Source organism: Jannaschia maritima, from assembly GCF_030973515.1.
Taxonomy (GTDB): Bacteria; Pseudomonadota; Alphaproteobacteria; order Rhodobacterales; family Rhodobacteraceae; genus Jannaschia; species Jannaschia maritima.
On the sequence record NZ_JARGZA010000004.1, the window covers coordinates 164558 to 218975 of the forward strand.

Here is a 54418-nt window from a genome sequence, read left to right on the forward strand (position 1 = left end):
GCTAAGGGACGGGCCGAACCGGAACGGGGGTGCCCATGTCCATCGACCGCGAAACCGCGCGTAAGGTCGCCTCGCTGGCCCGCATCCGGGTGCCGGACGACCGGCTGGACGCCCTGGCGGGCGAGTTCAACGCGATCCTGTCCTTCGTGGAACAGCTGCGCGAGGTCGACGTGGACGGCGTGGCGCCGATGACGTCGGTGACGCCCATGCGCCTGCCCCGCCGCGACGACGTCGTGACGGAGGGCGGTCAGGCCGACGCGGTGCTGGCGAACGCCCCCGAAGCGCGGGAGGGCTTCTTCGCCGTCCCCAAGGTGGTGGAGTAGGCTGCGATGTCCGACCTGACCGACCTGTCCCTTGCGGGGGCGCGCGACGCCCTGCGCCGCGGCGACGTCACTGCCGCCGGCCTGGCGCAGGCCTATCTGGACGCGGCCGAGGCGGGGGCCGTGCTGAACGCCGTGGTCACGCCCACGCCGGACCTGGCGCTGCAGCAGGCGGCGGCGGCGGACGAGCGGCTGGCGGGGGGCGACGCGCCCGACCTGTGCGGGATCCCCATCGGGGTGAAGGACCTGTTCTGCACGAAGGGCGTGCGGTCGCAGGCGGGATCGAAGATCCTGGACGGGTTCCGCCCGGAATACGAGTCCACCGTCACGGACCGGCTGTTCGCCGACGGCGCGGTGATGACCGGCAAGCTGAACATGGACGAGTTCGCCATGGGCAGCAGCAACGAGACGTCGACCTATGGCCCCGTCGTGAACCCCTGGCGGGCGAAGGGGTCGAACGCGGACCTGACGCCCGGCGGGTCGTCGGGCGGATCGGCAGCCGCGGTGGCCGCGGGCCTGTGCCTGGCCGCCCTGGGGACCGACACGGGCGGGTCGATCCGGCAGCCGGCGGCGTTCACGGGGATCGTGGGCATCAAGCCGACCTATGGCCGGGTCAGCCGGTGGGGGATCGTGGCCTTCGCGTCCAGCCTGGACCAGGCCGGCCCGATGACGCGCGACGTGCGCGACGCGGCGATCCTGCTGCGCGCGATGTGCGGCCACGACCCGAAGGACAGCACCTCCGCCCCGCGCGGCGTTCCCGACTTCGAGGCGATGCTGGAGGACGGCGTCGCGGGCCGGGTCATCGGCGTGCCGCGGGAATACCGCATGGACGGGATGCCCGACGAGATCGAGGCGCTGTGGCGGCGGGGCATGGACATGCTGCGCGACGCGGGCGCCACGATGCGCGACATCAGCCTGCCGCACACGAAGTACGCACTGCCCGCGTATTACGTCATCGCGCCGGCGGAGGCGTCGTCCAACCTGGCGCGTTACGACGGGGTGCGGTTCGGGCACCGGGCGGCGTTGAGCCAGGGCGACGGCATCACGGATCTGTACGAGAAGACGCGCGCCGAAGGGTTCGGCCCGGAGGTGCAGCGCCGCGTGATGGTCGGCACCTACGTGCTGTCGGCGGGGTTCTACGACGCGTACTACAACCGCGCGCGCAAGGTCCGGGCCCTGATCAAGCGGGACTTCGAGCAGGTGTTCGAGGACGGGGTGGATGCGATCCTGACGCCCACCACGCCGTCGGCGGCCTTTCCCCTGGGCGCGATGGCGGATGCCGATCCGATCCGGATGTACCTGAACGACGTGTTCACGGTCACGGTGAACCTGGCCGGGCTGCCGGGCATCAGCGTGCCCGCCGGGCTGGACGCCGCGGGCCTGCCGCTGGGCCTGCAGCTGATCGGCAAGCCCTGGGAGGAAGGGGCGCTGCTGTCCGCCGCCCATGCGCTGGAAGCCCGGGCCGGGTTCGCCGCCAGGCCGGACCGGTGGTGGTGACCTGATCCGGGAGGTTCCCACGCCCAACCACGGCGAACGCCGCGGCGGCGTGGTCCCATCGCTGATCGTCCTGCACTATACCGCGATGGCGGGCCTCGACCCGGTGGTGCGGTGGTTCGGGGACCCCGCGACCGAATTGTCCGCCCATTACGTCGTGGGCGGGGACGGCACGGTGGTCGTCATGGTGCCGGAGGACCGGCGCGCCTGGCACGCGGGCGCGGGGTCCTGGATGGGATGCGCGGACGTCAACTCCGCGTCCGTCGGGATCGAGCTGTGCAACAGGGGCGACCACCCCTTCGCGGCGGCGCAGATGGCCGCCCTTCGCGGGCTCCTGCGGGGGATCATGGACCGGCACGGCATCGGGCCCGCGGGCGTGATCGGGCATTCCGACCTGGCGCCCGGACGCAAGATCGACCCGGGCGCGCGGTTCGACTGGCGCGGGCTGGCGCGAAGTGGGCTGGCGGTGTGGCCCCGCGCCGCGCCGCGCGAGGCGCCGGACCCCGCCCGGTTCCGCGACCGCGCCCGGCGCTTCGGCTATACGGCAGGGGTCCCCGACGCGGCGCTGCTGGCGGCCGTGCGCCTGCGGTTCCGCCCCGGCGCCGGGGGACCGCTGGACGGGGACGACATGGCGGTGGCGGCCGGGCTGATTGACGCGGCGCCCCTGCTGGGCTAGCGCGCTGGCCGTGCGGGGGGCCGGGCGGCCGCGGGTTTCGATCCGAGGAAAGTCCGGACTCCACGAAGCGACGGTGCCGGGTAACGCCCGGGCGGCGATCGTCGGGGGAACCCGACGGGAAGCCGACGGATAGCGCCACAGAGAACAGACCGCCGTCCCGCGGGGCGGCAAGGGTGAAACGGTGGGGTAAGGGCCCACCGGGGGCGCGGCGACGGGCCCCGCATGGCAAGCCCCACCGGGAGCAATGCCGAATAGGGACCGCACGCCGCGTGCGGCAGGGGTGCTTCGCCCCCGCGGTCCGGGTTGGCAGCTTCAGGCCCGCAGCGATGCGCGGTCGAGATGAATGGTCGCCGCCCCCCCCGGGGGACACAGAATCCGGCTTACAGGCCCCCCGCATGATGCCTTTCGACCGCAGGTTGAGCATCCATTAACCCTCGTCGTTGCCAAATGGGTTGCGCGACGCATGTTTACGCAAAGGCAGGGGCGGGGGCCCCGCCGCCGGAGGACGGATGACCGATGCACAGATGGCCTTCGCCGCAGCCCCGCGGCCACGCCCCCGTCGCGAGGGCGGCGCGCTGGATGCGGTCCGGCGGTCGCGCGCGTGCCTGGGCCTGTTGCGACAGGACGGAACGATCGCCGTCGTCAACGCGGCCGCCCTGGACGCCCTGGGCTTCGCCCCGGAGGACGACCTGACCGGCCTGTCGCTATCGTCCTTCTGGCCCGCCCATTCCCGCGCGGGCATCCGCGCCGCCCTGCAGCAGGCCCGGTCCGGCCACGCGGTGCGGATCGCGCTGGACCTGGAGACGCTGCGCCCTGGTGGCGGATGCGTGACCCTGTCCCTGTCCCCGTGCGCGATGGGATTGGTGCTGCTGGCGCTGGACCCCGGCTGACCGGGCCATCCGCTTGACAGGGGGTCGCGGGCTGGTAAGGGGACGCTTCCAGATTTCGGCGCGGGGCCGCGTGACCCGACCGCGCCCCCTTGCAGGAGACGCGCCATGGCCAAGCCGACCACCATCAAGATCCGCCTGAACTCCTCCGCCGGGACGGGGCATTTCTACGTCACGAAGAAGAACGCCCGCACCATGACCGAGAAGATGTCGGTGCGGAAGTACGACCCCGTCGCGCGCAAGCATGTCGAGTACAAGGAAGGCAAGATCAAGTAAGATCCTGCCCATCCGGTATCCGAAGGGGTCGCCCGGCACGTGCCGCGCGGCCCCTTCCTCGTTTCGGGGACCCCGCCCGTGGAACCACGCATCGCCACGCCCGCCGACCTGCCCGCCATCGACGCGCTGCTGGCCCGCAGCTATCCGGCGCTGCTGAAGGCGGACTATCCGCCCTCGGTCCTGGTCACGGCCCTGCCATTGATATCCCGCGCGCAGCCGGCGTTGCTGGCATCGGGCACCCATTGGGTGACGACCGACGGGAGCCGCGCCGTGGCCTGCGGCGGCTGGACCGCCGCCCCGCCCCGCGGCCGGACCGCGCCGCGCGGATGGGGCAGCGTGCGCCATCTGGCGGTGGACCCGGCCCGCACGCGGCGGGGGCTGGCGCGCGCGCTGATGGAGGCGGCCCTGGGTCAGGCGCGCGGCGCGGGCGTCCGCGCGATGCAGTGCCTGTCGACCCGGACCGCCGTGCCGTTCTATGCCTCGCTGGGCTTCGAGGTCGTGGGGCCCGTGGACGTGGCCCTGCGGAACGGGATCGTCTTCCCGTCGATCGAGATGCGGGCCCGCCTGTAACGCACGAATCCTGTGCACGGGCGCGGGTTGGATGGGGGCGCGGCCATCCCGACCTATCTGCCGACACGAGAACAGGAGGGGGCGCCCCATGTCCGATCACAGCATCACCGGCCTGCACCACGTCACCGCGATCAGCGGTCCGCCACAGGCCAACGTCGACTTCTTCACGAAGGTCATGGATCAGCGGTTGGTCAAGAAGACCGTGAACTTCGACGATCCCGGCACCTATCACCTGTATTACGGCAACCGGACGGCGGAGCCGGGGACCATCCTGACCTTCTTCCCCTTCGCGCACGCCGCCCCCGGCCGGCCCGGTTCGGGCGAGGCGTCGGCCTACGGCTATTCGATCGGGGACCGCGTCGCGGACGATTGGCTGCGCGAGGTCGCGGCCAGGGGGGCCGAGGTGTCGGACCCCGTCGAACGGTTCGGCCAGCCGGTCTTCACCGTCGCTGACCCCGACGGGAAGCGGGTCGAGCTGGTGACGGAACCCGGCGACCACGATCCCGCGGCGGGCGGCTTCCACGGCGTGACGCTTTGGCTGGACGACCTGGGGCCCACCCGCGACCTGCTGGTCGATCGCATGGGATACGCGGAGGCCGGGCACGAGGCGGCGGACGGCGCCGAACGGTTGCGGCTGATCGCCCCGGGCGAGGCGCGCGGCCGGGTCGTGGACCTGTTCCGGCAGGACGGCGCCCCCCGTGCGCGGCCCGGTGCCGGATCCATCCACCATGTCGCGTTCCGGGCGAAGGACGACGCGGAGCAACTGGCGTGGCGCGACCGGATGCTGACGGCGGGCATGCAGGTCACGCCCGTGATCGACCGGCAGTACTTCAACGCGATCTACTTCCGCGAACCCGGCGGCGTCCTGTTCGAGATCGCCACCGACCCGCCGGGCTTCACGGCGGACGAATCGCTGGATCATCTGGGCGAGGCGTTGAAGCTGCCCGCCCAGCACGAACCCCTGCGCGACCGGATCGAGGCGGTCCTGCCGGAGATCCGGACATGATGCGCGGCGGTCCGGACGGCGCCGCGACCGGGCTGGTCCTGCTTCACGGGCGGGGCGGGTCGGCCGTGGACATGGCGGGGCTGGTGGCGCCCCTGGACGCCACCGGCTTCGCCTTGGTCGCGCCGGAGGCGGAGGGACGGTCCTGGTGGCCGACCTCGTTCCTGGCGCCCAGCGCGCAGATGGAACCGCATGTCGCACGCGGACTGGACGCGGTGGACGCCGCGGTGGCGGCGCTGGCCCTGCCCCGCGACCGGATCGCCGTCCTGGGCTTCAGCCAGGGCGCCTGCCTGGGGCTGGAATGGGCGGCCCGGCGGGGGGCGGGCGTCGGGGCCGTCATCGCGTTCTCCGGCGGGCTGGTGGGCACGTCGGACGTGGGCGGCCCGGACGATGCCCTCCATGGTCATGCGGGCAAGGCGTTCGACTACCCCACCGACCTGGCCGGCACGGCGGCGGTCGTGACCTGTCACGAACGCGACCCGCACATCCCCCTGGCCCGCGCCCGCGCCTCCGCCGAGGTGCTGGACGGGCTGGGCGCGGACGCGCGGATGCTGACCCATCCCGGCCCGGGGCATCAGCCCATGCCGGACGGCATCGCCGCCGCGCGCGACCTGCTGGCCCGCCTGGCCTGACGCGGCCTTGACGCCACCCCGGGCGGATCCGCATATCGCCGCGGATCCGCCCGGGGGACGACATCATGCATCGCGAACGCCTGCGCCGGTGGCTGGACACGCCACGGGTGCGCAACGCCATCATCGCCGTCATCCTGTTCAACGCCGTCCTGCTGGGGATGGAGACGTCGCCCGCGTTGATGGACCGGGCCGGGCCGTTGATCGTCACGTTGGACCGCGTCTGCCTGGGCATCTTCGTGGTGGAGCTGCTGCTGAAGCTCTATGCCTTCGGGGGGCGGTTCTTCCGGTCGGGGTGGAACCTGTTCGACGCCGTCATCGTGGGCATCAGCTTGGTCCCCGGCGCGCAGACGCTGTCGGTGCTGCGGGCCCTGCGGATCCTGCGCCTGCTGCGGGTGATATCGGTGATGCCGCGCCTGCGCCGCGTGGTGGAGGGCTTCGTCAGCGCCCTGCCCGGCATGGCCAGCGTGTTCGTCCTGATGGGGCTGGTCTTCTACATCGGGGCGGTCATGGCGACGAAGCTGTTCGGCGCGTCGTTCGGCGAATGGTTCGGGTCCCTGCCCCGGTCGGCCTATTCGCTGTTCCAGATCATGACGCTGGAATCGTGGTCCATGGGCATCGTCCGCCCGGTGATGGAGGTCTATCCGCTGGCCTGGGCGTTCTTCGTGCCCTTCATCCTGCTGACGACCTTTGCGGTGGTGAACCTGCTGGTCGGCCTGATCGTCAACTCGATGCAGGACGCCCATGCGGAGGAAAGCAACGCCGCGACCGACGCCTATCGCGACGAGGTGCTGGACCGGCTGCGCCAGATCGAGGCGCGGCTGGAGCAGACGGACACCGCGCGCGACCGGACCTGACGCCGACGATCCGCCAACGAAAAAGGGCCGCCCCGAAGGACGGCCCCGACCTCGTCATGTCGCTGCGATCACTCGCGGTTGCCGAACAGCGACAGCAGCATCATGAACATGTTGATGAAGTTCAGGTACAGGCTCAGCGCGCCCATGATGGCGGCCTTGCCCAGCCATTCCCCGTCGCCGTGGGCCGCGTGGGCCACGTACTCGGTCTTGATGCGCTGCGTATCGTAGGCGGTCAGGCCCGCGAAGATCAGCACGCCGATCGCGGACACCGCGAAGGCCAGCGCGGAGGACGCCAGGAAGATGTTGACCACCGACGCCACGATCAGGCCGATCACGCCCATGATCAGGAACGTGCCCCAGCCGCTGATATCCTTCTTCGTGGTATAGCCCCAGAGCGACAGGGCCGCGAAGGCGATGGCGGTGACCAGGAACACCTGCGCGATGCTCTCGCCCGTGAAGACCAGGAAGATCGAGCTGATCGACACGCCCATCACGGCGGCGAACACGTAGAACAGCAACTGCGCCGCCGCGGCGGACAGCTTGTTGATGCCCATGGACAGGCCGAACACGAAGATCAGCGGCGCGAACATCACCACCCACCGCAGGGGCGAGGTGTAGAGCGCGGCGCCCAGCGCCGTCAGTTGCCCGTCCACGACCGCCATGCCGGAGATGGCCCAGGCGGCGGCGAAGGTGATCAGCATGCCCACGGCCATCGTGCCGTAGACCTTGTTCATATGGGCGCGGAGGCCCTGATCGATCTCCGCGGCGCGGGCACCGGATACGCCGGGACCGGTGCGGAGGGTGTCGAATTGAGCCATGGAACTCCTCCAGGGGGTGAATGGATGCGGGACGCGGGTCCCTCGGGTACGGATATCGGACGGATCCGGGCCGGTTTCAAGATGCAGCGCGGGCGGGAACGGGCCGTTTCGATTGATTGTCTCTATCGCCACTGTGGCGTTCTCCGCGTGTGGGTCATCACGTCTTCGAATGACGGTCATTCGATCATTCCGTTTCACCATGCGCGCCCCACCCGCTAGGGTCCGGGGGACCGTGCCTCCACCGATGAGTCAAGCCATGCCCCGCAACCTCGACCTGACCGCCCTGCGCGCCTTCGCCACCGTGGCGCAGGCGGGCGGCGTGACGCGTGCCGCGGCGCTGCTGCACCTGACGCAGTCCGCCGTGTCCATGCAGTTGAAGCGCCTGGAGGAGGCGTTGGACCAGCGCCTGCTGGAGCGCGACCCCCGCGGCGTCCGCCTGACCCAGCAGGGGGAAGCCGCGCTGGTCCTGGCCCGGCGGATGCTGGCGCTGAACGACGAGATGATCGAGCGGATGCGCCAGCAGGAGCCGGAGGGCGAGATCCGGCTGGGCGTGCCCCACGACATCGTGCCGCATGCCGTGCCCGCCATCCTGCGCGCCTTCGCCGCCGAGTACCCCCGCATCCGTCTGACCCTGACCTCGTCGGTGACGATGAAGCTGCACGACATGTTCGTCCGCGGCGAATGCGACGTCATCCTGGGCACCGAGACGCGAGCCGGCCCCGGCGGCGAGGAGGTCGTCCGCCTGCCCCTGGTCTGGGTCGGCGCGGTGGACGGCGTCGCGTTCGCCCAGCGGCCCCTGCGCCTGGCCTTCGAGGAGGCCTGCCTGTTCCGCAGCGCGGCGCAGGCCGCCCTGGAGGATGCCGGTATACCCTGGGAGGTTGCAATCACGGCCTGCAACTCGCGCGCCATCGACGCCAGCGTCAGCGCGGACCTGGCCTGCCACATCCTGCTAGCCGGGTTCGACACCGGGGAGCTGCGTCCCGTGCCCGCGGGCGCGCTGCCCGACGTGGGCGACGTGGCGATCACGCTCTATTGGACGTCCACGGGGGCGGACGCGCCTCGGGACAGGTTGCTGGAGATCATCCGCGACGTCTATCGCGCGTCCGCGCGGCGGGGCGAGGCGCCGCTGTCGTCGGTCGCCTGATCCGTCGTCCCCCGATCTCGCCCGTCGTGCGCCGGTGCGGCGCGGATCCGGGTCTTCGGCGGCGCGATCCGGCGGCAGGACGTCGCCGATGCGGGGGCGTCGAGATGCGCCTTCGCACCGTCGACAAGCCCTTCGCGCCACAGGAAAATAGCTTGGAAGGCGTTCGCGGACCTCCCCCGATGGGCGGTAAAGGTGGACGCGCCTTTGCATTCGTGGGCGCAGGTTTGCGTTGCCCTGCGGCCACTGCAGCGACTACGTTCCCTCCAGGCGGGCCGCACACGCATGGCGTGAACATTCCGGTCCAGCGCTGCGTGTTCCCGTAACCGCGCAGCCGCTCGAAAGGAGCGAACCATGAAGCATCCCGTGGACATCCACGTGGGCAAACGCGTGAGGCATCGTCGCTGGATGGTGGGCATGACCCAGCAGCAGCTGGCCGAGAAGGTCGGCATCAAGTTCCAGCAGATCCAGAAGTACGAGACCGGGATGAACCGTGTCTCCGCCTCCCGCCTGTACGAGATCGCGAACACGCTGGGCGTGCCCGTCGGCCACTTCTTCGAAGGGCTGGAGGACGGCGTCGCGCAGCACGCGGAACAGGATTTCCTGTCCGACAAGGAAGCGATGGAGCTGATCCGGTCCTATTACGCCATACCGGAGAACCAGCGTCGCCGCCTGTTCGACCTGGCCCGCGTCCTGAGCGAGAGCGCCGCCTGAGGGTGGCGCCCGCGCCTTGACCTTTCGGTCGGCACCGTTCAGCGGCGTGCCGAACCGGAGGGGACGGATTGTCCGATCACGTCGATATGTCTACGATCCGAAGGGCGGCACGGGATGCGGCCGATGCGGCCGCGCGGATCACGCTCTCGCAGTTCAGGACCGGGCTTTCGGTCGACACGAAGGGCGATGCCTTCGATCCCGTGACGCAGGCGGACCGTCAGGCGGAACACGCCATGCGTCAAGTCCTGTCCGATGCGTTCCCGAACGATGCGATCCTGGGCGAGGAACACGCCGCCCGCGCCGGGACCAGCGGACGGACCTGGGTCCTGGACCCGATCGACGGGACACGGGGGTTTATCAGCGGGACGCCCACATGGGGGACGCTGATCGGACTGCGCGACGGTGACCGCATCGCCTATGGCCTGATCGACCAGCCCTTCACCGGCGAACGGTTCGAGGGGTGGGCCGGCGGCGCGACCTGGACCCGCGGCGCGGACGTCCGGCCCCTGCGCACGCGGGGCACGACCGGCCTTGGCGAAGCGACGATCCTGTCCACGTTCCCGGAGGTCGGCACGCCGAGCGAGCGGGCCGCGTTCGAACGCTTGGCGGGGGCCTGCCGCCTGACGCGGTACGGTCTGGACTGCTATGGCTATGCCCTCGTGGCGTTGGGCTGCGTGGATCTGGTGGTCGAAGCGGGGCTGCACCCTTATGACGTCGCGGGACCGATCGGGGTGGTCGAGGGGGCGGGCGGCATCGTGACCGCCTGGGACGGCGGGCCGGCCCTGGACGGCGGACGCGTGGTGGCCGCCGCGAATGCGGAGATCCACGCCGCGGCGCTGGCGTATCTCGCGGGCTAGCCGGCCCCCTCAGTCGCCGCCGCGCGGTTCGCGATCGCCGATCGCTTCGCGGAAGTGGCGGCGGCACAGGCTGACGTACCGGTCGTCGCCGCCCACCTCCACCTGCGGGCCTTCGGTCACGGCGCGACCGTCGGCATCGCGGCGCACGACCATCGTGGCGTTGCGCCCGCAATGGCAGACGGTTCGAACCTCCCGCAACACGTCGGCCAGGGCCAGGAGCGCGGCAGAGCCGGGGAACAACTCGCCCCGGAAGTCCACGCGCAGACCATAGGCCATGACCGGCACTGCCAGGTCGTCCACGATGCGGGCGAGTTGCCAGACCTGATCGCGCGACAGCCATTGGGCTTCGTCCACGAGGAGGCAGTCGCAGGGGTGGCCGTCCCTGTGCCGCTGCATCGCAGCGAACAAATCTGTGTCCGGGCCATAGGTTTCGGCGGGCGCTTCGATCCCGATGCGGCTGGCGATGGTGCCGATGCGGCCCGCGCGGTCGTCGAACGCGGCGGTCATCAGGTGGGCGTGCATCCCCCTTTCGCGGTAGTTGTAGGCGGCCTGCAGGAGCAGCGTGCTCTTGCCCGCGTTCATCGTGGAGTAGTGGAAGAACAGCTTCGCCATGGTCCGTCACCCCGAGCGCGGGTGGAAATCAAGCACTATCGCTTCGTCAGGAGGACGGAGCCCACGGAATAGCCCGCCCCGAACGAGCAGATCAGGCCCCTGTCCCCCGCCGCCAGGTCGTCCGAATGCTTGGCGAAGGCGATGATGGATCCGGCCGACGATGTGTTGGCGTAGTCCTGCAGGATGTTGGGCTGCTCGTGCGGTTCGGGGATGCGCCCCAGGACCTTGCGGCCGATGTAGTCGTTCATCGCCTTGTTGGCCTGGTGCAGCCAGAGCCGCTTGAGGTCCGCGGCCCGCACGCCCGCATCGGCCAGGTGGTCGGCGATGTGGGTCGACACCAGGGGCAGCACCTCCTTGAAGACCTTGCGGCCTTCCTGGACGAACTGCATGTCGCGGCGGTCGTCCATGGCGTCGCGCGTGCGGCGCAGGAAGCCGTCGTTGTTGCGGATGTTGTTGGAGAACTGCGTGGCCAGGCGGGTGGATTCCACCGTGAATCCGGGGGCTTGCGCGAGGTCGGCGCGTTCCAGCACCACCGCCGTCGCGACGTCGCCGAAGATGAAGTGGCAGTCCCGGTCGCGCCATTCGAGATGGCCCGAACAGATCTCCGGGTTGACCACGATCGCCCGATCGATCGAGCCCGCGCGGATCATGTCGGCGGCGGTCTGGATGCCGAAGGTAGCGGAGCTGCACGCGACGTTCATGTCGAACGCAAACCCTTGGGATCCCAGCAGATCCTGTATCTCGACCGCGATGGCGGGATAGGCGCGTTCGTGGTTGGACGCGGCGCACAGGACCGCGTCGACCTGCCCCGCCCCGATGCCCGCCCGGGACAGGGCCCGGTCGCAGGCGTCCACGCCCATCTGGGCCATCAGCGAGGGGGCGTCGTCGGGCCGCTCGGGCAGGCGCGGGAACATGCGGTCGGGATCCAGGATCCCATCCTTGTCCATCACGTAGCGGTTCCCTATCCCACTGGCGGACATGATGAATTCGGCGGAGGAATGGGGCACCGGCGGGTCCGCGCCTTCCGCGTTGCGGCGGTCGGCATAGGCGTTGAACGCGGCCACCAGCTCGTCGTTCGTGATCGTGTGGGGCGGGGTGAAGACGCCCGATCCCGTGATGGCGACGTCGTGCATGGCGGCCCCCGTGATGCGGTCCGGACGGGATGGCGCGCGGGGGGGCGCGGGTCAAGGGCGGCGGGTCGGACCGGTGTCTGCACCGCGTCTGCGCGGCGTCTGCCCTGCGTCTGCCCCGCGACCGTGCGGTCGGACCGATGCGCCCACGATCCGTTAACCGCTCCACCGGAGGGTGCCGCCCGAAAAGGATGGAGCCCGCGATGGATCAGATACGCAGGAAGCCCGGCACGCGGCAGCGCGAGCACCGGGAGGAGTACGCCGCCCTCGTGGCCGCCTTCGACGCGGACATGGTGGTCCATGCGGCGGAGCAGGGCGAGGTCCCAGACGAATGGGAGGGGATCTGGCGCGACCGAACCAAGCGCACCGTCAAGATGACGATCCGCGTGGACGAGGACGTCGCCAAGTTCTTTCAGTCGATGGGCCCCGGCTATGGCCCCCGGATGAACCGGGTCCTGCGGGCATTCGTGCTGTCACGGCTGGGCGGGTTCCTGCATGGCGGCGCGATGCCCGAGAAGTTCAGGAAGGACTGGATGACGTGGCATCACGGGGGCGACGGCGACATCGTGATGTCGCGTGAGTTGGTGAGCGAGATGAACAAGGTGATCGAACTTCAGGGGCGGTTGGTGACGGAGATGGCGCGGAAGGAGGAGCGGTTACGGGAGAGGTTGGAGGCGAGCGGGATTCAGCCTTCCGCGGAGGGACATGAGCGCGTGAACAACCTCGACCATCATCAGTCTGAGAACGCCGGTTGAAACTCAGATTTGCTTGAAACGCGCTTTCGGCCCCAACGTCGCCGGCAACATCAGCAAGCCACCCGCGCGGGTCTGACGCTCGATCAGGATCGCCTCCCAGTGCCACAGCATGGCGGCTGCCTGCTTGATGGGAGGTAGCCGCTCAATGGAAGGGGGCATGAAGAGGCCTAGAACCCCGCTAGCCAACAGGGCTTAACGCTCCGCCTTCCTACGGGTCTGCCTTCGATCAATCGTTACGAGAACATGGCGGCCCGCTGGGATCATACGGGCGAACAGATCGATATCCGAGATGTCGCTCGGATATCGGTCGCACAGGGCTACGGCCTCGTTGCCGACGTTGGCAAGGTGCGGATGAAGACTACGCGGCACCAGTGGCGACACGTTGTGGTCGAAGACGACCGTTATCGTCACGCCGCGAGCGCCTCCTCGTAGGCTATGGCAGCACGGACATCTGCGACGGGGACCTCGTAGTATCGTGCCGTCCTCTCCACTCCATGCAGATCGACGGCGCGTACAAGGGTTTCCGTAGGAACGCCCGTCGCATCGATCACGGATCGTCCGAAGGCGCGGTTTGGGTCAAGAACGACCCGTTCATGATGCTCAGGCCGCCAACGGCGCGCCCTTCCTTCTTCGTACTCCAGATCGACCAGGGTTGGTGCAACGATCTCCGCAAAGACCCGCTGAGCCGGATTCTTATGCGAAAGGCTATAGATCGCCTTTTCACCCACGAGAATGAATATGTCCCGGCCATCCGTCTTGAACCGGCTCGATGCAAACGGGCGTTCCTGACCGAACCGATCCCGGGCCAATCCCATTGCGTGTCGGATGGCTTGAAGCGGTATACCGGCTTTGCGCAATGCATTGACGACGCGGGCTTCCACGAGATCCGCGAAGCTCAGCTCGCTTGTGTCATACACACGATAGCGAGCTCCGAAGAGGGGTTCCACCTTCCTCGTGCCCCTCGTCCAGCGGCGCAGCTTGGCTTGCGACGTGCCGATCAACGTGGCCGCACGAGCGATGGGATAGACCCCCTGGCCGATTATCGAAGGCGCAACGCCGTCAGTCATACGCCGAAACTAGTCCAACCCCATGCGATTTGCGACCCCTCCCTCCGAATGTCGAGGGTGCGAAGTCGCCCCCCCTACTGCAACGTCCGCACCTCGATCTCGCCCTCCCGTCGCGCCCGCATCGCCAGGGCGGCGGCGTGGGAGCCGGCTAGGGTGGTGTAGTAGGGGATGCGGTCCATCAGGGCGACGTTGCGCATGGAGCGGCTGTCCTCGACGGCCTGGGCGCCTTCGGTGGTGTTCATCACCAGGGCCACGCCGCCGTCCTTCATGACGTCGACGACCGTGCGGCCGCCTTCGTAGGCCTTGGCGACGGTCGTGGATTCGACCCCGTGCGCGGCGAGGTAGCGGGCGGTGCCGGACGTGGCGAGCAGGTCCAGGCCCAGGTCGCGCAGGAGGGTCGCGGTCTCGACCAGCTGGGGGCTCTTGTCGTCGTCCTTGATGCTGACGAAGACGGTGCCCGCCTCCGGCAGCTGGGTCCCCGCCCCCATCTGCGCCTTGAGGAAGGCGCGGGCGAAGGACCGGTCCCAGCCCATGACCTCGCCCGTCGAGCGCATCTCCGGTCCCAGCAGGGTGTCCACGCCGGGGAAGCGGGCGAAGGGGAGGACGGCCTCCTTCACGGAGAACCAGGGCGTTTCGGGATGGGCCAGCGTCATGGGGTCGCCGATGGGCAGGTGGTCGGGACCGGCATCGGCGGGGTACGGGTCGCGCAGGGGAAAATCGGACAGCTTCTCGCCCGCCATCAGGCGCGCGGCGATGGACGCGATCGCCGAATCGACGGCCTTGGCGACGAAGGGGACGGTGCGCGACGCGCGGGGGTTCACCTCGATCAGATAGACGTCGCCGTCCTTCACGGCGAACTGGACGTTCATCAGGCCGACCACGTTCAGGGCACGGGCCAACTCGACGGTCTGGCGGCGGATCTCGGCCACGATGTCGGCGGGCAGGGTGTGGGGCGGCAGGCAGCAGGCGCTGTCGCCCGAATGGACGCCCGCCTCCTCGATGTGCTGCATGATGCCCGCGACGTGGACCTGCGCGCCGTCCGACAGGGCGTCGACGTCGACCTCGATCGCGCCCGAAAGATAGCCGTCGAGCAGGACGGGGCTGTCGCCCGACACGACCACGGCGTCGCGGATGTAGCGGTCGAGCTGGGCCCCATCCCTCACGATCTCCATGGCGCGGCCGCCCAGGACGTAGGAGGGGCGGATCACCAGGGGGAAGCCCAGCTCGGCGGCGGCGGCCTTCGCGCCCTCGTCCGTCGTGGCGATGGCGTTGCGCGGCTGCTTCAGGCCCAGGCGTCGGACCAGGCCCTGGAAGCGTTCGCGGTCCTCCGCCAGGTCGATGGCGTCGGGCGAGGTGCCGAGGATGGGGATGCCGGCCTCGTGCAGCGCGTTGGCGAGCTTCAGGGGCGTCTGGCCGCCGAACTGGACGATCACGCCGTGGAGCGTGCCGTTCTCCCGCTCCACCCGCAGGATCTCCAGCACGTGCTCCAGCGTCAACGGCTCGAAGTAGAGGCGGTCGGAGGTGTCGTAGTCGGTGGAGACCGTCTCCGGGTTGCAGTTGACCATGATCGTCTCGTAGCCCGCCGCCGACAGCGCATAGCAGGCGTGGCAGCAGCAATAGTCGAACTCGATCCCCTGCCCGATCCGGTTGGGGCCGCCGCCCAGGATGACGACCTTCTTCGCGTCGGTCGGGCGGGCCTCGCATTCCGCGTCGCCCATCACCGGCGTCTCGTAGGTGGAATACATGTAGGGGGTCTGGGCCTCGAACTCCGCGGCGCAGGTGTCGATGCGCTTGAAGGTGGCGACGATGTTCTGGGCCTGGCGCGTGGCGCGGATGTCGGCCTCCGTCCGCCCGGTCAGGATCGCGAGGCGCGCATCGGTGAAGCCCATCTGCTTGAGGCGGCGCAGGGCACCCGCGTCGGTGGGCAGGCCGTCCGCGCGGACCCGGGCTTCGGCGTCCACGATCTCGCGGATGCGGGCGAGGAACCAGGGGTCGAACTTGGTGACGGCGTTGACGTCGTCGTCCGACAGGCCGAGGCGCATGGCCTGGGCGATCGTCCGCAGGCGGTCGGGGGTCTGGCGGGACAGGGCGGCGGTGATGGCGGCGCGGTCGGGTTCGGTGATAGCCGTTCCATCCGGATCATCGGGGCCCCGGCTCAAGGCCGGGGTGCCATTCCCGGCGAGGCCGGGAATGGCAATCTCGTCGAAGCCGGTCAGGCCGGTTTCCAGGGATGCCAGCGCCTTCTGCAACGATTCGTGGATCGTGCGGCCGATGGCCATGGCCTCGCCCACGGACTTCATGGCGGTGGTCAGGTCGGGCTGGGCGCCGGGGAACTTCTCGAACGCGAAGCGGGGGATCTTGGTGACGACGTAGTCGATGGTCGGCTCGAACGAGGCGGGCGTGACCTTCGTGATGTCGTTGTCCAATTCGTCCAGCGTGTAGCCCACGGCCAGCTTGGCCGCGATCTTGGCGATGGGGAAGCCCGTGGCCTTGGACGCCAAGGCGGAGGACCGGGACACGCGGGGATTCATCTCGATCACGACCATGCGGCCGTCGGCGGGGTTCACGGCCCATTGGACGTTGGAGCCCCCCGTCTCGACCCCGATCTCGCGCAGGACCTGGATGGAGGCGGTGCGCATCCGCTGGTATTCCTTGTCGGTCAGCGTCAGCGCGGGCGCCACGGTGATGCTGTCGCCCGTGTGGACGCCCATCGGGTCCACGTTCTCGATCGAGCAGACGATGATGGCGTTGTCGGCGTGGTCGCGCACGACCTCCATCTCGTATTCCTTCCAGCCCAGGAGGGACTGGTCCACAAGGATCTGGGCCACGGGGCTGGCTTCCAGGCCGGAGCGGCAGATCGCTTCGTAGTCGGCGCGGTTGTAGGCCACGCCGCCGCCCGTGCCGCCCATGGTGAAGGCGGGGCGGATGATGGCGGGCAGGCCCACGTGTTCGAGCTGGGCCATCGCGTCCTCCATGCCCGCGCGGATGTCGCGCTTGCCGTCGGGCCGCTTCGGTGCGGCGACGATCACGGCCTTGGGGTTCTCGATCCCCAGCCGGTCCATCGCCTCGCGGAAGAGCTTGCGATCCTCCGCCATCTCGATCGCCTCGCGCCGGGCGCCGATCAGCTCCACCCCGTGTTCCGCGAGGACGCCCATGTCGTCGAGCGCCAGCGCGGTGTTCAGGCCGGTCTGGCCGCCCATGGTGGGCAGCAGCGCGTCGGGCTTCTCCTGCGCGATGATGCGGGCCACGACGTCGGGCGTGATGGGTTCGATGTAGGTGGCGTCGGCCATGCCGGGATCGGTCATGATCGTGGCGGGGTTCGAGTTGACCAGGATGACGCGGTAGCCTTCCTCCCGCAGGGCCTTGCAGGCCTGGGCGCCGGAATAGTCGAACTCGCAGGCCTGCCCGATGACGATGGGGCCGGCGCCGATGATCATGATGGATTGGATGTCCGTCCGCTTCGGCATTGGCCCGTCCCCGTTCGCAGGATGCCGGCGCAGCCGCCATCGCGACCGGAGGACCGGCAAATCGTCGCGCTTATAGGCGGGGGGCGGGGGGGCGCAAGCGGCGGTGGCGCCAGTCCGGGGCCTGAGATCGGGCGGCGAGATCGGTGCAAACGAAATCAGGGGGTTGCCTTGAAGCGGGAAACCGGTGCTACATCTTGCGGTTGCATGCGTGCGCCGAAGGGGAGGGACGACGCCTTGGCCGAACCGACCGCCCTGTTCCTGGGATCCCTCGCCGCGTTGGCCGAAACGGGCGATTTGGAGCGACGCGCCCACAACCGCGCCTTCGCCGATTTCGATCTGGAGTGGATCTGGGACCCCGACGCGTTCGTCCACCTGTCGCGGGGCCCCACCGGTCCGCGCCGGATCGCGCATTATGCGCTGGATGCGGGCTGTCGGGTCGACGCGCGCGCGGTCCATGCGGCGGCGATGGGGCATCTGGCCGATCTGGTCGGACGGCAGGGCCTGGCCCCGCGGCCCGGCGTGCTGGACACGGTGCGCGCCGCGAAGGACCGGGGCCTGGCCGTGGTGCTGGCCACCACCGCGGAGCCGGACAAGGTGGACGTCGTCCTGGACGCGCTGGACCGCGTGATCGACCCGGAGGCGTTCGCCTGGATCGGCGACGCCACGCGCGCGGCGCGGCCCAAGCCGATGCCCGACATCTATTTCGCGGCGATGGGGCGGCTGGACCTGGCCCCCCATCAGGTCCTGGCCGTCGAGACCAGCCCGGAGGACGCCGCCGCAGCCCTGGACGCGGGTTGCGCGGTGCTGGCCTTTCCCGACGCGGTCCACGTGGAGCGGGACTTCCAGGCCGGCGTGTTGACGACCGACCGCCTGCGGCCCTGCCTGCTGGAGATGGGGGTCGAGCGATCGGTCCGCGCCCGCACGGCCGCGGAGTGACCCGCCGCGCCGGTTGACAGCCCCGCCCGTCCCGTGTCGAAGGGCGCGCGCCATCGGACAGGGGTTATCGTCATGCACGTCTATCGCACGCATACCTGCGCGGGGCTGCGCGAAGGGGATGTCGGCCAGGACGTGCGGCTGGCGGGCTGGGTCCACCGGATCCGCGACCACGGCGGCGTGCTGTTCATCGACCTGCGCGACCATTACGGCGTCACCCAGCTTTTGGCCGACGAGGACAGCCCCGTCTTCGCGCAGTTGGAGCGGTTGAGGGCCGAGACCTGCATCCGCATCGACGGCAGCGTGAAGGCGCGCGACCCCGCGCTGGTCAACGACGCGATCCCCACGGGCCGGGTGGAGGTGTTCGTCCGCGACCTGGAGGTCCTGGGCGGCGTCGACGGCGACCTGCCCCTGCCCGTGTTCGGCGACCAGGACTATCCGGAGGAGACGCGCCTGCGCTACCGGTTCCTGGACCTGCGGCGCGACAGCATGCAGCGCAACATGACGCTGCGCTCCGACGTGGTGCGCGACATCCGGGAACGGATGTGGGGCCTGGGGTTCCGCGAGCACCAGACGCCGATCATCACCGCGTCCAGCCCCGAAGGGGCGCGGGACTTCATCGTGCCCAGCCGCCTGCATCCGGGCAAGGTGTACGCGCTGCCGCAGGCGCCGCAGCAGTTCAAGCAGCTGCTGATGGTGTCGGGCTTCGACAAGTACTTCCAGATCGCGCCCTGCTTCCGGGACGAGGATCCGCGCGCCGACCGGTCGCCCACCGACTTCTATCAGCTGGACCTAGAGATGTCGTTCGTCACGCAGGACGACGTGTTCGACACCGTGGCCCCCGTGGTCGCGGGCGTGTTCGAACGGTTCGGCGGGGGGAAAGCGGTAGACGCGCCGGGGGACTGGCCGCGGATCCCCTATGCGGAGGCGTTGCAGAAGTACGGGACCGACAAGCCCGACCTGCGCAACCCGATCGCCATGCAGGACGTCAGCGAGCATTTCCGCGGCTCCGGCTTCGCAATCTTCGCGTCGCTGCTGGAGAAGGCGGGCACGGAGGTGCGCGCCATCCCCGCGCCGACGGGCGGGTCGCGCAAGTTCTGCGACCGGATGAACAAGTACGCCCAGGGCGAGGGGCTGCCTGGGATGGGCTACATCTTCTGGCGCGACGGCGACGACGGGCTGGAGGCCGCAGGACCGCTGGCGAAGAACATCGGGCCGGAGCGGACGGAGGCGATCCGGCAGCAGCTGGGTTTGGCGTCCGGCGATGCGGCGTTCTTCCTGGGGGGCCGAGCCGCCGACTTCGAAGGCGTCGCGGGGCGGGCGCGCACGGTGATCGGGACCGAGCTGGGGCTGGTGGACGCGGACCGCTTCGCCTTTGCCTGGATCGTGGACTTCCCGATGTTCGAGCGCGACGACGCGGGCAAGGTCGATTTCAGCCACAACCCGTTCTCCATGCCGCAGGGCGGGATGGACGCGCTGGCGGGCGACCCCGAAGGGGTGCTGGGTTTCCAGTACGACCTGGCCTGCAACGGGTACGAGCTGATCTCCGGCGCGATCCGGAACCACAGGCTGGACGTCATGTACCGCGCGTTCGAGATCGCGGGATACGGGCGGGACGAGGTCGAGAAGCGGTTCGGCGGGATGGTGAAGGCGTTCCGCTACGGCGCCCCGCCCCACGGCGGCTGCGCGGCGGGCATCGACCGCATCGTGATGCTGCTGGCCGGCGAGGAGAACATCCGCGAGGTCATGCTGTTCCCGATGAACCAGCGGGCGGAGGATCTGATGATGGGCGCCCCCAGCGACCCCCTGCCCGGCCAGTTGATGGAGCTGGGCCTGCGCGCGCTGCCACGCGACGGCTGAGGCACACGTCCGGACGCCCGCCCCTTCAACGCCAGTCGAAGAACCCCGCAGGCGCGCGGCCCAGCAGGTCGCGGCCCATCGCGGCGCCCAGGGCGTCGGCGTCCGCCGCGGCGCCTTCGCCCGACACCTCCAACGCGTCCGATCCGTCGGGGCGCAACACCTCGCCCCGGAAGGACAGCGTGCCGTCCGACAGGTCGGCCAGGCCCGCGATGGGCGTTTCGCAGGACCCGTCGAGGACGCGCAGGAAGGCGCGTTCGCAGGCGATGCGCGTGCCGGTCGGCGCATCGTGGATGGGGGCCAGCAGGGCGGCCACGCGGTCGTCGCCGCGCCGCCGCTCGATCCCGATGGCGCCCTGCGCCACGGCGGGCAGCATGTCGGCGGGGTCGATGGCGGTGTGGGGCACGTCGGTCATGGACAGGCGGTTCAGGCCCGCCCGTGCCAGGAAGGTCGCCGCCGCCACGCGGTCGCGCAGCTTGCCCATGCGGGTCTGCACGTTGCCCCGGAACTCGACCAGGTGCAGGTCGGGTCGCCGCCGGGCCAGTTGCGCGCGCCGCCGCAGGGACGAGGTGCCGACGGTCGCGCCCCGGGGCAGGTCGGCCAGACGAAGGCCGTCGAGGGACACGAAGGCGTCGCGCACGTCCTCGCGCGGGAGGAACACGTCGAGGACTAGGCCGTCGGGTTGCAGCGTGGGCATGTCCTTCGTGGAATGGACCGCCAGGTCGATGTCGCCCGCGAGCAACTGTTCCTCGATCTCGCGGGTGAACAGGCCCTTGCCCCCGATCTCCTTCAGGGGGCGGTCGACGATGCGGTCGCCGGTGGTCTTGATGACCACCACGGCGAAGCAGTCGTCGTCCAGACCGTGCGCCGTCCTCAGCCGGTCCCGCGTCTCGTGCGCCTGCGCCAGGGCCAGCGGGGAGCCGCGCGTGCCGATGCGCAGGGGGTTCGACGGGTCGGGCAGATCGGCGGGCATGGTCGGGTCCGTCAGGTTCGGTTGACACTGTGTTCCCGTCTGGACAGGGGTTGTCCAGACGTTTCGCCCGGGGGATCCGATGTCCAGCACCAAGCCCATCCTGCGCGCCCTGGCGGGCGAGGTCCTGTCCACGCCCCCGGCCTGGATGATGCGGCAGGCCGGGCGCTATCTGCCGGAATACCGGGCCACCCGCGCGAAGGCGGGGGACTTCCTGTCGCTGTGCTACGACCCGGATCTGGCGACCGAAGTGACGTTGCAGCCGATCCGCCGCTACGACTTCGACGCGGCCATCCTGTTCGCCGACATCCTGTTGGTGCCCCAGGCGCTGGGCGCGGATCTGTGGTTCGTCACGGGCGAGGGGCCGCGCCTGTCCACGATCACCGACCGCGCGGGCGTCGACGCGCTGCGTCCCACGGACGCGATCCACGAGACGCTGGCCCCCATCTATCAGACGGTGCGCAACCTGGCGGGGGCGTTGCCGGGCCACGTGGCGCTGATCGGGTTCGCGGGCGCGCCCTGGACGGTCGCGACCTATATGATCGCGGGGCGGGGCACGCCGGACCAGGCGCCCGCGCATGCGTTGAAGGACGGGGACCGCGCGACGTTCGCGGCGCTGATCGACCGCATCACGGACGCCACGGTGGAATACCTGTCCGCCCAGATCGACGCGGGCGCGGAGGTGGTGAAGATCTTCGATTCGTGGGCCGGTTCGCTCAAGGGCCGCGACCTGGACGACTTCGCCATCGAACCCGCGCGCCGGATCACCGCCGCCCTGAAGGCGCGCCACCCCGGCATCCCGGTCATCGCCTTCCCGCGCGGCGCGGGCACGCGCAACGAAGGGATGCACGCGGCCACGGGCGCGGACTGCATCGCGCTGGACGACGACGTGGACGTGGGCTGGGCCGCGGCGCACGTGCAGAGCGGCGGCTGCGTGCAGGGCAACCTGAAGTCGTCGCACATGGTCACCGGCGGCGACGCCCTGGTGGCGGAGGTGCGGCGCATCCGCGACGGGTTCCGGGGCGGGCCGCACATCTTCAACCTGGGCCACGGCATCACGCCGGACGCGGATCCCGACAACGTCGCCCTGATGCTGGACACCCTGCGCGAGGATGCGCGTGCGACGGCCTGAAGGGGCCGTACCCCCGCGCCATCCGCCCCGGGCGTCCCGGCCATGACCGCCACATCGGACTTCGTCGTGATCGGCGCTGGCATGATGGGCGCGCCCTGCGCGCGCCACCTGGCGGAGGCCGGACATTCCGTGGCCCTGATCGCCGCGCCCGAAACGCGGCAGGGTCCCGGCCCGCGCGCGAGCCACTGGGACGCGGGGCGCATCACCCGCCGCGTCGCGTCCGACCCCGACTGGTCCCTCCTGTCCCGACGCTCCATCGCCCGGTATCGGGATCTGGAGGCGCGGTCGGGCGAGCGGTTCTTCGGCGAGGTCGGGGCCGTGATGGCGGGGCTGCGCGAAGGCCCGCTGACGGGCTTCACCGACGGGTTGCTGACCGTCGCGGAAGGGCTGGACGACCCCCGCCCCTCCATCGGTCCGGACGGTCACGGCTGGACGCTGCCGCCCGGCTCCGTCGCCAGCCACGAGCGTCGCCTGGGCGGCTGGATCGACCCCCGCGCCGCCGCCCGCGCGCAGATCGCCTGCGCGCGCGACGCGGGATGCGTGGTCCACCACGGCCATGCGGTCGCGCGCGACGGCGCCGCGGTCACACTGGCGGACGGCACGCGCCTGTCCGGGGGCCACGTCGTCGTCGCGACCGGCCCCCACGCCGCCAGCGACGGCCTGCTGCCCGGGCGGCCCAGGCTGACCGTGTGGGGCCGCACGGTCGCCTTCGTGCGCGTGTCCGAAGCGGAAGCCGCGCGCCTGGCGGACCTGCCGACCTGCATCTGGGTGCCGGGGCCGGACTGGGATCACGACCTCTATGCCCTGCCGCCGATCCGGTATCCGGACGGGCGGCACTACCTGAAGATCGGGGGCGAGGTGGTCAGCCCGGTGCTGCACGACGCGGAGGCCATCCGCGCCTGGTACGCCACGCCCGGCGACGCGGCCGTGGGCGAGCGCCTGCTGGCGGCTTTGCGCCTCGCCCTGCCCGGCCTGGCGGAAGCGGGGACGCACACCGAATCCTGTGCCGTGGTGTGGTCGGACACGGGATACCCCTATGTCGACGCGGCGGGGCCGGGCGTCACCGTGCTGTGCGGCGGCAACGGGGCGGCCGCGAAGTCGGGGGACGAGATCGGGCGGCTGGGCGCCGTCGTCGCGTCGGGCGGGTCGCTGGACGGCGAAGGCTACGCGGCGGACTTCCGGGCGGTGTGGGACTAGGGGGACGCGCGCTCGACGCGGGCGGGGGCATCCCGTCGCGCGCCTGGGTTCAATGCCACTTCGCCAGGGGCGGCATGGACATCAGCACGGCGTCGACGTTGTGCCCCGTTTCCAACCCGAACTTGGTGCCGCGGTCCCAGACGAGGTTGTATTCGGCGTAGAGGCCGCGGTGGCGCAGCTGCGCGTCGCGGTCGTCGTCCGTCCAGGGGGCGTCGCGGCGCTTCTCGACCAACGGCACCCATGCGGGCAGGAAGCGGCGCCCGACCTCCCGGGTGAAGGCGAAGTCGTCCTCCCAGTCGCCGGTGTCCAGGTCGTCGTAGAAGATCCCGCCCACGCCCCGCGCCCGGCCCCGGTGTGGGACGAAGAAGTACTCGTCCGCCCAGGCCTTCAGCCGGTCGTAGCGCCCAGGCTCGAACGCGTCGCAGGCGGCGCGCATCTCGGCGTGGAAATGCGTGGTGTCGTCGTCGTAGGGCAAGGCGGGGTTCAGGTCGGACCCGCCCCCGAACCAGCCGCCATGCGGGGTCCAGAACATCCGCGTGTTCATGTGGACCGCCGGCACGTGCGGGTTGCGCATGTGCGCCACGAGCGACACGCCCGACGCCCAGAAGCGCGGGTCGTCGGCCATGCCGGGCAGGTCCTTGCGCGCCGCCATCGCCGCCACCGCGCGGGGCGCCAGGGTGCCGAACACCTCCGACACGTTGACGCCGACCTTCTCGAACACCCGGCCCCCACGCATCACCGACATCAGGCCCCCGCCCGCGTCGCCCCCGTCGTCGGAGGCCCGGGTCGTCGGCGTCACCTCGAAGGCCGCGGGGGGGCGGTCGTCGGTGGCGGTGCCCGCGTCCTCCAACGTCTGGAAGGCGTCCACGATGGTGTCCCGCAGCGCGCGGAACCAGGCGGCGGCGCGGGCCTTGCGCGCGGCGGCGATGTCGTCGTCGGTCACAGGGTCGGTCATGGCCCGTTCCCTGCCACGGGGGCGCGGCGGGGGCCAGATGCGGGGTCGGGTTTCCCGCACTGACCGCCGCGCGGGCGGGGTGCTAGGCTGACCCCATCCTGATCCGAGGGGAGGACCCCATGGCACGCCCGTTCCGCATCGGCACCTATAACGTGCAGAACCTGTTCGACCGGTTCGACGACCCCTATTCGGTGGGCGACGACACCTATGGGATGTACCGCACCCGGCCCAAGTCGCGGGCGCACGCCTTCGACGTGGCCAGCCGCATCCGCCGCAACGGGGTCGGACGGCGGTCCGTGGACGTCGTGGGTCTGCAGGAGCTGGAAAGCTTCGGGGCGCTGCTGGACTTCGTGCAGGGCTCGGTCGGGCCGCATTACGGGCCCCGGACCGGCGTGGTCAGCCTGCCGTCGAACGACCCGCGCGGCATCGACCTGGGCCTGATCTGCACGGACCGCTTCCGCATCGGGCGGATCGTCAGCCACCGGTTCGAGAAGTTCCGCCGCGCCGACGGCGTGCTGTACCAGTTCGGGCGCGACTGCCTGCAGGTGGAGTTGCTGGACGCGGACCGCGAATCGCTGGTCCTGACCGCCTTCGTCTGCCACCTGAAGTCGAAGTACACCGGCATCGATCCGTTCGAGGACCCGGGCGGATACGCCCGCGCGCAGGCGCTGAACACCGTGAAGCGCCGGGCGGAGGCCGAGCACGTGGTCGACGTGGTGCGCCGCGCCGTCGACCCCGCGACGGACCGCTTCGTGGTGATGGGCGACCTGAACGACACGCCCGACAGCGAGGCGCTGGCCCCCCTGGTGGCCCCGGCGAATCCCCTCGGCCTCGCCGACGCCGCGACCCTGATCGATCAGGCCGACGACGCGCCCACCTCGGCCGTGCGCCGCGCGCGCGACACCCATGTCTGGGACCGGCCCCAAGCGGACGGCACCCGCCGGGCGGAGTGGGCGCAGATCGACTACCTCCTGTGCTCGCCCGCGCTGTGGGCCCTGCGGACGGGGGTGGCGGACGTCGTCAACTCGCCCAAGGAGCAGGGGTCGGACCATTACCTGCACTGGGCGGAGTTCGCGATGCCCTGAGGGGGCGGGTCCCTTAACGGATCGGTAACCGATTGCGGCAATATCTGGGCACCGTCATCCATTGGTGGATTTCCGGAGCCGTCCATGCATATGGTGACCCAAACCAATTCGGACCCGGGCAAACCGGGCCGGCAGGCAGAGCAGGCAGTGACATGATCAGACTTATGCGGGCGATCGGCGTCGCCGCACTCGTCGTGGCGTTGATGGCAGGTGCCGTCCGCGCCGCGCCCTACGCCGAATTCCTGATGGACGCCCGCAACGGGGAGGTGCTGCGGTCGCGCAACGCCGACGCCCGCCTGCACCCGGCGTCGCTGACGAAGATGATGACCCTCTACATCGCGTTCGAGGCCGTGGGCCGGGGCGAGATCACCCTGGACACGCCCGTCCGGATCAGCGCCAAGGCCGCCGCCACCCCGTACGCGATCGGGTTCCGGCAGGGCAGCCACGTCAAGCTGCGCTATCTGCTGCGCGCCGCCGCCGTGCGGTCGTCGAACGACGGCGCCACCGCCATCGCGGAGGCCATATCGGGATCGGTCGAGGCGTTCGCGGGGCGGATGAACCGCACCGCCCGCGCGCTGGGGATGACGCAGTCGAACTTCAAGAACCCCCACGGCCTGACCCAAAGGGGCCACCTGTCCACCGCGCGGGACATGAGCTTGCTGGGGCGGCGGCTGTTCTACGACTATCCGCAATACTACAACCTGTTCTCGCGCCGCACGACGAACATCGGCCACGGCACCGTACGCAACACCAACCGCAAGGTCCTGGCGGCCTACAACGGGGCGGACGGGATCAAGACGGGCTTCACGAACGCCGCCGGATTCAACCTGGTGGCCAGCGCCAAGCGCGGGAACGTGCGGGTCATCGCCACCGTGTTCGGCGGCACCAGCTCGGCCGCGCGCAACAAGCGGATCATGCAGCTGTTCGACATGGGCTTCCAGCGCGCCAAGCGCGGCGTGGCCGAGCTGCGCCCCGCGCTGCCGGCCTATGGCGGGGCGGGCGGCTTCGGCCTGCTGGCCCGGTCGGCCCGTCCGCCGATGCGGCCCCGCACGGCGACGGCGTCCCTGTCGGCGGCCATCGATTCGACCGTGGGGCAGCTGGTCACCCGGTCGTCCAGCTCGGGCGGGCAGATCTATGGCATCGCCCTGCCGCGCCAGACGTCCCGCTACGAGGCGGACCGCCTCCTGCTGCGGACCGCCCTGCAGGAACTGGAGGTTCTGGACACCGCCCTGCGCCAGGTCCGCCCCGTGTCGGGCGGCTTCCAGCCCGCCTTCGTGGGCCTGAGCCAGCGGGACGCGCAACGCGCCTGCTCGCGCATCCAGAGCAGGCAGGTCGCCTGCGACGTGGTCGCGGGGGGCTGAGCCCCCCGCCCGCGGGACGACCCCCTAGCGCAGCACCGCCGCCAAGGTCACCGCGTGGATCGCGGCGATGCCCAGATTGGCCACGGCGACGGGGTGTCCCGCCCCGAGCAGGAACGGCGTCATCGGCTCGTAGGCCACCTGCACCGCCAGCAGTCCGGGCAAGAGCGCCGCACACCCGTGGGGCCAAGCCAGCAGGATCGCGGACACCAGGAGGATGGCGGCATAGACGCAGATCAGAATGCGTCGCGCGGGCGTGTCGGTTCCGAAGGCGGCGTCCTGCGTGCCGACGGCCAGCCCCCAGATCACCGGCACCAGGACGGCGACGTTCACGATGGGCGACACGAACGGCATGACGTCCCTCATGCGCCGTGGTTAACACGGACCCCGGGGGAGGTGCACCCATGACCCAGACCATGCGCGCGGTGGAGATATCGGGACCCGGCGGACCGGACGTCCTGCGACTGGTGGACCGGCCCGTCCCCATGCCGGGCCCGGGCGAGATCCGCATCCGCCTGTCCCATGCGGGCGTGAACCGTCCCGACGCGCTTCAACGGGCCGGCGCCTACGACCCGCCGAAGGGGGCCAGCGACCTGCCGGGGCTGGAAGGGGCGGGCCATGTCGACGCGGTGGGCCCGGGCGTGTCGCGCTGGGCTGCCGGCGACGCCGTCTGCGCCCTGCTGCCGGGCGGGGGATACGCCGAATGGGCCACCTGCCCCGCAGACCATGCGCTGCGCGTTCCGGACGGCCTGGACATGGCGCAAGCCGCCGCCCTGCCGGAAACGGCGTTCACGGTCTGGTCGAACGTCTTCGACCGGGGCCGATTGCGGGCGGGGGAACGGCTGCTGGTTCACGGCGGGACGTCGGGGATCGGCACGATGGCGATCCAGATGGCGCGGGCCTTGGGCGCGCGCGTCTTCGCCACCGCCGGAACGGACGAAAAGGTCGCCGTGTGCAAGGGGCTGGGCGCCACCGCGCTGAACTACCGCGAGGTCGACTTCGTGCCCTGGATGCGGGATGCGGGCGGCGCGGACGTGATCCTGGACATGGTGGGCGGGGATTACCTGCCCCGCAACCTGAAGGCCCTGGCCGACGACGGGCGACTGGTGCAGATCGCGTTCCTGCAAGGCCCAAAGGCGGAGGTGAACTTCGCCCCCCTGATGGTCCGGCGGCTGACGATCACCGGCTCGACGCTGCGGCCGCGCACGGACGTCGAGAAGGCGCGGATCGCGGACGCGCTGCGCACGCGGGTCTGGCCCCTGATCGACGCGGGTGCCATCGCACCGGTCATGGACCGCACGTTCCCCCTGGCGGACGCGGCGGCGGCGCATCGCCGGATGGAAGCGGGGGACCACGTGGGCAAGATGGTGCTGGCGGTCGGATAGGCCGCCGCGCGCACCGGTGCGCCGCGCATCGCCCGGGCGCCCGGTGCGGAACCGCCGCCCGTGGCGCCCGTCACGCCTGCGCGTTCATGCTCTCGATATAGGCACGCAGGTCGCTCGATTCCCGGCGGGCCTCGCCCAGCCCTTCCATCGCGGCGCGCAGTTCGGCCTCCGTCTGGGTGAGCTTGCGCTCCAGCTCCGCCTCGCGATGGTGCAGGTAGGCGATGGCCTCGTCGCGCTGCTCCTCCGCGTCGTGGAGCTGCTGGGCCATGGTGTCGAGATCGGTCATCCCGTCCTGCGTGACCCGGCCGAGACGGCCCACCAGCCAGGACGCGAACCAGCCCAGCGCGAAGGCCAGGAACAGGATGACCGCGATGGCGACCACGAATTCGGTGCGGTTCATTCCTGCGCCTCCGTGCCTTCTTCGTCCTGCGCGGCAACCGCGTCTGCAGCGGTCGAATCCGCAGCGTCGGCCCCGGCCCCCGCATCGTCGTCGTCCGGCGCTGGCCCGTCGGGGTCGCGCGGCACGGGCTGTCCGGCCAGCGTGAACACGATCCGGCGGTTCGCCTCCCGCCCCGCTTCGGTGCCGTTGTCGGCGATGGGCTCCGACTCGCCGTAGCCGCGGGCGGTCAGCTGCGAGGGCGACAGGCCGCGTTCGATCAAGGCGGCGCGGACCGCTTCGGCGCGCTCCTGCGACAGTTCCTGGTTCATGACCTCGCGGCCCTGGCTGTCGGTGTGGCCGCCCACCTCGAACACCTCCCGGCGGCAATCGCGCAGGACCGTCACCAGGTCGGCCAGCACGTCCGCCGATTCGGTCGTCAGCACCGCCGCGCCGGGGGCGAAGGACAGCTTGTCCCCCGCCTGCGCCTCCGACAGGCGGGCCACGCATTCCTCCGGCGTGGGGATGTTCAGGGTGGGGTCCAGTTCCTCCGCATAGATTACGTCGATGCGGAAGTCCCCGTCCGCGCCCAGCCGGTCCGACAGCAGGCGCGCGATCTCGGCCTCCGCCGTCTGGCTGCCCGTGCGACCCCGGAGCGAGACCAGATCCTCGCGCACGAGGAGCGAGCCGTCGTTCAACTCGCCCAGCGCGGCCAGACCGGCCAGCACGCGCGCGGGCCATCCCTGCGGCAGCGTGTCGTCGAAGCGGGGCGCCAGCCGCGTGCCGTCCACGCCGAACAGCGCCCGCCCATAGGACGCGACCGCGGCCTCCTGGGTGCGGTCGCGCAGGCGGCCCCCCATTCGCACGGATCCGTTCGGTTCGCGCATGGCGGTGAAGACGGGGATCGTGCCGTCCTCGGCATCCTCGTCCTGCAGGGGGGCGGGGTTCAGGGCCGTCAGGGTGAAGATGCCCGGCAGGTCGGCGTCCAGCTCGGCGGCCAGGGCATCGAACGCGTCCGACGCGGTGCCCTCGGGCGCGACGAGGGTGACGTCGGCGTCCGACAGCGTCACGGCCCCGCCGCCGAGGGCGGCCACCGCCTCGATCGCGCGGGCCACGGCGTCGGGCCAGCTCGCCGACGGGGCGCCCAGGGCGACGGTGCATTCCGTGCTTTCCGGCGCGCCCGCGGCGCGGGCGGCCAGCAGGATGCGCCCCACCCCGCGCGCGCTGCCCGCCGCGCAGGCGTCGAACCGCGCGCCCGCCTCGTCCAGGACGAACCGCGTGGTGAAGGGGGCGATGACCGGACGGGGCGCGGCGATCTCGACGTCCACGCGCAGGCCGTCGGGCACGCCGCGCCGCAGCCCCGCCTCCAACCGTCGGCGTTCCTCGTCGCTGTCGGCGACCGCGGTGATGGCGACGTGGCCCGCGCCGACGCTGATCTTGGCCTGTTCCAGGTCGCGCAGGGCATTCATGGCGTATTCGACCGAACGGGCCCAGCCGGGGGGCACGGCGCGGTCCGCCGTCTCGACCATGTTGGTGACCTCGGCGTATCCGGTCAGCCCCTCCTCCAGGGCGTCGCGGCCGACGCCGCGCTCCGGCACCAGGCCGATCACGGAGATGCCCGCGTCGTTGCGCAGGATCTCCAATCCATAGCGGGGCGGCGGCTGGGGCGCGGCCGCCTCCACGTCCATGCCGTCGACGATGCGGGCGGGATCGACCACGCGCGCGGCCAGGGTGACGGCGCGCAGGCGCGCGGGCTCGTTCGGGGCGGTGCCCGTCAGGATCAGCTGCAGGCCGTCGGCCACGGGCGTGGCCCAGTCCTGGCCGCCGCGATCCAGCGCCTGTCCGACGGTGTCGACGGAATGCGACTCGACCCACAGCACGCCGAGATAGGCCCCCCCGGCGGAGGTGCCGGCGGCCAGCCCGAGGGCCACGATCGTGGCGAAGGTGCGCGTGCGGCTCATGTCCCGTCCCGTTCGATGCGGCGACTGCCTAGCCCGCGGGCCGGGGGGGTGCAATCGCGGGCGGCGGGGGCGCGCCGATCACACCAGCGGCGCCAGCAGGAAGGCCGGCAGGACCAGCAGGCCGGCGTCGCGGTTCGACCGGAACAGGTCCAGGCACGCGGCCGGGTCCCCGATGTCCAGCCGCCGCAGCTGCACGGCCAGGTGGCCCGCGAAGGCCAGGACGCCGACGGCGGGGACCACCGCCGCCAAGCCGTCAAGCGCCACGACCACGGCCAGGGCCATCGACCCGGCGGCGAGCATGGCGAAGCCCGCCAGCCACGGGCCCGGCCGGTCCCCGAACCGCCGCGCGGTGGACCGGACCCCGATCAGGGCGTCGTCCTCCGCGTCCTGATAGGCGTATATCGTATCGTAGAAGAGCGTCCAGGCGATGCCCGCGCCGTAGAGCAGGGCCGGCGCGGCGGACAGCGACCCGGCATAGGCGGCCCAGGCCAGCAGCGCGCCCCAGTTAAACGCGATGCCGAGGAACGCCTGCGGCCACCAGGTGAACCGCTTCGCGAACGGATAGACCGCGACCGGCACCAGCGACAGGACGCCCAGGCCGATCGCCGTCGGGTGGAAGGTCAGCAGGATGGCCAGCGAGACCAGCGCCTGGATCGCTAGCCATGCCAGCGCGCGTCGCACGGTGACCTGGCCCGACGGGATGGGGCGGGACCGGGTGCGCGCGACCCGGGCGTCGATGTCCCGGTCGGTCACGTCGTTCCACGTGCAGCCCGCGCCGCGCATCAGGAACGCGCCCAGGGCGCAGCCCAGGGCGATCCACGCCCCCTCCCACCGCCAGCCGAGTGTGGCGCCGGCCAGGGTCAGCGACCACAGGCAGGGCAGCAGCAAAAGCCATGTCCCGACCGGCCGGTCCGCCCGCGACAGGCGCAGATAAGGGCGGAGCCAGGCGGGCGCCCGGGCGTCCACCCAGTTACCCCGGACCGCATCGGCCACCTGTCCCCCGCCGCCCGCTTCTGTCATGACGCCCCCATGGTTCGCCTGCACCTAGAGCATCCCCTGCATCCGGGGCAATCGGTCCCCCTGACCCCTGCGCAGGCGCATTACCTGGGCAACGTCATGCGCCTGAAACCGGGCGACGCGTTCGAAGGGTTCGACGGCGCGACCGGCGCCCATGCCATGACGGTCGAAGGGCTGGCCAAGCGCGGCGGGACCGCGCGGGTGGGCGAGCGCACCGCCCCCCAGCGGAACCCGCCCGACCTGTGGCTGGTCTTCGCGCCCATCAAGAAGGCCCGCACCGACTTCATCGTCGAGAAGGCCACCGAGCTGGGCGTGGCGCGCATCCTGCCCGTGCAGACGGCGCGCACCAACGCGGACCGCATCCGCCAGGACCGCCTGCAAGCCCACGCGGTGGAGGCGGCGGAGCAATGCGGCGGCACATACGTCCCCGCGGTGGAGGCGCTGCAACCACTCGGCCGGTTGCTGGACGCCTGGCCCCCGGACCGCGCCCTGGTCTTCGCCGACGAGGCCCTGTCGGGCGACCCCGACTGGCGCGGCGAGGGGGAGGCCGCGGCCGCGCTGCCCCCCGCACCGGCCGCCGTGCTGATCGGCCCGGAGGGCGGCTTCGCCCCGGAGGAACGCCTCCGCATCCGCGCGGCGCCCCAGGCCGCGCCCCTGGCTCTGGGGCCCCGCATCCTGCGCGCCGACACCGCCGCGGTGGCCGCCCTGACGCTGTGGCAGGCGGCGCGGGGGGACTGGAGGTGACGGCGCGTGCCGTGCCCGTCCGACCGTTCGCGTCGCCTATCCGTGTCGTGGCGGACGGACGCAACGCGTTTGCCGCCCCGGCGATGTGCCGCCGCAGGAACGTTCCGTGATCCGCCCGGACGCCGCCGCGACCCTCCACCGTTGGCGTGAGGCTGGGCTGGGGGCGTTCGGCGTCGTGCTGGGCCTTTGGCTGTGGGCGACGACGTTCGGCCTGCCCGCCCTTCTGGGCCTGGCGCTGGCGGTGGTGGGTGCCGTCCTGCTGCTGTCCGGCCTGCGCCGGGCTCTGTTCGACACGGGCGCCCGGGCGCCGGGCGTGGTCACGGTGGACGAGGGGCGCATCACATACATGGGGCCGGTGATGGGCGGGACCGTCGCGCTCGACGACCTGACGGAGGTGGCCCATCGCCGCAGCACGTCCGAGGACGCGTTCTGGCGGTTGTCGGCGGACGGGCAGGCGCCGGTCTTCGTCCCCGCGGGCGCCCTGGGCGCGGACGCCCTGCCCGACGCCCTGGCGCCCCTGCCGGGCTTCGACGCCATCGCCATGGTCCGCGTGTCGCGCCGCACGGATCGCGGCACCGTGATCGTGTGGCGCAGGCCGGGTCGCGCGGCCTTGACCTGACCGGTGCGGCGCTTCAGGTGGTCCGGGCCATTCAGGCAGCGGAGGCCGCCATGTCCATTCCCCAATCCGGCGGCGGCCCCATCACGGACCGGTCCCAGCTCGCGGAATACATGGAATCGGGCTGCAAGCCCAAGGCCGATTGGCGCATCGGGACCGAGCACGAGAAGTTCGGCTTCTGCGCTGACAGCCTGGCGCCCCTGCCCTATGACGGGGAACGCTCGATCCACGCGGTGCTGTCCGGCCTGCGCGACCGCTATGGCTGGGCCGAGGTGCGGGAGGGCGGCAAGCTGATCGGCCTGCAGAAGGGCGGCGCGAACGTGTCGCTGGAGCCGGGCGGCGCGCTGGAGCTGTCGGGCGCCCCGGTCGAGACGATCCACCAGACCTGCGACGAGGTGAACGAGCATCTGCGCGAGGTGCGCAGCGTGGCCGACGGGATCGGCGTGCGCTTCATCGGCTTGGGCGCCGCGCCGATCTGGACGCACGACGAGATGCCGTTGATGCCCAAGGGCCGCTACGAGCTGATGGACGCCTACATGGGCAAGGTCGGCACGATGGGGCGCACGATGATGCGGCGAACCTGCACCGTGCAGGTCAACCTGGACTTCGGCAGCGAGGCCGACATGGTCAAGAAGCTGCGCGTCGCCCTGGCGCTGCAACCGGTCGCGACCGCGCTCTTCGCCAACTCGCCGTTCTTCGAGGGCAAGCCCAACGGCCACGTGTCCTGGCGGTCCCGCGTGTGGCGGGATCTGGATGCAGACCGCACGGGGATCCCCGCCTTCGTGTTCGAGGACGGCTTCGGGTTCGAGGCCTGGGTGGACTATGCGCTCGATGTGCCGATGTACTTCGTTTATCGCGACGGGCGCTACATCGACGCGCTGGGGATGTCGTTCCGCGACTTCATGCGGGGCGAGCTGCCCGCCCTGCCGGGCGAGGTCGCGACCCTGTCGGACTGGGCGGATCACCTGACCACCCTGTTCCCCGAGGCGCGCATCAAGAAGTACATGGAGATGCGGGGCGCGGACGGCGGCCCGTGGCGGCGCCTGTGCGCCCTGCCCGCCTTCTGGGTCGGCCTGCTCTATGACGAGGCGGCGCTGGACGCGGCCTGGGATCTGGCGAAGGGCTGGGACCAGGCGACGCGGGACGGTCTGCGCGTCGCCGCCAGCGTCGACGGCCTGCGCGCGACGGTGGGCGACGTCGCCATGCACGACCTGGCGCGGCAGGCGGTGGACATCGCCCATGCGGGCCTTCGCGCCCGCGCCGTGCCGGGCGCCAACGGTCTGATCGTCGACGAGACGCACTTCCTGTCCGCCCTGCGCGAAAGCGTCGAGACGGGCAAGACGCCGGCGGACGAGCTTCTGGACGATTACCACGGCCCTTGGAACGGCGACCTGACGCGCATCTATGCCGAGCGGGCGTACTGACCGGAGGGTCGCCGACGTTCCGCCGTCAGTCGTGCAGGCGCATGCCCGGCGGCGGGTCGCGCCGATAGCGGTCCAGGCGCGTGGCCAGGGTGCCCACGTGGATCTCCAACCGGTGACCGTCCGGGTCCAGGAAATAGAACGACGCCCCTTCGCTGCGGTTCTCGCGCCAGGGCGCCGCATGCATGGCGACGCGGTCGCGCAGGGCTTCGAAGTCCCCCGCCCCGACGTCGAACGCCATGTGGGTATAGTCCGGGTGCGGCCGGTCGCGGGCCGCGTCGTCCACCGAAAGGCACAGCCATAGCGTCCCGGCCTCCAGATAGGCCCCCGTCGGCCAGTCGGCGGCGACGCGAAGGCCCAGCACGTCGCGGTAGAACGCCAGCGACCGGTCCAGGTCGGACACCGCCAGCGTCACGTGATTCAGCCCCCGGATCACGCCTCCGCCACCGTCACGTCGGCGACGAAGCGCGCCACCTTCTCGGCCGGCATCTCGCACGGCTTCAGGCGGGGCCCGGTGGCCAGGCGGTAGAGGTTCAGGCTGACGTAGTCGCCCCCGTCCAGACGGCGGGCGACCAGCTTCTCGGACGCGCCGCCCGCGAACAGCGACCGCGTGGCGATCCAGTCGTGACCCAGCGCGCGGGCGCGGAACGTCCCCAGCGGAAGGGCGTCCAGCCGGTCGGCCACGTCCTGCGCGCGGGTCACGTCCTCGATCGCCCGATGCGCGGCTCGGTCCCGGCCAGGAGGCGGCGGATGTTGGAATGGTGGAACGCGACGATCAGGCCCGCCAGCACGACCGTCAGGACGACCGTGTCGGGGGCCAGCCAAACGGCCAGGACCGGCGCGGCGGCGCAGGCGACCAGGGCCGCGAGCGACGAGATGCGCAGCGCCGCCGCCGTTCCCACCCAGGCCAGCGCCATGCCCAGCGCCATCGGGGGCGACAGGACGGCGAAGATCCCCAGGCCCGTCGCGACCGACTTGCCGCCCCGAAACCGCAGGAAGACCGAGTAGGCATGGCCAAGCAGCGCCGCCAGGGCCGCGACCTGTGCTGCGTCCCGCCCGACGGATGCCTGCGCCAGCAAAACGGCGACGCCGCCCTTGCCCGCGTCGCCCAGCAGCGTCAGGATCGCGGCAAGCTTGTTTCCGGTGCGCAGCACGTTGGTCGCGCCGATGCTGCCCGACCCGATCTTGCGCAGGTCGCCCAGGCCGAACAGACGGGCCATCACGATGCCGAAGGGCACCGATCCCAGCAAGTAGGCCAGCAGCGCCACGATCAGCAGCGTGGCCGGGGCCGCCGCGAGGTCAGGCATGCGCGCGCTCGCGCTCGAAGACGCGCTCGCCCCCGACCCAGGTGGCCAGCACCCGTCCCTGCAGGCGCGCGCCGTCGAACGGCGTGTTCTTCGCCTTCGACCGCAACGCCCAGCGGTCCAGCACGAAGGGCGCGTCGGGGTCGAACAGGACTAGGTCGGCGGGCGCGCCCGGCTCCAAGGTGCCGCCGGGCAGGCCCAGGATGCGGGCGGGGTTCAGCGACAGCGCGCGCCACAGCGACGGCAGGTCCAGGTGCCCCGCATGGACGAGGCGCATGGCGGCGGGCAGCATCGTTTCCAGCCCCACAGCGCCCGGGGCCGCGTCCTGGAACGGCAGGCGCTTCGATTCCTCGTCCTGCGGCGTGTGGAACGAGCCGATCACGTCGATCGTCCCGTCCGCCACCGCGTCCACGGCGGCCAGGCGGTCGTCCTCGTCCCGCAGGGGCGGCGTCAGCTTGAAGAAGGTGCGGAAGTCGGCCACGTCGAGCGCATTGAGCGTCAGGTGGTGGATCGACACCCCCGCCGTGACCGGCAGCCCCCCCGCCTTGGCCCGGCGCAGGGCATCCAGCGCGGTCGCCGTCGTGACCTGATCGGCGTGCCAGCGCGCGCCGGCCTGCTCCACCAGGGCGAGGTCGCGCTCCAAACCCATGCGCTCCGCGATGGCCGGCACCGCGGGCAGGCCGCGCAGGGACGCGAACTTGCCCGCCGTGGCGCAGGCGCCCGCCGACAGGGTCGGCTCCTGCGGGTGGCCGACCACGAGCGCGCCGAGCGAACGGGCATAGGACAGGCAGCGCAGCAAGACGCGCGCGTCGCGCACCACCGCGTCGGCATCGGTGAAGGCCACCGCGCCGCGCGCGGCCAGGAACCCCATCTCGGTCATCTGGCGCCCGCCGCGGGCCTGGGTCAGCGCGGCCATGTGGTGGACGCGGACGCGGGCGGCGGCGGACAGGGCGGTCGCGTGGGCCAGGGCCTCCGGGCCGTCCAGGGCGGGGGCCGTGTCGGGGCGGCAGACCATCGTGGTCACGCCCCCGGCCGCGGCCGCCAGCCCCGCCGTGCGATACGATTCCTTGTGCCGCTCCCCCGGCTCGCCGATCTTGACGCCCCAATCGACGATGCCCGGCGCCAGGCACCGGCCCCGGCATTCCACCACCTGCGCCGCGGGCCCGGGCGAAGCGATCGCCCCGTCCACCACGCGCAGGTCGCCGCGGCGCTCGACCCCCGCGACGGGATCGATCAGGCGGGCGTCGGTGAACAGGGTCGCCATGGGCGCGCCCTAGCGCGCGGTGCGGCGTGGCGCAATCGCGGTCAGGTGGCCAGAAGCACCAGCAGCGCGGCCAGCACCACGGCGCCCAGCACGATCCAGACGATCGTCCTGTTGCCCATCGTCGGCCCGGTGGAGGCGGCGGGCGTGGCCGGCCGCGACGCCGGCTCCGCGGGGGGCAGATCGCGCGGGGCGGCGTCGGGCTGCTCGGGCTGGTACGCGCCGACATGGGTCAGGTGCGGCGCGGGGTCCAGTTCGCGCACCCCCTCCACCGCGCGGGGCGACAGGACGATCACGTCGCCCGACAGGTGGTCCAGCTTGGCCGCGTCCCCCGCCATCGCCTCGCGCGGCACGTCGTGGGCCTGCGCCACGTAGTCCCGCAGCCCCATTCCCGCGATGTCCTTCACGGCGAAGACCTCCGCATGGGTCGTGTCCACCTCCGCGCCCAGGGCGCGGCGGAGGGCCGCGCCGTCGGCCCCCGCCGCGAGAAAGGTCTGGTGCGGGATCGGATCGCCCCCTTCCGACACGGAGAAGACGTGGACGCGGGTGTCGCGGGGGGGCAGTTCGATGGGCATGGGACGGTCCGGGATCTCGTGGTCTGACGATCGACCAACGCGCCGGAACGGGGGGTGGGTCCATCCCCGCCCCCGCCGGTGCGCCGTCACCCCGCCCGCAGATGCCGCGTCAGCAGGTCCATCGCGGCCATGCGGACGGCCACGCCCATCTCCACCTGCTCCTGGATGACGGACCGGTTGATGTCGTCGGCCAGCGTACCGTCGATCTCCACCCCGCGGTTCATCGGTCCCGGATGCATCACGATGGCGTCCGCCTTGGCGCCGGACAGCTTCGCCGCGTCCAGCCCATAGCGGTGGTAGTATTCCCGCTCCGACGGCACGAAGGCGCCGTCCATCCGCTCGCGTTGCAGGCGCAGCATCATCACCACGTCGGCGTCGCGCAATCCGCTCTCCATGTCGTGGCACACCTCCACCCCCCACTCGGCGGCGCCCGCGGGGATCAGGGTGGGCGGCCCGACCAGGCGCAGCCGGTTCTCCATCTTGCCCAGGAGGTGCAGGTTGGACCGCGCCACGCGGCTATGGGCGATGTCGCCGCAGATCGCGACCGTCAGGCGGTGCAGGCGACCCTTCTTGCGGCGGATCGTCAGCGCGTCGAGCAGGGCCTGGGTGGGATGCTCGTGCCGTCCGTCGCCCGCGTTCAGCACGGCGCAATCGACCTTCTGCGCCAACAGGTCCACCGCGCCGGACGCCGGGTGGCGCACGACAAGCAGGTCGGGCCGCATGGCGTTGAGCGTCAGCGCCGTGTCGATCAGCGTCTCGCCCTTGCTGACGCTGGAGGCCTGCATCGCCATGTTCATCACGTCCGCGCCCAGGCGCTTGCCCGCGATCTCGAAGCTGGCCTGCGTGCGGGTCGAGTTCTCGAAGAACATGTTGATCTGCGTCAGCCCATGCAGCGCGTCCCAGTGCTTGCGCCCGCCCCGCATCGCGTCCGCATAGTCCTGCGCCAGATCCAGCAGGGCCACGATCTCGGGCGGGGCCAGGGGGGCGATTCCCAGCAGGTGGCGGTGGCGGAACGTCATGGCGCGGCTTGTGGCGGGCGGGCGGGCCCCTGGCAAGCCGTCTGGCATCCCCCCGCGGGTGACGCTAACCCATCCGTCATGGCGATCGACGTCGACACCCTGGATCCGGCCACCGCCCGCGCCCTGCTGGACTGGCAGCTCGAGATGGGCGTCGATTGCGCGCTGGGCCCCGGCCCGATCGACCGCTTCGCCCTGCCCGACCGGATGCCGCGGGGCGGCACGTCCCAGCAAGCCCCCGTGCCGGCCTCCGACGCCGTGGACCCCGCGACGGAAGCCGTCCGCCTGGCGGCCGCGCCCGCCGACCTGGCCGCCCTGCACGACGCGGTGGCCGCGTATCCCCATTGCGACCTGCGCCGGGGCGCGCCCGCCCCGCTGCTGGGCGATGGGCCGGCACGGGCGCGCGTCATGCTGCTGCGCGGGGCCCCCGACCGGGACGCCGTCCGCGCCGGGCGCGCCTGGGGCGGCACGCAGGGCGCGCTGCTCGACCGGATGCTGGCCGCCATCGGACTGTGCCGCGACTCCGACGCGGGGGCACGGGGGGTCCGCTCCGCCCTCCTGGTGCCGTGGAACCCGCCCGGGGACCGCGACCCCACCCCGGCGGAGGTGGCGATGATGCGGCCCTTCCTCGACCGCCAGATCGCGCTGGTGGATCCCGAAGTCCTGATCCCCACGGACCGCCTGACCTGCGACGTGCTGCTGGGCGACCGCGACGTCCGGTCCCTGCGCGGCGCCTGGGCGGAGGCGGCGGATCGCGCCGTCTTGCCGATGCTGCCGCCGTCCTATCTGTTGCGGCATGCGGACGCGAAGCGTCTGGCCTGGCGCGACCTCCTCGAACTCGATGCGCGCCTGCGCCCGCACACCCCCATTGGAGCATCCTCATGACGTACACCCCCCCGAAGGTCTGGACCTGGGACTCCGACTCGGGCGGCCAGTTCGCCAACATCAACCGTCCGGTCAGCGGCCCGACCAAGGACGTGGACCTGCCGGTGGGCCGGCATCCCTATCAGCTCTATTCCCTCGCCACCCCCAACGGCGTGAAGGTCACGATCCTATTCGAGGAGCTGATCGAGGCGGGCCACCCGGTCGAGTACGACGCCTGGCTGATCGACATCGGCGAGGGCGACCAGTTCGGATCGGGCTTCGTGGACGTGAACCCCAACAGCAAGATCCCCGCCCTGTTCGACCGCACCGACGGGGCGAACGTCCGGGTCTTCGAATCGGGCGCGATCCTGCTGCACCTGGCCGAACGCCACGGCGCGTTCCTGGGCGCCGACCGGCCGGAGATGCTGTCCTGGCTGTTCTGGCAGATGGGCAGCGCGCCCTTCCTGGGCGGGGGCTTCGGGCACTTCTACCACTATGCGCCCGAGAAGCTGGAATACCCGATCAACCGCTACGCGATGGAGGCGAAGCGCCAGTTGGACGTGCTGGACAAGCGGTTGGAGGACGTCGAATGGGTGGCGGGCGGCGACTATACCATCGCCGACATGGCGATCTGGCCCTGGTACGGTCAGGTCGTCCTGGGCCGCCTGTACGGGGACGCCGCGACCTTCCTTTCGGTGGACGACTATCCCCACGTGAAAGCCTGGGCCGAGCGCATCGACGCCCGCCCCGCCGTGCGCCGGGGCCGCATGGTGAACCGCAACTTCGGCGACGACGTAAGCCTGAAGCTGCCCGAACGCCATTCGCGCGACGACTTTGCCTGACCGGACCTTCCTGCCCTGCCGCATCGCGGTGCTGACCGTGTCGGACACGCGGACGGTCGCGGACGACCGGTCGGGCGACGTGCTGTGCGACCGGCTGCGGGAGGCCGGGCACGTCCTGGCCGACCGCGACATCGTGCCCGACGACCGCGTGGCCATCGCCGAGCACCTGACGCGCTGGATCGGGCAGGACGGCGTGGACGTGGTGCTGACCACGGGTGGCACCGGGCTGACGGGGCGCGACGTGACGGTGGAGGCGCACCGCGACGTGTACGAAAAGGAGATCGACGCCTTCGCCACGATGTTCACGATCGTCAGCATGGGCAAGATCGGCACCTCCGCCGTGCAGTCGCGCGCCTGCGCGGGCGTGGCGGGCGGGACGTACCTGTTCGCGCTGCCCGGCTCGCCCGGGGCGTGCCGGGACGCGTGGGACGAGATCCTGGTCCACCAGCTCGATTACCGCCACATGCCCTGCAACTTCGTCGAGATCATGCCCCGCCTGGACGAGCATCTGCGACGGAAGTGACGCCCCCGCGCGGGACGCCGGGGGGACGGCGGCTCGGGTTCGTCCCGGGGACGCGAAGACCGGGGGCACCCGTCCCGCAGGCCATCCATTCACGAAACCGTGCCCGCCCGGTTCGGAATCCCCCGCCCCCGCCTTATCTCTCCCCCATGCGATTCCTGTCCCGCAGCCTGACCGCGCTCTTCCTGGCGGCCCTGACCGTGACCTTGCTGGCCTGGGCGGTGCAGGTCACGCTGTCGGCGCTCGCGGAACGCGGCGGGGACGGCGGCCCCGGCCGCCCCGTCGAGGAACGCAGCTTTCGCGCCGCGGTGGTGGACCTGACCCCGCAGGACGTGACCCCCGTCCTGTCCGCCTTCGGCGAGGTCCGCGCCGCGCGCACGTTGGAGCTGCGCGCGCCTGCGGGCGGCCGCGTGGTCGAACTGTCGGATGCCTGGGCCGACGGGGGCCGGGTCGCGGCGGGCGACGTGCTGCTGCGCCTGGACCCCGCCGACGCGGAGGCCGCAGCCGCCCTGGCCCGGGCCGACCTGTCCGGGGCGCAGGCCGACCTGCGCGTCGCCCGCACCGCCGCCGACCTCGCCCGGCAGGAGCTTGACGGCGCGGAGGCGCAGCGCGACCTCCAGGCGCAGGCGCTCGACCGGGCCCGCGACCTGTCGCAGCGGGGCATCGGCGCGGCGGCCACGGTCGAAGCGGCGGAGCTGGCGCTGCAGGCCGCGCGCCAGACCGTCCTGACCCGTCGGGGCGCGCTGGCCACCGCCGAGGCGCGCATCGACGCCGCCATCCTCGCCGTGGAACGCGCCCGCATCGCCCTGGACCAGGCGGAGCGCGACTTGGCCGACCGGACGCTGACGGCCGCCTTCGACGGCATCCTGTCGGATGTGGGCGTGCGCGTGGGCGGCCTCGTCGCGGTGAACGAAGGTCTCGGCACGCTTCTCGATCCGAGCGCCCTGGAGGTCGCGTTCCGCCTGTCCACGACGCAGTTCGTCCGCCTGGGCGGACCCGATGGCGACGTCACCGGCGCACCCGTCCGCGCCGTGCTGGACGCGCTGGGGCTGGATCTGGACACGACCGGCCGCATCGTGCGCGAGGCCGCTGTCGTGGCCGAGGGCCGCACCGGGCGGGAGGTGTTCGCCCGCCTCGATCCCGCCCCGGGATTCCGCCCCGGCGACTTCGTCCGGGTCGAGATCCGCGAACCCGTCCTGTCGGACGTCTTCGTCGTTCCGGCGACGGCCGTCGCCACCGACGGCACGCTTCTGCTGGTCGGGGACGGGAACAGGCTAAAACGGGCCGGCGCCACCGTGCTGCGACGCCAGGGCGACGACGTGATCGTCGCGGGCGACGGGCTCGCCGGGCGGCAGGCGGTCGCGCTGCGCGGTCCCGCGCTGGGTCCCGGCATCCTGGTCGACCCCATCGCCCCGGGCGCAGGCACCGACCCGCCGCCCCTGCCGGACCTGGTGGAGCTGGACCCCGAACGGCGCGCGCGCTTGATTGCCTTCGTGGAGGGCGGCCGCATGCCCGCCGAGGTCAAGGAGCGTCTGGTCGCCAGCCTGCAGCAGGACCGCGTGCCCGCCGACGTGGTGGCGCGCATCGAAGGGCGGATGGGCGGCTGATGCTGCGGCACTTCACCCGCCACCGCACCCTGGCCAACCTCCTGATGGTGCTGATGATCGCGGCCGGCACGCTGGCGATCCCCAACATGCGGGCGCAGTTCTTCCCCGACGTCGTCAGCGAATCGATCACCATCACCACCCGGTGGGACGGCGCGGGCGCGCAGGACGTGGACCGCGGGATCGTGCAGGTGCTGCTGCCCGGCATCCTCGGCATCGACGGCGTATCCGACGTCTCCGCCACGGCGCAGGAAGGGTCCGCCTCGATCACGGCCGAGTTCGCGCCAGGCCAGGACATGACGCAGGCCGCCGCCGACATGCAGGAGTCGGTCGATTCCGTCACCGACCTGCCGGAGGACGCCGACGACCCCCGCGTGCGCCAGGGCAACTGGTGGGACCGCGTCACCGACGTCGTCATCAGCGGCCCCATCGGGGTGGAGCAGCTGGCCCGCTTCGCGGACGGGTTCAACGAACAGCTGTTCGCGGCCGGCGTGACCCGCACCACCCTGCGGGGCGTGGCCGCGCCCTCCGTCACGGTGGAGGTGCCGTCCGAATTACTGCAGCGCCACGCCCTCGGCTTGGCCGAGATCGCCGCCGCCATCCGCGCCGAGGCCACCGCCGCCCCCGTGGGCGACGTCACCGGCGCGGACGCGCGCGTCCGGGCGGGCGCCAACCGCCGCACCGCGGAGGAGGTCGCCGCGATCGTACTGCGCCGCGACGCGGACGGGGCCACGCTGACCGTGGGCGACGTGGCCGTCGTGCGCACCCGCGGCGCCGACCGCGAGCGGGCCTACTTCGTGGACGGGAACCCGGCGGTCACGATGCGGGTCGACCGCTCCGCCGACGGGGACGCCATCGCGCTGCAGCGCATCGTCGAGCGGGAGGCCGCGGCCGCGCTGGACGGCGCGCCCGACGGCGTGCGCATCGACCTGATCAACACCCGGGCGGAGGCCATCACCGGTCGCATCGGCGTCCTGGTGGACAACGCCGTCACGGGCCTCGCGCTGGTGGTGGCGCTGCTGTTCCTGTTCCTGAACGTGCGCACCGCGTTCTGGGTCGCGGCCGGCATCCCCACCGCCCTGATGGCCGCGCTGGCGCTGATGTGGGCGGCGGGCCTGACGATCAACATGATCAGCCTGTTCGCCCTGATCATCACGCTGGGCATCGTCGTGGACGACGCCATCGTCGTGGGCGAGCACGCCGACTGGCGCGCCCGGCACCTGCGCGAGCCGCCCGTCCAGGCCGCCGAGAACGCGGCGCGGCGCATGTTCACCCCCGTCCTGTCCGCCACGCTGACCACCGTGATCGCCTTCTTCGGGCTGGTCGCGATCGGGGGGCGGTTCGGCAACCTGATCGCCGACATCCCGTTCACCGTGATCGCGGTGCTGATCGCGTCCCTGGTGGAATGCTTCCTGATCCTGCCGCATCACATGGCCGGCGCGCTTCGCCACATGGCGCGCGAGACGTGGTACGACGCCCCGTCGCGCGTGGTGAACCGCGGCTTCGACTGGTTCCGCGACACGCTCTTCCGCCCGCTCGTCCGCCTGTTCGTCACCGCCCGCTATGCCGTGGTCGCGGGTGCCGTCGTCCTGCTGGCCAGCCAGGCCGCCCTGTTCCTGACGGGCGAGGTGCAGTGGCGCTTCTTCAACGCCCCGGAGCGTAGCAGCGTCACCGGCAACTTCGCCATGCGCGACGAGGCCACGCGCGAGGACAGCATGGCGCAGCTGCGCGAGATGCAGCGCGCCGTCGCCGCCATATCCGACCGCTACGCCGACGAGTACGGCGCCGACCCCGTCAGGTTCGTGCTGGGCGAGGTCGGCGGCAATTCGGGCCGCGGGCTGGCCAGCGCGGACGACAAGGACCCCGACCAACTGGGCGGCCTGTCGATCGAACTGATCGACGCCGACCTGCGCCCCTATTCCGCCTTCGCCCTCGTGGCCGACCTGCAGGACGAGGTGCGTCAGCTTCCCCTGACGGAGGAGATCAGCTTCCGCGGATGGCGCGGCGGGCCGGGGGGCGATGCCCTGTCGGTCCGCTTCTCGGGCGCGGACATCCCCGTCCTGAAGGCCGCCGCGGAGGACCTGAAGGCCGCCGTCGCCCGCTTCCCGGAAGTGTCGGGCGTGCAGGACAGCCTGCCCTACGACCGCGACGAGCAGATCCTGACCCTGACCCCGCAGGGCCAGGCCCTGGGCTTCGACATCGCGGCCCTGTCGCGCACGCTGCGCGACCGCCTGTCGGGGATCGAGGCGGCCAGCTTCCCCGTGGGACCCCGCACCGGCACGATCCGGGTCGAGCTGCCCCCGGGCGACGTGCGGGCCGACTTCCTCGATACGCTGCGGCTGACCGCGCCGGGCGGGGCCGACGTGGCCCTGGCCGACATCGTCACCGTCGAGGTGCGGCAGGGCTTCGCCCGCATCCTGCGCGAGGACGGGGTCGCGGTCGTCACCGTCACGGGCGACATGGACCAGGACGACGCCGCGCGCGCCGCCGAGATACGCGACAGCCTGTCGGACGACATCCTGCCCGCCATCGCCGCCACCCACCGGGTCGACTGGTCGCTGGGCGGCCTGGCCGAGCAGGAGCGTGCCTTCCTGACCGACGCCACCGTCGGACTGGTGGCCTGCCTCCTGGGGATATACCTGGTCCTGGCCTGGATCTTCGCGTCCTGGTCGCGCCCCGCCGTCATCATGGCGGTCATCCCCTTCGGGCTGATCGGGGCGATCTGGGGCCATTGGTGGTGGGACGTGCCGCTGTCGATGTTCAGCGTCGTGGGCCTGATCGGCATGACGGGCATCATCATCAACGATTCCATCGTGCTGGTGACGTCCGTGGACGAGCACGGGTGCGACCGGGCGCTGATCCCCGCGATCCAGGCCGCCGTCGCCGACCGCCTGCGCCCGGTCCTGCTGACCACCCTGACCACCGTGCTGGGCCTGACGCCGCTGCTCTACGAGACGTCGGTCCAGGCCCAGTTCCTGCGCCCCACCGTCATCACGCTGGTCTATGGGCTGGGGTTCGGGATGCTCCTGGTGCTGGTGCTGGTGCCCGCCCTCCTGGCCATCGGCGGCGACACCACGCGGGCCTGGCGCGCGCTGGGCCGCGCCGCCCGCCTGCCCCGCCGCCGCCGGGGCCGGGGCGCGGGGCTGGCGGTGATGGGGCTGGCCGCGATCCTCGCCGGCTGGGCCGTCGCCACCCTGGGCTTCGCCGCGGCGAACCGCCCCCTGCCGCTCGGCCTGCCCGCCGACGGCATGGCGGAGGCCGCCGCCCTGTTCCTGAGCGGCACGGCCATCGCGCTGACGCTGGCGTGGATCGCGGGCGCGGCCGTCCTCCTGCGTCGCTCGCGTCCGTCCTAGCGCCTCTCCGCCGACCGCCCGGACGCCGGCGGGCCGGGCTCCAGGCGGGTGGGCTGGGACTGGACCAGGTGGTCGCTGCCCGACGCGCCGCCCCCAGCCACCGGGACTACGTGCTACACCACTTCGAGGATGGACAGGTCGGTTACGTGCCGCAGACTATCCACGACAATGGGCGCGGCTATTCGGGCGCCTCGCATACCGGTGCCAACTCGATAATGGACAACGACCTGTTCTAGACTGGACGAACGCATGAACATTCCCCCCGAAACGTTGGAATGGTGGGCCTCGATGGACGTTCCGCCCGCCACCGAGAAGGAAGTCGCGCGCGTGGAACGTGCAATCGGCCAGCCCCTACCAGCGGATTATGTGAGGTTCCTTCGGCAGCACGGCTTCGTGGAATGGGACATCGATACGCCGGACAGCTTCGACTACAGCGTCCGCGAAGAGGGTCAGGTCGTGACCCACACCGATGGCAGCATCTCGCACCTATGGGATGCGGACCATATCGAACGCATGGCCGCGGACGTCCGCGCGCCGGGTGGCACCCCGCCGCTGCTGTACCCCAACACGCATTTCCCCATCGGCGGCACGCCCGACCAGGACCAGATCCTGATGGAACTGACGCCCAAGGCGGGCCGGATCTGGTACTGGCCCGAACGCGTGGACGAATGGGGCTCAGGCGATAACACCGCCTTGGGATTCGTCGCCGACGACTTCACCACGTTCGTCGAAAACCTGCGTCTAGGTGACTGATGGCGGACCTCTCGCTTTCCGCCGCTACGCTCGCCCTGTGGGCCGCGGCCGGCGTGACCCCGGCCACGCAGGCAGAAGTCGCGCGCATCGCGGCGGCCGCAGGCGCGCCCCTGGCGCCGAACTACGTGACCTTCCTGAAAACCTATGGATTTCCGGCATGGCCCGAGGGATCGGATAGCGGTTTCGTGTCCGATTTGGGTCCCGGCACGATCCTCGCCATGCTCGACCCGGCCTCCGTCGAGCGGTCTCAAGCCTTCGTGCCGGCGGATCATCTTCCCGTCGCGAGCGACTATTCGGGCCATGGCTTCGTCACGCTGCGCCTGCGTGAGCCAGACTCCGGTTCCGTTTGGTATGTCGGGGACGAAGGGGATCCGGGCTGGATCGCGCCCGACTTCGCCTCGTTCCTGACGGGCCTGACACCCGATGCAGAATCGCTTCCAGCCGAACGCGACCGGGGCACGCCCGTGGAGGATACGCAGACCGGCTTCACCCTCGCGCGTGAGACCCGCGATGCCTGGGCCGCCTACGGCACCGGGGCCACGCCCGAACCGCCGGACGAACTGGCCGCCATCGAGGATGCCTTGGGACGCCCCCTGCCGGAGGCTCTGCGGACGTTCCTGACCACTTTTGGCTACGTGACGTTCTTCGGCGATGCGTTTGCGACCTTCGACCTGCCGCCCGGCGCGGGGCAACCCTACGACTTCGTGTCGGTCATCTATTCCACCGCGGTACTGATGCGCAGCCTGCCCGACGCGAAGGGCGCGCCTTTGCCGTTCGCCTCCACCGCCCTGCCGGAAGGAAGCCTTCTGATCGGGATGACCGAGGAGGATGAGGGACGAATCTATTGGCGGGGGACGGATACCGGTGCGCCCGTCCCGGTGTCCCCAGACCTGCGGACCTTTCTGGCCAATTTGTTCACGCTGCGGAATGACGATGGCTGACGACCTCGCTCGTCGCCTGCGGGGGACGGACGTCCTGCAATGGCCCGACCCGGTCCGGGCGCTGGCATGGCAAATGCCTTGGATCTCGCTGCCTCTCGCGCTCGATCCGGAGGGGGGACCGCCGCGCCTCGACGCGGAATGCCCCGACGCCGCACCGGCGGACCTGTTCCCGAAGATCGCGCTGAAGTCCTGGCAGGAGGAAGGGCGGTTGCGCCTTATCCCGGGCGAACAGCCACTCCCGCCCGCCGTTGCGGCCCGCCTTTCGACCCCGACCGGACGCCAGGTGATGGTCCTGGAAGCCTGGCGCGACGCCTCCACTCCTCCATACCTGCACTTGTTCGAATCGCGCGACATGTCCACCGTCTCCGAACTGCGATGCCGATGGGTCGGGGACCGCCGCGTCGCCTCGACGATATGCCATCGCAACCGCGCCGGCGTGCGCGCAGACATATTGGACCGGGCCGAGGACACGGTCCGGTCCGCCATGGGCGCGATGGGCGACGTGACGATGCAATTCGCCGTCGGACGCGACGGACGACCCTGGATACTGGACGTGAACCCCGTGCTCACCCCGGCCGACCTCGAGAGCCTGTCGCGCATCCCCGCCAATACGGGACCAAGGGAAATGCACTGACGCGCTCGGCATCGGTGGGCGCCCGTGGGCGTGGTGCGGACAGACTTAATGCACCGGTCCCACCGCGGGGTCGATCAGCGTCCGTCCCCCGTCCACGGTCAGGATCTGCCCCGTCATGAAGGACGACGCGTCGGAGGCGAGGTAGTGCACCGTTTCGGCCAGCTCGGCGGGGGCGGCGATGCGGCCCATCGGCGTGGCGTCGATGATGGCGCGGCGCAGATCCGGCTCGTCCTTCAGGCGGGCGCGCAGGGCGGCCGACATGACGGACCCGACCGCCACCCCGTTCACCCGGATCCCCCTCGGCGCCAGCGACACGGCGAGGCTGCGCGTCGCCTGGTCCAGCGCCGCCGCGCTGACCGAGAAGCCCAGCAGATCGGGCTGCGTCCGGCGGCTGGCGATGGAGCCCAGGTTCACGATCGACCCGATCGGCCCCGGATCCGCATCGGCCGCCTCCTCCGCCTGGTGGATCATGCGCTTGGCCACGGCCTGCGTCAGGCGCAGCGTCGTCAGCAGGTTCTGGTTCAGCATGGTCATCACGCTGTCGTCGTCCGCGTCCAGCGGATCCGTGTTCGCGACCTGACGGGCCGCGTTCACCAGGATGTCCACCCGGTCGAAGGCGTCGATGGTGGCCGAGAGCAGGTTGGCGACCGTCAGGCGTTCGCGCAGGTCGCCGGCGAAATAGCGCAGGTTGGTGGTGTCGTCGCCCTGCGCGTCGCCCACCTCCTCGTGCAGGCGGTCCTCGTCGCGGTCGGCGAACATGACGTTCGCCCCCGCTTCGGCGAAGTGGCGCGCGATGGCCAGGCCGACGCCGTTGGCCGCGCCCGTGACGATGGCGGTCTTGCCCGCGATGCTCATGGTCATGGGCGCTTCGCCCTCCTTGCCGCGACGACCTTGTATCCGCCCGTCTGCGCGACCGTGTCGATCTGCGCGAAGGCGTCCGCCAGCGCCGCCTCGTAGGGCAGGTGGCGGTTCGCCACCATCCAGAACGTTCCCTTCGGCGCCAGGCCCCGTGCCGCCGCGCGGATGAAGGCGCGGCCCAGTTCGGGGTCGGCCCTGCGCGCCGGGTGGAAGGGCGGGTTGCTGACCACCGCGTCGTAGGGGCCGCCGTCCCAGTCCCGCGCGTCGGCCCAGTGGAACGCGGCTCGCGGATCGGTGACGTTGACGCGGGCGCAGTCCAGCGCCTCGTGATCGGACTCCACCAGATCGAGCGCGGCGACGTCCGCGGAGGCCCCCAGGATGCGCGCCGCCAGATAGCCCCACCCCGCGCCCAGGTCGCAGACCCGCCCCGCCAGCGGCGGCAGCGCATCCGCCAGCATGGCGGAGCCCGGGTCGATCCCGTCGGCGCTGAACACGCCCGGCACGGTCCTGAACCCGTCCACCTGCCGCGGGGCCGCCTGCCAGTCCGCCGGCGCGGGGCCTTCGGCGTGGATCGCGAAGGTCTTGCCGTGCGCCTTGCTGAACGCGTCGCTTACGGGGAACGCCTTGCGGCAGGCCTTCAGGATGGATTCGACCCCGTCGCCCTTGTCACCGTCCACCACCACGGGCGCCCCCCGGGGCACGGCGGCCACGGCGCGCGCGATGCGATCGAGCGTGCGGGCCTTCGACCGGTCAACGACGACCAGCGCGGCATCGAACCCCGGTCCGATCCGCCGGACCGTCTCGATGCCGGAACGGGTCAGAGCCGCGTCGAGCGGGGCGGATTCCGTCATCGCCACGACCCGGGCGACGGGCAGATCTGTCGGACAGGGCGCAGACGCGGAGCAGACGCATAGCAGACGACCGTCGGGCGGCAGGACCACGGCGCCCGAGTCGATGGCCAGCAGCAGGCGGGAGCGGGTCAGACCCTACTCCTCCTTCTCCATGGTGCACTGGAGGGGGTGCTGGTTGCGCCGGGCGAAGTCCATCACCTGCGCGACCTTCGTTTCCGCGATCTCGTGGCTGAAGACCCCCACGACCGCGATGCCCTTCTTGTGGACGGTCAGCATGATCTCCACGGCCTGGCCATGGGTGATGCCGAAGAACCGCTCCAGCACGTGGACCACGAACTCCATGGGCGTATAGTCGTCGTTCAGCAGCAGCACCTTGTAGAGGGGCGGCTTCTGCGTCTTCGGCTTCGTCTTGGTGATCAGCGTCGTGTCGGCGTCGCCGTCGCCCGGACGTTCGGCCATGGCGGTGATCGTGCTATGGAATCGGTCCATGGGGCCACTCGTGCTGCGGATACGGTCTGGCAGGTTCGGTCAGGTCCCTCCATATAGGCGCGGACCCCCTCCTGAAAAGAGGTTCGGATGTCCCGACCCACGGTGATCGGCTTCGATGCGGACGACACGCTGTGGCACAACGAGACGGTGTTCCGGCTGACGCAGGACCGGTTCGCCGACCTGCTGGCCGAACACGTCGAACGGGACCACCTGATGGATCGCCTGCTCGCCGCCGAGACGAGGAACCTGTCGCATTACGGTTTCGGCGTGAAGGGCTTCGTGCTCAGCATGATCGAGACGGCGATCGAGGTGACGGACGGTCGCGTGCCCACTGCGGTCATCGCGGACCTGATGGCAGCCGGGCGCGAGATGCTGGCCCACCCCGTCGAACCGCTGCCCGGCGCGCGCGACGCCGTGACGACCCTGGCGCCGGATCACCGCCTCGTCCTCGTCACGAAGGGCGACCTGCTCGATCAGGAACGCAAGCTGGCCGCCTCCGGCCTGGGGGATCTGTTCGACGACGTCCACATCGTCAGCGACAAGACGCCCGCCACCTACGCCCGGGCCTTCGCCCTCGACGGCCCCGATCGGGCGCTGATGGTCGGCAACTCGCTCAGGTCGGACGTGAACCCCGCCCTGGCGGCGGGCTCGTGGGGCGTGTTCGTCCCGTCGGAAATCGAATGGGCGCTGGAGCGCGATGCGGAACCGGTGGACCATCCCCGATATCGCCGCATCGCCACGCTGGCGGACCTGCCCGCGCTCGTGGCGGCCCTAAGTTGACCCGCCCATCCGCAGGGCCACGTCGATCATGCGGTTCGCGAAGCCCCATTCGTTGTCGTACCAGCCGAACACGCGGATCAGCCCGGCCCCGGCGGCCCTCGTCTGGTGCGGCAAGGCGATCAGGCTTTCGGGCCGGGCCCGCATGTCGGCGCTGACGACGGGCGCGTCCTCCGTCCCGATCACGCCCCCGGCCCCGTGCAGGACCCGGTTGACCCCGTCCACGTCCGCGGCGCGTTCCGGCAGGAAGGTCAGGTCCACCGCCGACACGCTGGCGGTGGGCACGCGCAGGGCCTGGCACGTCACCCGACCCGCCAGGTGGGGCAGGACCTGGTCCACCAGGCGCCCCGCGCTGGTGGACGTGGGCACCATCGAAAGCGCCGCGGCCCGCGACCGGGCCATGTCGCCGCGCGGCATGTCCACCGTGGGCTGGCTGCCGGTATAGCAATGCACCGTCGTCATCGCCCCGCCGGCGACGCCGAAGGCCCGGTCCAGCACGGATAGGAGCGGCGCCACCGCGTTCGTGGTGCACGATGCGTTCGACACGACGCGCTGATCCTCCAAATCCGCGTCGTTCGCCCCCAGCACGACCGTCACGTCCGCCACGGCGGACGGGCCCGACATCAGGACCTTGCCCGCGCCCGCCAGCAATCCGCGTTCCACCTCGCCCCGCGTGTCGGCCCTGCCCGTGCATTCGAGCACCAGGTCGACGCCGTCCAGGGTCAGCGTGCGCAGGTCCGGCGTCCGATGGAACGGGTATCGCGTCCCGTCGATCACCAGCGCGTCGCCGTCGGCCGCGACCGCGCCGCGCCAGGGGCCGAACACGGAATCGAACCGGAACAGATAGGCGCAGGTCTCCAACGGCGCGATGTCGTTGATCCCCACCACCTCGAACCCGCCGCGCCCCGTCAGGTGCGCGCGCAGGATGCTGCGGCCGATGCGGCCGAACCCGTTGAGGAAGACCTTCACGGCGCATGCCTTTCCCGATGACGGTGCGATCAGGACAAGGTTTGGACGCGAAAGGAAAGGCCGCCATTGTACGGGTACATGCCTGCGCCTGGCGGGCCGCGCCCGGATCGTCCGCCCTCCGCCCCACCGCCGAACGGCCAGGGACGCGAACCGGCGGGCCGATCGTCGGTCACCGAACGAAGAAGGCCCGCCTCGGGGGGCGGGCCTGGGCTACGTTCACCGCCGAGCGTTCAAAGGTTCGGCTGCCGCGCGTCCAATCCGATGTGACCGCCCATCGCGACCATGTCCTCGACCAGCTTCACGGCCGCGTCGACGCCGTCCTCCGGCGCCTCCTGCCGCTGACGGTGGGCGTCGGCGACCCAGTCGTCGAAGGTGGCCTGGTCCACGTCGGTCGTGGACAGCGCGCGCTCGGCCAGGACCGTCGTGCCCTCCGGCCCGATCTCGGCGAAGCCGCCGGTCACGGCGAAGGACTCCTCGCCGCCATCCGACTCGATGGTCAGGATGCCCGGGCGCAGCGACGTGATGACGGGGCTGTGCCCCTCCATCGCGGTCAGGTCGCCGTCGGCACCGGGAATGCGGACGGCCCGCACCTCCCGGCTCGCCAGGCGCCGCTCGGGACTGACAAGCTCGAACTGCATCGCCATGATCAGGCGGCCTCGGCGGCGAGCTTCTCGGCCTTGGCCTTCACCTCGTCGATGCCGCCGACCATGTAGAACGCGGCCTCCGGCAGGTGGTCGTACTCGCCCGCCACGACGGCCTTGAAGCTGCTGATCGTGTCGTCCAGCGGCACCTGCTTGCCGTCCGCGCCGGTGAACACCTTCGCCACGTCGAAGGGCTGCGACAAGAAGCGCTGCAGCTTTCGGGCGCGCGCGACGGTCAGCTTGTCCTCCTCCGACAGCTCGTCCATGCCCAGGATCGCGATGATGTCCTGCAGCGACTTGTAGCGCTGCAGGATCCCCTGCACGTCGCGGGCCACCTGGTAATGCTCCTCGCCCACGACGGCGGGGTCCAGGATCCGGCTTGTGGAATCCAGCGGGTCCACCGCCGGATAGATCCCCAGCTCCGAGATCGCCCGCGACAGCACCGTGGTGGCGTCGAGATGCGCGAAGGTCGTGGCGGGCGCGGGGTCCGTCAGGTCGTCGGCAGGCACGTACACGGCCTGGATCGAGGTGATCGACCCCGTCTTGGTGGACGTGATCCGCTCCTGCATCTGGCCCATGTCGGTGGCCAGCGTCGGCTGATAGCCCACGGCCGACGGGATGCGGCCCAGCAGCGCCGACACCTCGGAGCCCGCCTGCGTGAAGCGGAAGATGTTATCCACGAAGAACAGCACGTCCGTGCCCGACTGGTCGCGGAACTGCTCCGCCAGGGTCAGGCCGGTCAGGGCGACGCGCGCGCGCGCGCCCGGCGGCTCGTTCATCTGACCATAGACCAGAGCCACCTGGGATTCCGACAGGTTGTCGGGCTTGATGACGTTCGATTCGATCATCTCGTGGTACAGGTCGTTGCCCTCGCGGGTCCGCTCCCCCACGCCGGCGAAGACGGAGTAGCCCGAGTGCACCTTCGCGATGTTGTTGATCAACTCCATGATCAGCACGGTCTTGCCCACGCCCGCGCCGCCGAACAGGCCGATCTTGCCGCCCTTCGAATACGGGGCCAGGAGGTCGATGACCTTGATGCCCGTCACCAGGATGTCCGAGCTGGTCGCCTGCTCGGCGAATTCGGGGGCGGGCTGGTGGATGGGACGGCGTTCGTCCGCCTGGATCGGCTCGCCCTCGTCGACCGGCTCGCCGATGACGTTCAGGATCCGGCCCAGCGTGCCGTTGCCCACCGGGATCGAGATCGGCGCGCCGGTGTCGGTCACCGCCTGGCCGCGGACCAGCCCTTCGGTCGCGTCCATGGCGATGGTGCGGACCGTGTTCTCACCTAGATGCTGCGCGACCTCCAGCACCAGCCGCTTGCCGTTGTTCTCCGTTTCCAGGGCGTTCAGGATCTCGGGCAGATCGCCGTCGAACTGAACGTCGACGACGGCGCCGATGACCTGCGTTACCTTGCCGTTTGCCATTGGTGTTCTCCTGTCTCGGGCCGTGCCCGTCGTCCTATTCCGCCGCGGTGTCCGTCAGGTCCAGCCTACGCTCGACACGCGACAAGCGTTCGTCGAAACGGTCCATCCGCGAGTTCAGTTGACCGATCCCCGTCTCGATCGCCGACATACGAACCTTCATGTTCTGCATGTCACCCTCGATGCGGTCGAGTTGCGTCTGGATGCGCTTGAGCATCTCGAACGTCATGACCGCGAGGTCGGAGGGATCGTGATCGCTCATCGCTACAGCGCCTCCGCGCCCGAGATGATCTCGATCAATTCGTTGGTGATGACCGCCTGGCGGGACCGGTTGTACTCGACCGTCAGGTCGTCGATCATGTCGCCTGCGTTGCGGGTCGCGTTGTCCATGGCGGACATCCGCGCGCCCTGCTCGGACGCCCCGTTCTCCAGCAGCGCGGCGAAGATGGCGGTGGCCACCCCACG

59 protein-coding genes and 1 other RNA gene (1 of these 60 only partly in view) are annotated in these 54418 nt (G+C 71.2%); 34 read left to right on the forward strand and 26 right to left on the reverse strand.

Annotated elements, in window-relative coordinates; translation table 11 throughout:
- Positions 1-35: 35 nt before the first annotated feature.
- From gatC to P0084_RS05165, 10 genes are all read left to right on the forward strand, one after another.
- Positions 36-323: an Asp-tRNA(Asn)/Glu-tRNA(Gln) amidotransferase subunit GatC gene (gene gatC, locus P0084_RS05120; protein WP_308915735.1), complete on the forward strand. Its 288-nt coding sequence runs from the start codon at positions 36-38 to the stop codon at positions 321-323.
- A 6-nt stretch (positions 324-329) separates the two neighbouring features.
- Positions 330-1817 carry an Asp-tRNA(Asn)/Glu-tRNA(Gln) amidotransferase subunit GatA gene (gatA, locus tag P0084_RS05125; RefSeq protein ID WP_308915736.1) on the forward strand — a complete coding sequence of 496 codons (1488 nt, stop codon included), beginning with the start codon at positions 330-332 and terminating at the stop codon, positions 1815-1817.
- Positions 1818-1866: 49 nt separating this feature from the next.
- On the forward strand, positions 1867-2490 hold the full coding sequence (locus P0084_RS05130) for an N-acetylmuramoyl-L-alanine amidase (RefSeq protein ID WP_308915737.1): 624 nt from the start codon (positions 1867-1869) through the stop codon (positions 2488-2490).
- 12 nt (positions 2491-2502) lie between these two features.
- Positions 2503-2889, forward strand: an RNA gene (rnpB, locus tag P0084_RS05135) — RNase P RNA component class A.
- Positions 2890-2999: 110 nt separating this feature from the next.
- On the forward strand, positions 3000-3380 hold the full coding sequence (locus P0084_RS05140; RefSeq protein WP_308915738.1) for a PAS domain-containing protein: 381 nt from the start codon (positions 3000-3002) through the stop codon (positions 3378-3380).
- Positions 3381-3485: 105 nt separating this feature from the next.
- Positions 3486-3653: a 50S ribosomal protein L33 gene (gene rpmG / locus P0084_RS05145; RefSeq protein WP_028958297.1), complete on the forward strand. Its 168-nt coding sequence runs from the start codon at positions 3486-3488 to the stop codon at positions 3651-3653.
- A 78-nt stretch (positions 3654-3731) separates the two neighbouring features.
- Positions 3732-4223, forward strand: a complete 492-nt coding sequence (locus P0084_RS05150; RefSeq protein WP_308915739.1) for a GNAT family N-acetyltransferase — start codon at positions 3732-3734, stop codon at positions 4221-4223.
- Between the two features lie 88 nt (positions 4224-4311).
- On the forward strand, positions 4312-5229 hold the full coding sequence (locus tag P0084_RS05155; RefSeq protein WP_308915740.1) for a ring-cleaving dioxygenase: 918 nt from the start codon (positions 4312-4314) through the stop codon (positions 5227-5229).
- On the forward strand, positions 5226-5858 hold the full coding sequence (locus P0084_RS05160) for an alpha/beta hydrolase (RefSeq protein ID WP_308915741.1): 633 nt from the start codon (positions 5226-5228) through the stop codon (positions 5856-5858). Before P0084_RS05155 ends, P0084_RS05160 begins: the two co-directional genes overlap by 4 nt.
- A gap of 65 nt (positions 5859-5923) precedes the next feature.
- Positions 5924-6712 (forward strand): ion transporter, encoded by a 789-nt coding sequence (locus P0084_RS05165; protein ID WP_308915742.1) that lies wholly within the window; start codon positions 5924-5926, stop codon positions 6710-6712.
- A gap of 68 nt (positions 6713-6780) precedes the next feature.
- Here P0084_RS05165 and P0084_RS05170 read toward each other — a convergent pair whose 3' ends face one another.
- The gene (locus P0084_RS05170; RefSeq protein ID WP_308915743.1) at positions 6781-7530 is read right to left on the reverse strand and encodes a Bax inhibitor-1/YccA family protein; all 750 of its coding nucleotides are present in this window, start codon (positions 7528-7530) and stop codon (positions 6781-6783) included.
- Between the two features lie 256 nt (positions 7531-7786).
- Here P0084_RS05170 and P0084_RS05175 point away from each other — a divergent pair, with 256 nt between their 5' ends.
- From P0084_RS05175 to hisN, 3 genes are all read left to right on the forward strand, one after another.
- Positions 7787-8674 carry a LysR family transcriptional regulator gene (locus tag P0084_RS05175; RefSeq protein WP_308915744.1) on the forward strand — a complete coding sequence of 296 codons (888 nt, stop codon included), beginning with the start codon at positions 7787-7789 and terminating at the stop codon, positions 8672-8674.
- Positions 8675-9025: 351 nt separating this feature from the next.
- On the forward strand, positions 9026-9385 hold the full coding sequence (locus P0084_RS05180; RefSeq protein WP_308915745.1) for a helix-turn-helix domain-containing protein: 360 nt from the start codon (positions 9026-9028) through the stop codon (positions 9383-9385).
- An 86-nt stretch (positions 9386-9471) separates the two neighbouring features.
- Positions 9472-10242: a histidinol-phosphatase gene (hisN, locus tag P0084_RS05185; protein ID WP_308915746.1), complete on the forward strand. Its 771-nt coding sequence runs from the start codon at positions 9472-9474 to the stop codon at positions 10240-10242.
- Positions 10243-10251: 9 nt separating this feature from the next.
- On the opposite strand, the gene P0084_RS05190 is transcribed toward hisN, so the two are convergent.
- Both P0084_RS05190 and P0084_RS05195 read right to left on the reverse strand, forming a co-directional pair.
- On the reverse strand, positions 10252-10854 hold the full coding sequence (locus tag P0084_RS05190) for a thymidine kinase (RefSeq protein WP_308915747.1): 603 nt from the start codon (positions 10852-10854) through the stop codon (positions 10252-10254).
- 35 nt (positions 10855-10889) lie between these two features.
- Complete coding sequence (locus P0084_RS05195) at positions 10890-11987, reverse strand: beta-ketoacyl-ACP synthase III (RefSeq protein ID WP_308915748.1); 1098 nt, start codon at positions 11985-11987, stop codon at positions 10890-10892.
- A gap of 200 nt (positions 11988-12187) precedes the next feature.
- Here P0084_RS05195 and P0084_RS05200 point away from each other — a divergent pair, with 200 nt between their 5' ends.
- Positions 12188-12739, forward strand: a complete 552-nt coding sequence (locus tag P0084_RS05200; protein ID WP_308915749.1) for a BrnA antitoxin family protein — start codon at positions 12188-12190, stop codon at positions 12737-12739.
- A 192-nt stretch (positions 12740-12931) separates the two neighbouring features.
- On the opposite strand, the gene P0084_RS18520 is transcribed toward P0084_RS05200, so the two are convergent.
- From P0084_RS18520 to carB, 3 genes are all read right to left on the reverse strand, one after another.
- Positions 12932-13150: a PIN-like domain-containing protein gene (locus tag P0084_RS18520; protein ID WP_374213598.1), complete on the reverse strand. Its 219-nt coding sequence runs from the start codon at positions 13148-13150 to the stop codon at positions 12932-12934.
- A complete protein-coding gene (locus P0084_RS05205) occupies positions 13147-13806 on the reverse strand; it encodes a MerR family transcriptional regulator (protein WP_308915750.1) in 660 nt (219 codons plus the stop codon). Before P0084_RS05205 ends, P0084_RS18520 begins: the two co-directional genes overlap by 4 nt.
- Before the next feature lie 74 nt (positions 13807-13880).
- Positions 13881-17273 carry a carbamoyl-phosphate synthase large subunit gene (gene carB / locus P0084_RS05210; RefSeq protein WP_308915751.1) on the reverse strand — a complete coding sequence of 1131 codons (3393 nt, stop codon included), beginning with the start codon at positions 17271-17273 and terminating at the stop codon, positions 13881-13883.
- A gap of 204 nt (positions 17274-17477) precedes the next feature.
- Here carB and P0084_RS05215 point away from each other — a divergent pair, with 204 nt between their 5' ends.
- Together P0084_RS05215 and aspS are read left to right on the forward strand one after the other, a co-directional pair.
- A complete protein-coding gene (locus P0084_RS05215; protein ID WP_308915752.1) occupies positions 17478-18209 on the forward strand; it encodes an HAD family hydrolase in 732 nt (243 codons plus the stop codon).
- Positions 18210-18281: 72 nt separating this feature from the next.
- Positions 18282-20066, forward strand: a complete 1785-nt coding sequence (gene aspS / locus P0084_RS05220) for an aspartate--tRNA ligase (RefSeq protein WP_308915753.1) — start codon at positions 18282-18284, stop codon at positions 20064-20066.
- A 25-nt stretch (positions 20067-20091) separates the two neighbouring features.
- Here aspS and hemC read toward each other — a convergent pair whose 3' ends face one another.
- Positions 20092-21036 (reverse strand): hydroxymethylbilane synthase, encoded by a 945-nt coding sequence (gene hemC, locus P0084_RS05225; protein WP_308915754.1) that lies wholly within the window; start codon positions 21034-21036, stop codon positions 20092-20094.
- Positions 21037-21115: 79 nt separating this feature from the next.
- Between hemC and hemE the strand changes: the two genes are divergently transcribed.
- Both hemE and P0084_RS05235 read left to right on the forward strand, forming a co-directional pair.
- Positions 21116-22165, forward strand: a complete 1050-nt coding sequence (hemE, locus tag P0084_RS05230) for a uroporphyrinogen decarboxylase (RefSeq protein ID WP_308915755.1) — start codon at positions 21116-21118, stop codon at positions 22163-22165.
- Between the two features lie 42 nt (positions 22166-22207).
- Complete coding sequence (locus P0084_RS05235; protein ID WP_308915756.1) at positions 22208-23362, forward strand: FAD-binding oxidoreductase; 1155 nt, start codon at positions 22208-22210, stop codon at positions 23360-23362.
- 49 nt (positions 23363-23411) lie between these two features.
- Here the strand turns inward: P0084_RS05235 and hemF are convergent, their stop codons facing one another.
- Positions 23412-24317, reverse strand: a complete 906-nt coding sequence (hemF, locus tag P0084_RS05240) for an oxygen-dependent coproporphyrinogen oxidase (RefSeq protein ID WP_308915757.1) — start codon at positions 24315-24317, stop codon at positions 23412-23414.
- Positions 24318-24436: 119 nt separating this feature from the next.
- Here hemF and P0084_RS05245 point away from each other — a divergent pair, with 119 nt between their 5' ends.
- Both P0084_RS05245 and P0084_RS05250 read left to right on the forward strand, forming a co-directional pair.
- The gene (locus P0084_RS05245) at positions 24437-25402 is read left to right on the forward strand and encodes an endonuclease/exonuclease/phosphatase family protein (RefSeq protein ID WP_308915758.1); all 966 of its coding nucleotides are present in this window, start codon (positions 24437-24439) and stop codon (positions 25400-25402) included.
- Between the two features lie 152 nt (positions 25403-25554).
- Positions 25555-26763, forward strand: coding sequence for a D-alanyl-D-alanine carboxypeptidase family protein (locus tag P0084_RS05250; protein ID WP_308915759.1), 1209 nt, complete (start codon positions 25555-25557; stop codon positions 26761-26763).
- A 24-nt stretch (positions 26764-26787) separates the two neighbouring features.
- Here P0084_RS05250 and P0084_RS05255 read toward each other — a convergent pair whose 3' ends face one another.
- Entirely contained in the window at positions 26788-27126 is a 339-nt protein-coding gene (locus P0084_RS05255) for a hypothetical protein (protein WP_308915760.1), read from the reverse strand.
- Positions 27127-27164: 38 nt separating this feature from the next.
- Between P0084_RS05255 and P0084_RS05260 the strand changes: the two genes are divergently transcribed.
- Positions 27165-28145: an NAD(P)H-quinone oxidoreductase gene (locus P0084_RS05260; RefSeq protein ID WP_308915761.1), complete on the forward strand. Its 981-nt coding sequence runs from the start codon at positions 27165-27167 to the stop codon at positions 28143-28145.
- Between the two features lie 70 nt (positions 28146-28215).
- Here P0084_RS05260 and P0084_RS05265 read toward each other — a convergent pair whose 3' ends face one another.
- The 3 genes from P0084_RS05265 to ubiA all read right to left on the reverse strand — a co-directional run bounded on the left by P0084_RS05265 (position 28216) and on the right by ubiA (position 31502).
- Positions 28216-28545, reverse strand: coding sequence for a hypothetical protein (locus P0084_RS05265; protein WP_308915762.1), 330 nt, complete (start codon positions 28543-28545; stop codon positions 28216-28218).
- On the reverse strand, positions 28542-30482 hold the full coding sequence (locus tag P0084_RS05270; RefSeq protein ID WP_308915763.1) for an OmpA family protein: 1941 nt from the start codon (positions 30480-30482) through the stop codon (positions 28542-28544). The genes P0084_RS05265 and P0084_RS05270 overlap by 4 nt, the downstream gene beginning before the upstream one ends.
- 78 nt (positions 30483-30560) lie before the next feature.
- Complete coding sequence (ubiA, locus tag P0084_RS05275; protein WP_308915764.1) at positions 30561-31502, reverse strand: 4-hydroxybenzoate octaprenyltransferase; 942 nt, start codon at positions 31500-31502, stop codon at positions 30561-30563.
- 9 nt (positions 31503-31511) lie between these two features.
- Between ubiA and P0084_RS05280 the strand changes: the two genes are divergently transcribed.
- The 3 genes from P0084_RS05280 to P0084_RS05290 all read left to right on the forward strand — a co-directional run bounded on the left by P0084_RS05280 (position 31512) and on the right by P0084_RS05290 (position 34283).
- Positions 31512-32243, forward strand: coding sequence for a 16S rRNA (uracil(1498)-N(3))-methyltransferase (locus P0084_RS05280; RefSeq protein ID WP_308915765.1), 732 nt, complete (start codon positions 31512-31514; stop codon positions 32241-32243).
- 106 nt (positions 32244-32349) lie between these two features.
- Positions 32350-32862 (forward strand): hypothetical protein, encoded by a 513-nt coding sequence (locus tag P0084_RS05285; protein WP_308915766.1) that lies wholly within the window; start codon positions 32350-32352, stop codon positions 32860-32862.
- 50 nt (positions 32863-32912) lie between these two features.
- A complete protein-coding gene (locus P0084_RS05290; RefSeq protein WP_308915767.1) occupies positions 32913-34283 on the forward strand; it encodes a glutamate--cysteine ligase in 1371 nt (456 codons plus the stop codon).
- 25 nt (positions 34284-34308) lie between these two features.
- On the opposite strand, the gene P0084_RS05295 is transcribed toward P0084_RS05290, so the two are convergent.
- The 6 genes from P0084_RS05295 to P0084_RS05320 all read right to left on the reverse strand — a co-directional run bounded on the left by P0084_RS05295 (position 34309) and on the right by P0084_RS05320 (position 38439).
- Complete coding sequence (locus P0084_RS05295) at positions 34309-34716, reverse strand: VOC family protein (protein WP_308915768.1); 408 nt, start codon at positions 34714-34716, stop codon at positions 34309-34311.
- The gene (locus P0084_RS05300) at positions 34713-34982 is read right to left on the reverse strand and encodes a hypothetical protein (protein WP_308915769.1); all 270 of its coding nucleotides are present in this window, start codon (positions 34980-34982) and stop codon (positions 34713-34715) included. Before P0084_RS05300 ends, P0084_RS05295 begins: the two co-directional genes overlap by 4 nt.
- On the reverse strand, positions 34979-35587 hold the full coding sequence (gene plsY, locus P0084_RS05305) for a glycerol-3-phosphate 1-O-acyltransferase PlsY (RefSeq protein WP_308915770.1): 609 nt from the start codon (positions 35585-35587) through the stop codon (positions 34979-34981). Before plsY ends, P0084_RS05300 begins: the two co-directional genes overlap by 4 nt.
- Positions 35580-36848: a dihydroorotase gene (pyrC, locus tag P0084_RS05310; protein ID WP_308915771.1), complete on the reverse strand. Its 1269-nt coding sequence runs from the start codon at positions 36846-36848 to the stop codon at positions 35580-35582. The genes plsY and pyrC overlap by 8 nt, the downstream gene beginning before the upstream one ends.
- A 41-nt stretch (positions 36849-36889) precedes the next feature.
- Positions 36890-37420 carry a hypothetical protein gene (locus tag P0084_RS05315; RefSeq protein ID WP_308915772.1) on the reverse strand — a complete coding sequence of 177 codons (531 nt, stop codon included), beginning with the start codon at positions 37418-37420 and terminating at the stop codon, positions 36890-36892.
- An 86-nt stretch (positions 37421-37506) separates the two neighbouring features.
- Entirely contained in the window at positions 37507-38439 is a 933-nt protein-coding gene (locus tag P0084_RS05320; RefSeq protein WP_308915773.1) for an aspartate carbamoyltransferase catalytic subunit, read from the reverse strand.
- A gap of 78 nt (positions 38440-38517) precedes the next feature.
- Between P0084_RS05320 and P0084_RS05325 the strand changes: the two genes are divergently transcribed.
- From P0084_RS05325 to P0084_RS05365, 9 genes are all read left to right on the forward strand, one after another.
- On the forward strand, positions 38518-39321 hold the full coding sequence (locus tag P0084_RS05325) for a uracil-DNA glycosylase (RefSeq protein WP_308915774.1): 804 nt from the start codon (positions 38518-38520) through the stop codon (positions 39319-39321).
- Positions 39318-40142 (forward strand): glutathione-dependent disulfide-bond oxidoreductase, encoded by an 825-nt coding sequence (yghU, locus tag P0084_RS05330; RefSeq protein ID WP_308915775.1) that lies wholly within the window; start codon positions 39318-39320, stop codon positions 40140-40142. The genes P0084_RS05325 and yghU overlap by 4 nt, the downstream gene beginning before the upstream one ends.
- Positions 40135-40665 carry a molybdenum cofactor biosynthesis protein B gene (gene moaB, locus P0084_RS05335; protein ID WP_308915776.1) on the forward strand — a complete coding sequence of 177 codons (531 nt, stop codon included), beginning with the start codon at positions 40135-40137 and terminating at the stop codon, positions 40663-40665. The genes yghU and moaB overlap by 8 nt, the downstream gene beginning before the upstream one ends.
- 146 nt (positions 40666-40811) lie before the next feature.
- Complete coding sequence (locus P0084_RS05340; protein ID WP_308915777.1) at positions 40812-42269, forward strand: efflux RND transporter periplasmic adaptor subunit; 1458 nt, start codon at positions 40812-40814, stop codon at positions 42267-42269.
- The gene (locus P0084_RS05345; RefSeq protein WP_308915778.1) at positions 42269-45619 is read left to right on the forward strand and encodes an efflux RND transporter permease subunit; all 3351 of its coding nucleotides are present in this window, start codon (positions 42269-42271) and stop codon (positions 45617-45619) included. Before P0084_RS05340 ends, P0084_RS05345 begins: the two co-directional genes overlap by 1 nt.
- Positions 45620-45687: 68 nt before the next feature.
- On the forward strand, positions 45688-45855 hold the full coding sequence (locus P0084_RS05350; RefSeq protein ID WP_308915779.1) for a hypothetical protein: 168 nt from the start codon (positions 45688-45690) through the stop codon (positions 45853-45855).
- 13 nt (positions 45856-45868) lie between these two features.
- A complete protein-coding gene (locus tag P0084_RS05355; protein ID WP_308915780.1) occupies positions 45869-46372 on the forward strand; it encodes an SMI1/KNR4 family protein in 504 nt (167 codons plus the stop codon).
- Complete coding sequence (locus P0084_RS05360; protein ID WP_308915781.1) at positions 46372-47313, forward strand: SMI1/KNR4 family protein; 942 nt, start codon at positions 46372-46374, stop codon at positions 47311-47313. The genes P0084_RS05355 and P0084_RS05360 overlap by 1 nt, the downstream gene beginning before the upstream one ends.
- Positions 47306-47947 carry a hypothetical protein gene (locus P0084_RS05365; RefSeq protein ID WP_308915782.1) on the forward strand — a complete coding sequence of 214 codons (642 nt, stop codon included), beginning with the start codon at positions 47306-47308 and terminating at the stop codon, positions 47945-47947. Before P0084_RS05360 ends, P0084_RS05365 begins: the two co-directional genes overlap by 8 nt.
- Positions 47948-47992: 45 nt before the next feature.
- On the opposite strand, the gene P0084_RS05370 is transcribed toward P0084_RS05365, so the two are convergent.
- The 3 genes from P0084_RS05370 to clpS all read right to left on the reverse strand — a co-directional run bounded on the left by P0084_RS05370 (position 47993) and on the right by clpS (position 50115).
- On the reverse strand, positions 47993-48808 hold the full coding sequence (locus P0084_RS05370; protein ID WP_308915783.1) for an SDR family NAD(P)-dependent oxidoreductase: 816 nt from the start codon (positions 48806-48808) through the stop codon (positions 47993-47995).
- Complete coding sequence (locus tag P0084_RS05375; protein WP_308915784.1) at positions 48805-49656, reverse strand: class I SAM-dependent methyltransferase; 852 nt, start codon at positions 49654-49656, stop codon at positions 48805-48807. The genes P0084_RS05370 and P0084_RS05375 overlap by 4 nt, the downstream gene beginning before the upstream one ends.
- A gap of 135 nt (positions 49657-49791) precedes the next feature.
- A complete protein-coding gene (clpS, locus tag P0084_RS05380) occupies positions 49792-50115 on the reverse strand; it encodes an ATP-dependent Clp protease adapter ClpS (protein WP_308915824.1) in 324 nt (107 codons plus the stop codon).
- A gap of 117 nt (positions 50116-50232) precedes the next feature.
- On the opposite strand from clpS, the gene P0084_RS05385 reads away from it, so the two are divergent.
- Complete coding sequence (locus tag P0084_RS05385; protein WP_308915785.1) at positions 50233-50925, forward strand: HAD family hydrolase; 693 nt, start codon at positions 50233-50235, stop codon at positions 50923-50925.
- Here P0084_RS05385 and P0084_RS05390 read toward each other — a convergent pair.
- The 5 genes from P0084_RS05390 to P0084_RS05410 form a co-directional block, all read right to left on the reverse strand.
- Complete coding sequence (locus P0084_RS05390) at positions 50917-51891, reverse strand: type I glyceraldehyde-3-phosphate dehydrogenase (protein WP_308915786.1); 975 nt, start codon at positions 51889-51891, stop codon at positions 50917-50919. The genes P0084_RS05385 and P0084_RS05390 overlap by 9 nt on opposite strands.
- A 230-nt stretch (positions 51892-52121) precedes the next feature.
- Positions 52122-52529 carry a F0F1 ATP synthase subunit epsilon gene (locus P0084_RS05395; RefSeq protein ID WP_374213599.1) on the reverse strand — a complete coding sequence of 136 codons (408 nt, stop codon included), beginning with the start codon at positions 52527-52529 and terminating at the stop codon, positions 52122-52124.
- Positions 52530-52537: 8 nt separating this feature from the next.
- Positions 52538-53956 carry a F0F1 ATP synthase subunit beta gene (atpD, locus tag P0084_RS05400; protein WP_308915787.1) on the reverse strand — a complete coding sequence of 473 codons (1419 nt, stop codon included), beginning with the start codon at positions 53954-53956 and terminating at the stop codon, positions 52538-52540.
- 34 nt (positions 53957-53990) lie between these two features.
- Positions 53991-54215 (reverse strand): hypothetical protein, encoded by a 225-nt coding sequence (locus P0084_RS05405; protein WP_308915788.1) that lies wholly within the window; start codon positions 54213-54215, stop codon positions 53991-53993.
- 2 nt (positions 54216-54217) lie between these two features.
- Positions 54218-54418: the 3' end of a F0F1 ATP synthase subunit gamma gene (locus P0084_RS05410; protein WP_308915789.1), read on the reverse strand. The gene runs 669 nt beyond the window's last position; the window shows 201 of its 870 coding nt (coding positions 670-870); its start codon lies beyond the right edge, outside the window; the stop codon is at positions 54218-54220.

Bases quoted from the DNA above. Each gene is read 5' to 3' on its own strand.
- gatC (WP_308915735.1), top strand. From the start codon at position 36: ATGTCCATCGACCGCGAAACCGCGCGTAAGGTCGCCTCGCTGGCCCGC.
- gatA (WP_308915736.1), top strand. From the start codon at position 330: ATGTCCGACCTGACCGACCTGTCCCTTGCGGGGGCGCGCGACGCCCTG.
- P0084_RS05140 (WP_308915738.1), top strand. From the start codon at position 3,000: ATGACCGATGCACAGATGGCCTTCGCCGCAGCCCCGCGGCCACGCCCC.
- rpmG (WP_028958297.1), top strand. From the start codon at position 3,486: ATGGCCAAGCCGACCACCATCAAGATCCGCCTGAACTCCTCCGCCGGG.
- P0084_RS05155 (WP_308915740.1), top strand. From the start codon at position 4,312: ATGTCCGATCACAGCATCACCGGCCTGCACCACGTCACCGCGATCAGC.
- P0084_RS05160 (WP_308915741.1), top strand. From the start codon at position 5,226: ATGATGCGCGGCGGTCCGGACGGCGCCGCGACCGGGCTGGTCCTGCTT.
- P0084_RS05165 (WP_308915742.1), top strand. From the start codon at position 5,924: ATGCATCGCGAACGCCTGCGCCGGTGGCTGGACACGCCACGGGTGCGC.
- P0084_RS05170 (WP_308915743.1), bottom strand. From the start codon at position 7,530: ATGGCTCAATTCGACACCCTCCGCACCGGTCCCGGCGTATCCGGTGCC.
- P0084_RS05175 (WP_308915744.1), top strand. From the start codon at position 7,787: ATGCCCCGCAACCTCGACCTGACCGCCCTGCGCGCCTTCGCCACCGTG.
- P0084_RS05180 (WP_308915745.1), top strand. From the start codon at position 9,026: ATGAAGCATCCCGTGGACATCCACGTGGGCAAACGCGTGAGGCATCGT.
- hisN (WP_308915746.1), top strand. From the start codon at position 9,472: ATGTCTACGATCCGAAGGGCGGCACGGGATGCGGCCGATGCGGCCGCG.
- P0084_RS05190 (WP_308915747.1), bottom strand. From the start codon at position 10,854: ATGGCGAAGCTGTTCTTCCACTACTCCACGATGAACGCGGGCAAGAGC.
- P0084_RS05195 (WP_308915748.1), bottom strand. From the start codon at position 11,987: ATGCACGACGTCGCCATCACGGGATCGGGCGTCTTCACCCCGCCCCAC.
- P0084_RS05200 (WP_308915749.1), top strand. From the start codon at position 12,188: ATGGATCAGATACGCAGGAAGCCCGGCACGCGGCAGCGCGAGCACCGG.
- P0084_RS05205 (WP_308915750.1), bottom strand. From the start codon at position 13,806: ATGACTGACGGCGTTGCGCCTTCGATAATCGGCCAGGGGGTCTATCCC.
- carB (WP_308915751.1), bottom strand. From the start codon at position 17,273: ATGCCGAAGCGGACGGACATCCAATCCATCATGATCATCGGCGCCGGC.
- P0084_RS05215 (WP_308915752.1), top strand. From the start codon at position 17,478: ATGCGTGCGCCGAAGGGGAGGGACGACGCCTTGGCCGAACCGACCGCC.
- aspS (WP_308915753.1), top strand. From the start codon at position 18,282: ATGCACGTCTATCGCACGCATACCTGCGCGGGGCTGCGCGAAGGGGAT.
- hemC (WP_308915754.1), bottom strand. From the start codon at position 21,036: ATGCCCGCCGATCTGCCCGACCCGTCGAACCCCCTGCGCATCGGCACG.
- hemE (WP_308915755.1), top strand. From the start codon at position 21,116: ATGTCCAGCACCAAGCCCATCCTGCGCGCCCTGGCGGGCGAGGTCCTG.
- P0084_RS05235 (WP_308915756.1), top strand. From the start codon at position 22,208: ATGACCGCCACATCGGACTTCGTCGTGATCGGCGCTGGCATGATGGGC.
- hemF (WP_308915757.1), bottom strand. From the start codon at position 24,317: ATGACCGACCCTGTGACCGACGACGACATCGCCGCCGCGCGCAAGGCC.
- P0084_RS05245 (WP_308915758.1), top strand. From the start codon at position 24,437: ATGGCACGCCCGTTCCGCATCGGCACCTATAACGTGCAGAACCTGTTC.
- P0084_RS05250 (WP_308915759.1), top strand. From the start codon at position 25,555: ATGATCAGACTTATGCGGGCGATCGGCGTCGCCGCACTCGTCGTGGCG.
- P0084_RS05255 (WP_308915760.1), bottom strand. From the start codon at position 27,126: ATGAGGGACGTCATGCCGTTCGTGTCGCCCATCGTGAACGTCGCCGTC.
- P0084_RS05260 (WP_308915761.1), top strand. From the start codon at position 27,165: ATGACCCAGACCATGCGCGCGGTGGAGATATCGGGACCCGGCGGACCG.
- P0084_RS05265 (WP_308915762.1), bottom strand. From the start codon at position 28,545: ATGAACCGCACCGAATTCGTGGTCGCCATCGCGGTCATCCTGTTCCTG.
- P0084_RS05270 (WP_308915763.1), bottom strand. From the start codon at position 30,482: ATGAGCCGCACGCGCACCTTCGCCACGATCGTGGCCCTCGGGCTGGCC.
- ubiA (WP_308915764.1), bottom strand. From the start codon at position 31,502: ATGACAGAAGCGGGCGGCGGGGGACAGGTGGCCGATGCGGTCCGGGGT.
- P0084_RS05280 (WP_308915765.1), top strand. From the start codon at position 31,512: ATGGTTCGCCTGCACCTAGAGCATCCCCTGCATCCGGGGCAATCGGTC.
- P0084_RS05290 (WP_308915767.1), top strand. From the start codon at position 32,913: ATGTCCATTCCCCAATCCGGCGGCGGCCCCATCACGGACCGGTCCCAG.
- plsY (WP_308915770.1), bottom strand. From the start codon at position 35,587: ATGCCTGACCTCGCGGCGGCCCCGGCCACGCTGCTGATCGTGGCGCTG.
- pyrC (WP_308915771.1), bottom strand. From the start codon at position 36,848: ATGGCGACCCTGTTCACCGACGCCCGCCTGATCGATCCCGTCGCGGGG.
- P0084_RS05315 (WP_308915772.1), bottom strand. From the start codon at position 37,420: ATGCCCATCGAACTGCCCCCCCGCGACACCCGCGTCCACGTCTTCTCC.
- P0084_RS05320 (WP_308915773.1), bottom strand. From the start codon at position 38,439: ATGACGTTCCGCCACCGCCACCTGCTGGGAATCGCCCCCCTGGCCCCG.
- P0084_RS05325 (WP_308915774.1), top strand. From the start codon at position 38,518: ATGGCGATCGACGTCGACACCCTGGATCCGGCCACCGCCCGCGCCCTG.
- yghU (WP_308915775.1), top strand. From the start codon at position 39,318: ATGACGTACACCCCCCCGAAGGTCTGGACCTGGGACTCCGACTCGGGC.
- P0084_RS05340 (WP_308915777.1), top strand. From the start codon at position 40,812: ATGCGATTCCTGTCCCGCAGCCTGACCGCGCTCTTCCTGGCGGCCCTG.
- P0084_RS05345 (WP_308915778.1), top strand. From the start codon at position 42,269: ATGCTGCGGCACTTCACCCGCCACCGCACCCTGGCCAACCTCCTGATG.
- P0084_RS05355 (WP_308915780.1), top strand. From the start codon at position 45,869: ATGAACATTCCCCCCGAAACGTTGGAATGGTGGGCCTCGATGGACGTT.
- P0084_RS05360 (WP_308915781.1), top strand. From the start codon at position 46,372: ATGGCGGACCTCTCGCTTTCCGCCGCTACGCTCGCCCTGTGGGCCGCG.
- P0084_RS05365 (WP_308915782.1), top strand. From the start codon at position 47,306: ATGGCTGACGACCTCGCTCGTCGCCTGCGGGGGACGGACGTCCTGCAA.
- P0084_RS05370 (WP_308915783.1), bottom strand. From the start codon at position 48,808: ATGACCATGAGCATCGCGGGCAAGACCGCCATCGTCACGGGCGCGGCC.
- P0084_RS05375 (WP_308915784.1), bottom strand. From the start codon at position 49,656: ATGACGGAATCCGCCCCGCTCGACGCGGCTCTGACCCGTTCCGGCATC.
- clpS (WP_308915824.1), bottom strand. From the start codon at position 50,115: ATGGCCGAACGTCCGGGCGACGGCGACGCCGACACGACGCTGATCACC.
- P0084_RS05385 (WP_308915785.1), top strand. From the start codon at position 50,233: ATGTCCCGACCCACGGTGATCGGCTTCGATGCGGACGACACGCTGTGG.
- P0084_RS05395 (WP_374213599.1), bottom strand. From the start codon at position 52,529: ATGCAGTTCGAGCTTGTCAGTCCCGAGCGGCGCCTGGCGAGCCGGGAG.
- atpD (WP_308915787.1), bottom strand. From the start codon at position 53,956: ATGGCAAACGGCAAGGTAACGCAGGTCATCGGCGCCGTCGTCGACGTT.
- P0084_RS05405 (WP_308915788.1), bottom strand. From the start codon at position 54,215: ATGAGCGATCACGATCCCTCCGACCTCGCGGTCATGACGTTCGAGATG.